Origin of the sequence: Shewanella sp. ALD9, from assembly GCF_002836315.1 — a bacterium.
Lineage (GTDB): Bacteria > Pseudomonadota > Gammaproteobacteria > Enterobacterales > Shewanellaceae > Shewanella.
This window is the reverse complement of the sequence record NZ_PJCD01000003.1, coordinates 519,044-576,714: the sequence shown is the minus strand read 5'-3', so window position 1 is coordinate 576,714 and position 57,671 is coordinate 519,044. Positions and strand designations below refer to the sequence as shown.

Genomic DNA, 57,671 nt, shown 5'->3' with positions numbered 1-57,671 from the left:
GATATCGGTAAGACGTTTTAATGAATGATCAGGCATCACCAACAACTGATTCTGCAGCTCATTAATACTACTCAACCCGCCTTGATTATTGGCGATCAATACTGGGGTACGCTTTTTACCTTGCAGCACTTCGGTCACAACAACACCTTCAAGTTGGCTTTTTAAATACCGCGAAAACTCCATGGTGCTCATGCCAAAGCCACGTGCCAGCTCATTATCTAGGGTTAAGTTAATAAATGGACTGCCCTCAATCATGGCCATTTTCACATCGATACTGCCACTGGTGTCACTGACAAGCTGCTCAATTTGGGCCGTTAATTGCCCAAGAGTATCAATATCGGTGCCAAAGACTTTAATGGCCACATCACCAATACTGCCAGTAAGCATTTCAGAGACGCGCATCTGAATAGGTTGAGTAAAATTAAAATTTACTCCAGGAAAATTAAGCAGTTCAGTGCGAATAGCATCAATCAGTTGCGTCTTGTCAGCAAAGCGCCACTCGTCTCGCGGTGCGAGCTCCAAAAATACATCGGTTTCATTTAGCCCCATAGGATCTAAACCAATTTCATCAGAACCGGTCCGCGCAACCATTTGTTTAATTTCTGGCACCTTATCAAGCAAGGTAATTTGAATTTGCTTGTCGATAGCAATCGACGCTTCAAGCGAAATAGAAGGTGATTTTTCTAGCTGTAAAATAATATCGCCTTCATCCAATGTCGGCATAAAGGTTTTACCCACAAGACTAAATAGCCCTAAACTCACCACTAACAGCGTAAACGACACGATGATAAACGGCTTTTTATAGGTAAACGTCTTTTTTAAACTGCTCAAATAAGCCGCTTTTAGTTTCTCTATCGCTTTAGGCTCTTGTGCAGACTTTTCGTTAACCAGATAAGATGCAATAACTGGAATAACCGTAAGCGACAACACCAATGCCGATAACATGGCAAAGACAATCGTGACAGCCACGGGCGTAAATAATTTGCCCTCTAAGCCGGTTAATGTCAGTAAGGGAGAAAACACAATCATCACAATGACAGTGCCAGATACAACTGGAATAGCCACATCTTTAGTCGCACGATAAATAAGGTGTAAACGCGGCAAACGTTGCTTAGTCGCAATAAGATTGACCATGTTCTCAACCACTACCACAGATGAATCAACCAACATACCAATCGCGATGACTAAGCCACCTAGACTCATTAAATTTGCTGACAGATTAAATAAATCCATCATCAAAAACGTCATTAATGCCGCAAGAGGCAAAGACAATGACACAACTAAAGCGGCCCTGACATTACCTAAAAACAGCGCTAGTAATACAATCACTAACAACACGGCTTCAAATAACGCACTTGAAATGGTATCAATCGCGGTATTAATTAAATTAGCACGATCATAAAAAACGTTAAGCTCGCTGCCTTCAGGCAACGAAGTATTAATTTGCGCTAACTTTGCTTTAATATTGGTGACTACTTGGGCAGTATTGGCATCTTTAAGTGCAATAATTAAGGCTTCAGCCGCCTCTTCACCGTCTTTTGATACCGCGCCATAGCGGGCTAAATGGCCAATCTGTACGTCAGCTAAATCTATCAAGCGATAAACTTGCGCATCATCCGCCTTAATCACTAACTGTTTTAGTTCATCAATATCATCCACTCGCCCTTCTGAACGCACAATAATGGTATCAGTACCAATGGTTAATTTACCGGCACCTTCATTATGATTATTGTCAGTAATCGCCTGTTGCAAATCTGCAAAACTGACGCCAGCGGCAGCCATGGCTGAAGGATTAGGACTAATACTAAAACTTTTGGCATAGCCGCCTAAAATATTCACATCAGCCACACCAGCAACGGTACGCAGCAAGGGTCTGACTTCCCATTCCAGCAACTGCCGACGTTCCATTAACGATAAGTTAGGGTTTTCAAGTGTAAACATAAAGATTTCACTTAACGGCGTACTCATCGGTGCCACACCACCAGAGACACCTTCAGGAAAACTGTCCCATACCGCCGCTAGTCGCTCGCTGACCTGCTGCCTAGCCCAATAGATATCAGTTCCTTCAGTAAAATCTAAGGTAATATCACTAATGGCATACTTAGTAGTGGAGCGTAAAATGGCTTGATTTGGGATCCCTAAAAGCTCTGTTTCAACCGGTACAGTAATTTGCGCTTCAATTTCTTCAGGCGTCATGCCCGGTGCTTTTAAAATAATCTTAACTTGCGTAGGCGAAATATCAGGAAAAGCATCAAGAGGAATATTAAACCAGGCACGAGTACCTGCTAACATTAAAATCAACGCTACGATCAGCACAAACAAGCGCTGAGTTAGCGAAAAACGAATCACAGAAGCGAGCATATTATTCGCCTCCTAAACCAAGCAGTATACCTTTCACTGCCGCGACAGATTGAGACAATACTTTAATTTGACTCAAATCTTGATCACTCGCGACAATATAATCATCTGCAGTAGAGCCTAATACATCGATACTCAATGAAGACAATGTTTGGTCTTTTTGGGTAAAAATCTGGCTATCTTGTTGCCAAGTGAACACACTAATTTTAGGCACCAAATACACGGCTTTTTGATATTCAGGTATCACAGTAATTTGTTGCCCTAAGAGTAAATTGCACGTTTGTGGTACAGGGGTAGACCAAGCTGTTAAAAATACCCCATCAGCAATTGCAGACACTTCATCAATGGCAATATGACATTGATTAATGTTCACCGCAGATAACGAGGTTGACTGACTCATAGGCACACTGACTTTCACCCGAATACTCTCGGTAGGAATAAGCGAGAATAATTGCACCCCAGCACTGTAGGGGCTATTTAGATAATTAAGATTAACAATGCCCGCCACAGGAGCCATGACCACCAGCGATTCAGTATCTGCATCAATGCTTTGCACCATCTCCATAAAGTGCTGCATGTGTTCGTATTCAAGGTGAGCACTAAAGTAATCTTGGCTGATCTCGCGCCACTTATCAGAGCCAATGCTGCCATTTTTTAATAAAGGCAGATTACGGTCATAACGCTGTTTAGCTAGGTCGTATAGGCTTTTGGCCGCCTCTATTTGAGCTAAAAAATGAAACACTTCTGGTCCAGTTAATCTGACAATGGCTTGGTCTTTGGTGACAACTTGCCCCTGCCCCACTAAAAACGTCACTTGCTGAATATTTTCAGGCGTCATAACCCAATAATCGTTACCGGGTAAACGGGCTATTTGTGCAGGAAGAGGACTACCTTCATAACTGGCCACTTTTTTAGGCGACATATAACTCACGTCTAAGTGACCTAACTCGCTAAGAGATATGGTTTCAGCACGAACAAACGCCGATGATAAACCGATTGTGATACATAAAAGGCTGGTGCCAAATTTGGCCATCATAATGAAATCCCTAAAGCTTGCAGTTGCTGAGAATGAAGTTGTTGCTGGGCCACTTGGTTAAGTGCTAAACGCGATTCGGTATCTAATGCATCCATGTAACGGCGTAACCAAATTTCATAACCCATTTGGTTTTGGTCTTTTACCTTGGCCAAATCTTCAGTGATGGTGCGACTCAGTGATACCCCTCGTTGTAACAAGGCCTGCTGTTTTCTGAGATTATGCTGCTGTAATAACAGCTTTTGTGATTGATTTTTGAGTTCCAGATAAAGTCTTTCGCTATTGATGCGTTGATCTTGATAATCTTTCTGCCAAACCGACAGCTCACGTTGAGATAAAGCAGAGCCAAAACCGAGTGGAATACTGATCCCAACACCTAAATGCTGGTCGTTAGAGAGATCACCAGCCGTTTCCTTTGCGGTTAAGGACACAGTCCACGGATCTTGTTCACCCGCTTGCTGGCTTGTCATCATGACGTCTTGAAACTGTTGTTGCAGCGACTGTAATTGCCACAAAGGATGCTGCATCAATACCACATCAGCACCATGAATAGATTGCACGTCTAATTCAGCCATATTATGGCCACTTTCTTCTATATTTTCGGGGATCTCACTCAAACCAGTGAGTGATTGAAATAATGCCATTGCTTCATCTTGTTGCTGTTTTAGTTCAATCTGCGCTAAATCAATATCCACGCGTTCACGATCTAATAGCAATAAATTGACTTTAGGAAACTCACCCGCTGCAGACAGTTGTTTTTGCTGCACATGTAACTGTTCTAATAGTGATGCTTTACGTTGCAGTTGGTTAGACTTAACTAAAGCGATGCGAAAATCCCACATGCTTTGTCTAAGCAAACCAGATAAATATAATTTTTGAAGTGCCACCTGTTGCTCAAGCAGAGAGCTTGTTAACCGTTTTAATTTGTTATCGCTTTGGTGCAAACTAAAAGATTTAATGGGTAAGTTAAGTGATACTTCTTGTTCATAAATGTTATTATTATCCAGATCGCCTAGGTAACTTAAACTAATGCTCGGTAAGCCCGTCAACCAAGTCGAACTGCTCAATTGTACTGAGCGGTTATCGTTGAGTGGCATGGCATTAAAGGTGGTCTTGTTTAATCGCGTTTGACTTAACTGCAACAGTGGTGACAGGTCATTGCTTGTAGCGCCATAGCTATAAGAGCTAATCGCTAACGCAATAATAAGACATATTTTGATACTAAACTTCACGGCAGACATATGTGATTTCACTAACCCAAAAGATATAGTTAGACTATTATCTTTAGGTAGAGAACACATGGGGAGTATGTATCATAAATGTCGCTATGGTACATATGTACCATAATGTAAACTCATGATTTTAATGCGTAATCACTTACCCTTTTTAGTTTTATTTACGTAACACACTCATTTTTGGACCGCTGTCATGAGAAAAGATGTATTCATTATTATACTGCTACTGCTAATCACCTTGTTTAAGTTGTTCGACATATTTGCCGATTTTCAACTGGACATTCCCGCTTGGCACATTGCCCAAGAAGCCATGCTGGTATTGTTAACGATTGCAGCGAGTATTTTTTTAGGTTATGACCTGATCCGCAGTTCTCGCCAAGTCAAAGCACTCAAATCGAAACTTAAAAAAGCGGATAAAGAAATCGATCACATGTCAGCACAAATGCGATCTGCAAGACAAGAATATAGCATAACAATCGCAACACAATTCGATGCATGGCAGTTTACAAAAAGTGAACAACAAGTCGCTTTATTACTGTTGAAAGGCCTCAGCTTTAAAGAAATTGCCGAGGTACGACTCACCAAAGAAAAAACGGTCCGCCAACAAGCATCAACAATTTACAGCAAAGCACAAGTTGACGGCCGCCACACTCTATGCGCCTGGTTTATGGAAGATTTTATTCAAGAGTAATACTCACTAAGCCCAAAAAATATATAGGTCCCTGCTTAAAAATATTACAGGGTGAATAACGTAGTAGTCAGCATCATTATTTTAGCTTTTGCCCTTCGTCTTCATTATCCGCACATGCTTAGATCCCGGCTTAAATGCCTTATTGGGAGGGATCCATTTTTGACTTTTGACTTTTGACTTTTGACTTAATGATTTAATGATTTAATGATTTAAACCCATAAAAAAACCAGCATTTTCATGCTGGTTTTTTGTTGTTAACAAATATTGCTAACAAGGCCGGTTAACTTATGGATGACACTCGTTGTGCATTTCTAAGTTAGTACCAATGTCTTTTGAGCGATTGGCTTTAGCATCATCATTACGTAATTGCGTTAAATGATCCAAGTAAGCTTGGTCAACGTCGTTGGTAATATAATGACCGTCGAACACAGATGTTTCGAAACGCTTAATCTCTGGATTTTCCATTCTTACCGCTTCAATTAAGTCGCTTAAGTCTTGGAAAATAATGCCATCGGCACCAATGATTTTGGCAATTTCGTCAGCATCACGACCATGAGCGATAAGCTCATTAGACGTTGGCATATCAATACCATACACATTCGGGAAACGGATTTCAGGTGCAGCTGAAGCAAAATACACTTTCTTTGCTCCGGCTTCTCGCGCCATTTCAATGATCTGTTCAGACGTAGTACCACGTACAATAGAATCATCAACCAATAATACGTTTTTACCTTTAAACTCGGTATTAATCGCATTCAGTTTACGACGTACTGATTTTTTACGTTCTAGCTGACCAGGCATAATAAATGTACGACCAATATAACGATTTTTCACAAAACCTTGGCGGTACGGTAAATCCATGCAACGTGCAATTTCTAATGCGATATCACACGAGGTCTCAGGAATAGGAATAACAACATCAATGTCGTGATCTTCCCATTCTTTCTTAATTTTTTCGCCTAACTTAGCGCCCATGTTTACACGGCTTGCATAAACAGACACTTTATCAATGCTCGAATCGGGACGTGCAAAATACACGAATTCGAAAATACATGGCGCATAGCTTGGGTCTGCTGCACATTGACGGGTAAACAATTGCCCATCAAGTGAAATATAAACAGCCTCACCAGGTGCTACGTCACGCATCACTTCAAAACCAACAGCGTCTAAAGCAACACTTTCAGAAGCAACCATGTATTCAGTACCCGTTGCGGTTTCGTGTTTACCCAATACCAAAGGACGAATACCAAATGGGTCGCGAAATGCCACTAAACCTTGGCCAATAATCATCGCAACTACCGCATAAGCACCACGAGTTTGCGCATGCACTTTAGCAACTGCATCAAAAACTTCATCGGCACTTAAGGTTAAACTGCGCGTTTCTTGTAACTCATCGGCTAACAGATTTAACAAGATTTCTGAGTCTGAGGTGGTGTTAACATGACGACGCTTTGTGACCAAGCTTGCAGCCAGTTCAATCGTATTAGTCAAGTTACCGTTATGTGCTAACGAAATACCAAATGGCGAGTTAACATAAAACGGTTGTGCCTCTGATGCACTCGAGCTACCAGCGGTAGGATAACGAACATGTCCAATACCGGCATTGCCTTGTAAACGCTGCATATGTTTAGGTTCAAACACATCTTTGACTAAGCCGTTTGCTTTACGTAAACGAAACGCATTCATGTCAACCGTCACAATACCTGCTGCGTCTTGACCACGATGTTGGAGCACAGTCAGCGCATCATAAATGGTCTGATTAACTGTTGATTTTCCTACTATTCCGACGATACCACACATGGGTAAGGTTCCTCACTGTAAAGTGTTTTATGTTTATATTTTGGGTACAAAGCTAGAGGTATTTTCAAGGTAGTTAAAAAACCACTGAATAACCACGCCAAATTCAGGTACAAGAACAGAGTCCTGCCACCATTTAGTGTCAGGGAATGCCGTAAAAGCATCCATAAAAAACAGTAATGCACTAACGATTAACGCGCCACGAATGGCACCAAAACACAGGCCTAAAACACGGTCTGTGCCCGATAATCCGGTTTTAGCCACTAACTGGCCTAATAAATAATTAACGAGAGCCCCTATGATCAGGGTAATGATAAAAAGAATAGCAATCGCCACACCATTTCTAACTAACTCGTCCTGCATTTGGGTTAAATGAGCTGCAAGATCAAGATAAAACTGGCTAGCGATAAAGAAAGCGGCAAACCAAACCACAAGAGACATGGCTTCTTTGGCAAATCCGCGGATCAAACTAATAATAGTTGATAACCCGATGACAATAATTATTGCGTAATCAATCCAAACCATGGAGATGGGGATCCGGTATAGGGTTCAAGACGGCGGGATTCTAACAGAGACAGAGATGTTTCTCACCTCTGATTGCACAAATTATTCTTGCGTGATTAAGAACAATCAAATTGTAAATCTTAATCACGCACGCAAAATACCGTCTGAAGAGGTTATTGTTCCTGTGGATTATAGGCTACGATTTTGCCTTTTAATCCGGTTAATTTGAATATAGGTTGCTGACGAGCTTTAAGTTTTTCTTCTGAAACTTCAGGGCCAACAAACACTCGGGTTAGTTTCCCTTCAACGGGTACTTTAGGCAGTGTATAAGCGTTAAACCCCGCTTTTCGCAGTTGAGCAATCAACGCTTTTACATTGGTAATATTATTAAACCCGCCTAACTGCAATGTAAAACCAGCAGTAATAGGTGATTTCACTTTATTTGCAACCTGGGTTTCAGGCTTTTTAACTGCCACTGCTACTGGAGCTGGCGGCTTAACAGCTTGGCTGACTTCTTTGGTCGGCTCTTTGTTCGGTTCAGCTCCCCCTAATGCAACGATATCGTTACTGAGATCTTGTGGTTCAGCAATCGTTAACACTTGAAATTCTTCTACTGGTTCAGCGGTATTGTCAGAATTAACTTTATTGGAAGCACTTGGCTGAGTTTGACGTAAAGGAATTTCAGTGAATTCCTCAACCACTTGCGTTTTTTTACCGTCTAATAAGTCGGGTAAAAAAATCACGCCTAAGGCCACTAATACGATGGTACCCACCAAACGATTTTGAAATTGACGATTCAAAGCTAATTCCCTTTTTTAACCAAATGACGTTAATGATGGCTTGTACAACCGACGTCGGACATAAATAGTGTTTATAAAGATTTAAAGCCTGCAACAGTATAAAAAGAACCGAAGACAATAACCACATCATCGGCATTTACCGTAGTTTGTATGGCTTGCCATGCGCTAGCGATATCAGCAAACTCACTAACATGCTCACGACTACTGTCATTGGGCAATGCTTGACGCAATGCTTGTGCTGATGCGCCGCGTGGATTATCTAAACTCACCAAGTTCCAATGGCTAATTTGTTGATCTAATGTCGCCAATACTGACTTAATGTCTTTATCTTTAAGCATGCCACACAAGGCTACAATACGCCGACCTTGGTACGCCTGTAATTGTTGTGCTAAATATCTGGCTGCATGGGGATTATGTGCAACATCTAATAGTACTAATGGTTGCTGACTCACCTGCTCTAGTCGTCCAGCCAGTTGAGCTTGTTGTAATCCTCGATTAATGTGCTGTTGGCTTATTTGCGGCCAAATATGGCTTAGCAGCGCAACAACACTTGCAGCGTTAGCTAACGGTAACCTTGGCACCGTTAAGCCAGTATATGACTGCTGCGCAGATTCAAAGTGCCATAATGCTGGTTGAGTCTGATCTTTATGGTAATCAAACTCATGCCCAACACGATAAAGCGTTGTACTGAGTTGATTAGCATATTCAGTGACGCTCAACGGTAAATCTGGCTCACCGATAATAGCGACACAATCGGGGCGAAACACGCCAGCTTTTTCTCTGCCAACCAGTTCACGGGTATCGCCTAAATATTCTTGATGATCAAGATCGATAGAGGTCAAAATAGTGGCAGTGGAATCGATAATATTGGTTGCATCCAATCGCCCACCTAAACCCACTTCAAGAATGATCACATCGACTTTAGCAGCTTTAAACAAATATAAACCTGCTAAGGTGGCATATTCAAAAAAGGTTAATGAAATATCACCTCGCGCCGTCTCTATCGCACAAAAAGCTTCGATAAGGGAGTCATCACTGGCATCTTGTTGATTTATTTGTACCCGTTCATTGTAATGCAGCAAATGAGGCGAGCTATACACGCCGACAGACAAATCAGCTTGATGTAAAATCGAAGCCAGCATAGCGCAGGTTGTGCCTTTGCCATTGGTACCGGCTACGGTAATGACTTTAGCTGGCGCTAAATCAAGCACATTTAATTTCTCGGCAACAACGCTGACTCGAGTTAAGCCCATGTCAATTTCGCTAGGATGAATTGCCAGCAAATAATCCAGCCATTGAGCTAAGCTTGACTGTTGATTGGGTACAGTAATTTCAGACACGATTGACATAATTCAATACCATTTAACTTATTCAAACCTTACTCGGCGCTGCGAATACAGAACATGGGTTTTACATTTCAATAAAGATAACTTACAAGACTTAATCGAGCATAAACAATGGACCCAGCGCTAACTTAGGCAATTGATATTGTTCAGGGTAAGTCACATCGACCAAATACAATCCATTCGGTTTAGCGGTAGGTGCCGCTAACTTACGATTTTTCAGTGCAAACAATTCTGTTATCCACTCTATAGGTTGATTACCTAAGCCGATTTGCAGTAATGAACCAACAATATTACGCACCATATGATGTAAAAATGCATTAGCTTGAATATCGACCATCACATACATGCCTTGGCGAGTCACATTGACTTGATGTACGTTTCGAAACGGCGTTTTAGATTGACAATGCAATGCTCTAAAACTGGTAAAATCGTGTTCGCCAACAAAAAGCTGTGCCGCTTTATGCATCAAGGTTTCATCAATATCACCGTGATAATGGCTCACTCCGGCACTTAAAATACCCGGGCGCAGTTTATGATTATAAATCACATAGCGGTAACGTCTGGCTGTCGCACTGTAACGAGCATGAAAACTGTCATCGACTTCTTTTGCCCAGCGTATCGCCACACTGTCGGGTAAATTAGCATTAACGCCCTGTGTCCACGCCGTCATTGGACGTTGAACATCGGTGTCAAAATGAACCACCTGCCCGGTACCGTGTACACCAGTATCTGTTCTGCCGGCACACAAAACGGTTATAGGTTCATTAGCCACATAACTTAACGCTTTTTCAATCTGGGCTTGCACTGAATCGACCTCGAGTTGGCGCTGCCACCCACAAAAACCACTACCATCATATTCAACACCTAACGCGACCCGCATGCCTATATCCTCTACTCAATAATGGCGCGCAGTTTATCACAAAAAAACGGCGCATGTATCTGCGCCGTTTGCTTTTATGTGGTTAACATAAGCCTATTTCTTTACCTATGCAGGCAAAGAATTATCGGCTTAACTGACACTTTTTAGTAAATTTTTGGCTTCTAATTGCTGACGTTCATTACCGTCCATTTGCACTTCTTTTAATAACGCTCGGGCACTGTCTTGATCTTCAATTTCAATATACGCCCTGGCTAAATCAAGTTTTGCATTAACGGAGTTTTCTTCATCATCAACATCAACCATATTCGGATTGCCCATTAATGAACTTGCAGAGCCCATATCAACATTAACGTCTTTATACTGATCGGTTTTATCGTCATCTTCATCAGCATCGTTCAACAGTTTATCAATATCGATATAACCGTTTTCACGCTCAAAACGCATTAAGTCATCGTCACTGGCTTTATATTCTGTTGATTGGCTTCGTTCTTTTTGATCGAGTGCAGCCAATGCTTCATCAACAGTTAAGTTGTCATCGCTAAGGATATACTCATCTTCTGAGGTAAAGTCATCATCGTTGTCATCATCATTGAGTGATTGTGAAAATGCAGCCAGTAGATCATCGTCACTCACATCTGCTTCATCGACTTCTCTCTCGTCAGCGGCTGACTCGGCAGCTTTAAGTAAATCGCTTTCCCAATCTAAAAGTTCAGGTTTTGGTTTACTTGATTTTAGGTCATTAAAGAAGCCTGAATCTTTATTGATTTTACTTTTCGCACTAGACGAAGCAGCCGCTTCATCATCCATTTGTGCTAACAAGGTATCAAGACCATCATCCGTTTCTGATGTAGGAGCTTGTGCAGCTGCAGTTTCTTGATCAGACTCAACATCATTATTGCTCGTTGACGCTAACGCGGCTTCAAGTTCAGCATCTAACCAGCTGTTATCTTCGTCATCGCTGTCTGCTGCTTTATCAGCATCCACTTCTGGCTCAATATACTTGTTCGTTTCAATATCAGCGGTATCATCTGTGTTAGTTAAATCGGTATCATTAAGATATTCATCAAACTCATCGAATAATGCGTTATCGTCGATGCCTTCATTGTCAGGCTGAGTACTGTCAACCTGTGGAGCACTGCCATACTGTGGGTTTTCAGTGTCATTTTCTGATGGAGTATCGTCTTTTATATCTTCTTTAAAGCTTGCCAATAAAGTATTAATGTCATCATCGAGGGACTCATCATCAGATATTGATTCTTCATCGGAAATATCATCATCTAATTCAGCAGCTATCTGTGCTTGGACGGCAGCCTTTTCCTGAATGTCGGCATCTGACTCAATCACTGGCTCGTTAAGACTCGCTAATAATGCATCGATGTCATCATCACTGGTTTCATTATCATCAATAGAATCTACGACATCCTCATCACTTAACTCTGCAGCAATTTGCGCCGCTAAATCATCACTATCGGAAGTTTGCTGTTCACCGGTTGATAGTTCATCACTTTTTTCGTCAAACACTGATTCAATAACAGGCTCATTCAAGCTAGACAGCAATGCATCAATGTCATCATCACTCGACTCTACATCTTGGATATCTTCGTTAGTATCATCTTGCAACTCAGCTGCAATTAACGCGGCTATGTCATCATCGTTGTCAATTGAATCACGGTTTAGCGGCTGAAGGTCTGTATCCCCATCATCTGTTGAGCTATCTTCTTCGTTCTCATCCTTGGTTGCAGATAAGCCGGCTAGGAGTTGATCTATATCTTCGTCCGTTGCAGTAGGAGCATCAACATCAGTTTGTTCCGAATCAGGCTCTGATAGTAATAAATCAAGGTCCTCTTCCGCGTTTGTTTCAGCTGATTTTACCGGTGTTTCGGCAGCCACATCATCCGGTTCTGCAGGCATATCAAACTCTGCTAACAATGCATCGATATCGTCATCCGCTTTTGCTTCAGCTGATTTTACCGGTGTTTCGGCGGCCACATCATCTGGCTCTGCAGGCATATCAAACTCAGCTAACAATGCATCGATATCGTCATCCGCTTTTGCTTCAGCTGATTTTATCTGTGTTTCGGCGGCCACATCATCTGGCTCTGCTGGCATATCAAACTCAGCTAACAATGCATCGATATCGTCATCCGCGCTTGTGTCTGCTGATTTTACCGGCGTTTCGGCGGCCACATCATCCGGTTCTGCAGGCATATCAAACTCTGCTAACAATGCATCGATATCGTCATCCGCTTTTGCTTCAGCTGATTTTACCGGTGTTTCGGCGGCCACATCATCCGGTTCTGCAGGCATATCAAACTCTGCTAACAATGCATCGATATCATCATCCGCTTTTGCTTCAGCTGATTTTACCGGTGTTTCGGCGGCCACATCATCTGGCTCTGCTGGCATATCAAACTCAGCTAACAATGCATCGATATCATCTTCCGCGCTTGTGTCTGCTGATTTTACTGCTGCGGCAGCGGCAACATCATCCGACTCCGCTGGCATATCAAACTCAGCTAACAATGCATCGATATCATCTTCCGCGCTTGTGTCTGCTGATTTTACTGCTGCGGCAGCGGCAACATCATCCGACTCTGCAGGCATATCAAACTCAGCTAACAATGCATCGATATCGTCATCCGCGCTTGTGTCTGCTGATTTTACTGCTGCCGCAGCCACATCATCTGGCTCTGCAGGCATATCAAACTCAGCTAATAGCGAATCAATATCATTTTCTGCTGAAGCATCTATATCATCAGTTTCATCTTTTCCAGTATCTTCATCTAAACCCGCCAACAAACTGTCTAAATCATCCTCTGGTGCAGCAGAATTTAGGGTTGCAGCAGGCTTATCATCTAATCCAGCAAGTAGACTATCGAGATCATCATCATCTTCAAGAGGTTCAAGATCAGAATCTTGATCTTCCATAGCCTCTGCCCATAAATCGTCTAATGAGGTCCCTTCTTCATCTTCTATTTCTGTTTCACTAACAAACATATCAGACGCCATATCCATCTCGGCATCATCTTCCATTTGGATTTCAGGCTGTAAATCTACGCTGTCCAAATCCAATAAATCATCAATTGAATCTTCATCACTTGAATCTAAATGGACCACAATATCATCAGAGTCATCTAAGTCATCACTGCCTGTTGCAGCTGCAGACTCTTGTTCAGACTGGGTTGCTGTTTTCACTTCAGATTGTTGAGACTTTTTATTTCGGCGACTGAGCAACCAGAAAATAAGCCCGAAGATAATTAACAGAGGGATAGAGGCGGCAAGGATCAACAAAATGGTGTTATCCATTAGGCTACGCCAAAAGTCAGTGGGTTCTTCTACTACGGGTTCCGCATTTTCGGTTTGATCTTCGAGTTTTTTATTTTCTAAGTTTAAAGCTTCATATTTCTCGCGTAATAGTTGTAGATCTTCTTCAAGCGAGGAAATGTTTAATGACATTTGTTCAATTTTGTTTTTCAACGCTTGATTGTCATTATTACTGACCATTAATTCATCTTGCGCGCGCGCTAGCTCATCCGTGACCATCAACGTTTTTGCATTAGCTTTATCTAAGGTGCTATTGAGATCATTTACGACAACCGCATTAGCCTCATTAATCGCTTTGGTTTGAACCGCCACAGCAGGTGTTTGCTGAACTATTTGCAGTGGTTTTGCAGCAGTAGGCTTTTTAGGCGTTTCGACTATAGGGGATTGAATAGGTTTATTAATAACGGGACGAGGCTGGGTTTGTCTGTTAGCGCGGCGGTCATCTTGTTCAGCACGGCGTTTAGCAACATCATTGGGTATAGCGGCTATCACATCTACAGAAGGAACAAGTAATATCATCCCTCGCTCTAGTGTATTGTAATTATTACCACTAAAAGCATGTGGATTCGCGTCAAATAACGCCGCCATCACTTGATAAATACTGACCTTATCACTGGGTCTGACTTTTTGCGCAATACTCCAAAACGTATCTCTTGATGTCGTCGGACCATATTGCCGTTTCGCTTGTTGTTTAACCTCGCCATTAGGCCCAGTAATTTTGAGCGTTTCTGCCTGTGCAGACTCAATAATTTGTACACTGGTTAAACCAACCGCTGTGCAGGCAATCAAACCCACAATATATGAAGTACGCAAAGTCATCCCATCCTTCCCTTTTAGCGCTATTGAGTTACCGATTTGGCAACAGGCTTTAGGCAATTTTTATCGTTAGTATTATGGTCGTTAACTGTATCGAGTCACATCAATCGTGAGCCAATTTTACAGGCAATTTCGATGTTATTGATGTTAAAAATGATATGTTTACGACTATAAACTAGATTCACCGCACCTGCTACTATTGGGCTCAGTAAAACAGAAAAAGCCTGCGCATTGCAGGCTTTTTAAACTAAATCGCGTTGTTGATTAAGTCATTACACATTGTTAAAGCGTAATTAATAGTAATCTCTAATCAAAATTTCGGCAATTTGAACGCTGTTTAATGCTGCACCCTTACGAATGTTATCGGCAGTAACCCATAAATTTATACCGTGAGAGTGTGAAATATCTTTACGAACACGACCAACATAAACAGGATCATTACCTGCAGCTTCAGTTACCGCGGTTGGATATTCGCTATCATCATCAAACAATTCTACGCCTGGTGCATCACGTAAAACGGCTTTAACATCTTCTGCATCAACAGGTTGACGAGTTTCAATGTGGATAGCTTCAGAATGACCATAAAAAACAGGCACACGCACAGCGGTTGGATTAACCACAATTTCGTCATCACCAAAAATTTTCTGCGTTTCCCACACCATTTTCATTTCTTCTTTGGTGTAGCCATTTTCCATAAACACATCAATTTGAGGCAATACGTTAAAGGCAATTTGCTTTGGATAAACTGTCGGCTCTGACGGTAAACCTTGCAATAATTTAGCACTTTGACCCGCTAGCTCATCAATCGCCTTTTTACCGGTTCCCGACACAGACTGGTAGGTCGCTACGTTAATACGTGAAATACCAAAAGCATCATAAATAGGCTTAAGAGCCACTAACATCTGAATCGTTGAACAATTCGGATTAGCGATGATATTACGATTGCGAAAATCAGCAATGGCTTCTGGGTTAACTTCAGGTATCACCAGGGGCACATCTACGTCGTAACGAAAATGTGAGGTGTTATCGATAACAACACAACCCGCATCACCCGCAATCGGCGCCCATTTAGCAGACACATCGCCACCAGCAGAAAAAAAGCCAATTTGTGCTTGGGTCCAATCAAACGTTTCTACGTCAAGAATTTCAACTTGTTTACCGTGAAAACTGACTGTTTCGCCAGCACTGCGACTGCTCGCTAATGGAAACAACTTAGCAACCGGAAAATTACGCTGCTCGAGGATCTCAATCATTGTTTGACCCACTGCGCCCGATGCACCTAAAACGACTACATTAAATTCCTGAGACATAATTAACGCTCGACTCCATATTATCCAGTTTGAACAATCAATCTACCCTAGTTTAGTTATGCTTTACTAGGGTTAATGTACTAAAAAAGCCGACTTTGAAGTGATTTTTTCTCAACTGGTTAAAATTACTGTTTTTTAGCTTCAATCTGTCGTTCTATTGGCAATATCGGCCTTGTATACTTTCACTAATTAATTAAAGCCTAAAGCACTCAACATCGGTGGGTTAATCGTACCATCAGATAAATAGTCCACAGATTGAGCTAACGAGATAGCACTATATTCACGACGATAAGTGTGGTTTTTACGCATTAAATCAAAACCTGTCGCTGTTGAAAAACACCCTCTAAAACTAAAGTCATCATCACGCAAATCATAGACCAAACGCGACAATTTCAGCAATTGGCTTTCAGTTAAATCACCTTGATTTACAATTTGGTTAAATTGAAATGCCGGTAATAAACTTTCTAATGATTTTTTCACCGGAAAATCAAGTAACTCACACCACTTTTGATACAACATAAACGTACCACGGGCTTTGCCTTCAAGGCTATAACCTGCAATATGCGGCGTAGCAAACTCTGCTAAGGCGACTAATTCGGCCATTGGATTTGGCTCACCTTCCCACACGTCAAGCACCAGCTTTACATCATCACGTTGTTGTTTAAACTTGATCAGCGCTCGGTTATCAATAACCTCGCCTCGACAGCAATTTAGTAACCAAGTATTGGGCTTTAGCTTATTCAGTCGAGTTTCATCAAACAAGTACCAGGTTTTGTGCTCACCGTCTTTAGTGATAGGCACATGCAGACTGATAATATCGGCTTGCTCAATAATAGTGTCTAGCGACACAAACTCTCGGGTATCACCTTGCGATGCTTTAATGGGATCGCATAACAATACTTTTAGCCCATAAGCTTGCATACACTTCGCGGCTGCGGTGCCGGTATTACCCGCGCCCACAATCCCAACCACTTTACCGGCTAGAGACTCACCGAAACGTTGCGCTAACTCCAGCATGGCAATAAATGCATACTCACCTACTGCAGTCGCGTTACAGCCTGGGGCATTAGTAAAATAAATATTGCGCAACGAAAGATAATCAACATCGATATGATCGGTACCAATTGTCGCGCTACCCACAAATTTAAGTTTATGCGCATTCTTAATTAACGCAGCATTCACTTTGGTCACCGAACGCACCAGTAACACATCAGCATCTTCTACTTGTTTAGCCGTCAAGGTTCGGCCATTTACATATTCAATCTTGCCTAAATAGCCAAACAAGGCATCAACATAAGGCATGTTTTCATCGGCAATTATTTTCATTTGGGTATCTTATTCACTGCGAGTTTAACGACATCACATCGCGTTTTTTTATCACTAGTATCTTATACCAAACTCACCCACTCCGTCATGGCAAATAGCGCTGAATGTTATCGCTGACTAAACCTTGATGCTAGAGCGGACTTCGTCCTGCTAGTTCGCTTCGCGGTTATAAAAGCTAAGCGGTTAACATCAGAAACAACCGACAAATAACTCCGATATACGCTTACATCGCTTTCGCTTTTATAGCTTCTAGCCGCAAAGCGAACTAGCATCTAGGCATTTAGTCTTTCCATAAGCGCAGCGTTCGCTTGTAATCGCTTGTTATCGCTTGTTACCGCTTTTTCTCTATGCAAAAGGCAACAAAAAAGCCAGTATCGTTTCCGATGCTGGCTTTCAAATCATTCGCGGGTTGCCCCACTAATGAGGTTTTACGCTTTATATTTACGCATGACTAACGTTGCGTTAGTGCCACCAAAACCAAAGCTATTGCTCATAATGGTGTTCAATTCTGCTTTGCGCATTTCACGAACGACAGGCATGCCAGTTGCTTTTTCATCTAGGTTGTCAATGTTAATGCTTGGAGCAATAAAACTGTCTTCCATCATGATTAAGCTGTAAATCGCTTCATGAACACCCGCAGCACCTAAAGCATGGCCTGTCATTGATTTAGTTGATGCGATAGGAGGCATGTTATCACCAAACACTTCGCGCAATGCTTCAAGTTCACGCATGTCACCTACAGGAGTAGAAGTACCATGAGTGTTGATATAATCAACTGGCGTATCGACGTCAGCTAATGCCATCTGCATGCAACGTACGGCACCTTCTCCAGACGGAGCAACCATGTCGTAGCCATCAGATGTGGCACCATAACCAACAATCTCAGCATAAATCTTCGCACCACGTGCTAAGGCATGTTCTAATTCTTCAACAACAACAATACCGCCGCCACCAGAAATAACAAAACCATCACGATCGGCATCATAAGTACGTGACGCTTTTTCAGGCGTGTCATTGTACTTAGTCGATAGTGCTCCCATAGCATCAAAGCCCATAGTGAGTGTCCAATCGACTTCTTCAGCACCGCCAGCAAAAACCATATCTTGCTTACCCATTTGGATAAGTTCAACGGCATGGCCAATACAATGAGCTGAAGTGGCACAAGCTGAACTGATTGAATAGCTCGTGCCTTTAATTTTAAATGGTGTCGCCAAGCAAGCACTTGCAGTACTCGACATAATACGAGGCACTATATAAGGGCCTACACGCTTAACACCTTTTTCACGAAGTGTATCAGCAGCCTGAACTTGGTTTTTTGAAGATGCGCCACCCGTTCCAGCAATCAAGCCGACACGGAAATTAGAATATTGCTCTTCTGTTAAGTTAGCGTCAGCAATCGCTTCCTGCATAGCAATGTAAGCATATGCAGCAGCATCGCCCATAAAGCGTAGTGCTTTACGATCGATATGATCAGCTGGGTTCATTTTAATGTCACCCCAAACTTTGCTACGTAATTGCATTTCTTCAAACTGTGCCGAGTGAGTAATACCGCTACGACCCGCTTTAAGTGAATCAGTCACTTCTAGCTTGTTATTACCGATACTTGAAACAACACCCATTCCGGTGATCACGACTCTTTTCATTTTTATGCTATCCATTTGGTACATGTCGGTACTTAATTGCGGCAATCATAGCTGCTTTGAAGCAATTAAGTGGTCAGCTTTCCATAAACGCAGGTAAAATAATGCCAAGTTATCGGCCCTGAGTAAAATATTTTGAATAAAACACCTTTATTATCTGTATCCCCGAATTTACACGAGTTGCATATTTGTGAATTACTGGGCAACAACGTCAATCAAAATAGCCGATATCTCCATATTTTTAAGCAGTATATCGCCGAAGTATTGCAAAGCGGTGACGATAAAATAGCAGCCACAAATACTAAACCACATTTATTAACGCTAGGCCAACTCGGTTTTGGCGATGGCCACGAAATAATACTATTACTGGCAGCCTTGCAAGAGGCTAACCTGCAAAACCCTTTGAAACAGCAAAAAACTCGAATTCACATCAGTGTATTTGAACAAAGCCCAGTAAATCGTAAGCAACTAGAATACAAATGGCAACAACAAGGGCTACTTAATTCAGACCATCATTTATTCGATTTTACCCAAGCACTACTCAATGGTGAAATTGCAGCCATTGAAGGTTGTCAGCGGCTAGGCCTACTTCAAAACCAACTTATCATAGACCTGTATCAAGGCTCGCCACTAGCGCAAGCCAAAGTCATTGCCACACCTGGTAAACAAAGGATAACACATTGGTTTGCCCTACCCCATACGAACCAAGAGGCTTATTCAGATCATTATTTTAATCAAAGTTCACTTTGGCAATATGGTCGGCTCAGTGTTGATAATGCAACATTTTTAGCTGCCAGCACAAATGATACCGATGTCGCTCCGGCTATCAAAAAGCAACTAGCACTATGCGGTTTTTTATCAACCACATCATCAAAATCCAATGATGACATTGCTATCGCAGAACGTAACGCACTAAGACAACAACTACAGCAACAGTTTGCTTATAACCCATTGCCACCGTTACATTCTAATAACAACAGCCCTATAGCTATTATAGGGGGCGGTATCGCTTCTGCAAGTCTTGCTTTATCTCTGGCTGAGCGCGGCAAAGATGTGATTATTTATTGCAAAGATAACACTCTAGGACAAGGCGCATCTGGTAACAAACAAGGTGCCATTTATCCCTTACTTACGCCAGAAAATGGATCGCTAAGCCAATTTTTCCAACAAGCCTTCCTATACAGTCGACGCAGAATTCAGGCATTAGTTGATAATGGATATGAAATAGGACATGAGTGGTGCGGTGTATTACATACAGGTTTCGATCAACGTAGCCAAACAAGATTAGATAAAATTATTGATGGCCAAGCATGGCCAACTGAAATTGCTTTTGCAGTAAGTCCAAACCAAGCCACACGACTTGCTAGCGTCGAGATTGATAAATCTGGCTTTTACTACCCATTAGGAGGCTGGGCTTGCCCGTTTGAATTCGCACAAGCTAGCATTGCCAAAGCACAAACATTAACCAAGGTTCGCGTTATGTATAATAGCGACATTAGCTCACTTGAATCACACTCATCAGGCTGGCAACTGTTTAGTGCCGGGAATAATACCCATATAGCAACTCACCAACAGGTCGTCATCGCCTCTGGAGCTCAACTTACCCAGTATAAACAGACAAAAAACCTGCAAATCACTGGTTTTAGAGGTCAAGTAAGCCATGTACCGCCACAAGGTGAACTGGCACAGCTTAATACTGTTATCTGCGCCAATGGTTATTTAACGCCACAACATAACCAATTACATTGCGTTGGAGCAAGTTATGTAAAAGACCCACAGCATCTTGATTTTTGCCCGATAGAGCAGCATGAAAACAGCCTAAAAATGCAACAAAGCTTTCCTAATTCAAACTGGCCTAATGATATTGATGTTTCAAACAACGATGCCAGAGTCGGCGTAAGGATGGTCAGTCGCGATCACTTCCCAGTAATGGGTTGCGCACCTGATGTTGAAGCGTTATTTACACGCTATGCTGTTCAGCAGCAATCGAAAGACAAACCCAGTCTATGGCAGCGTTATTGGCAAATAACACCAGCACCAATTTATGACGGATTATATGTGTTAGGAGGACTAGGCTCACGCGGCCTAAGCTCAGGTCCGCTAGTTGCCGAATGCTTAGCAGCAAACCTATGCGGTGAACTGTCACCATTAAGCATAGAGCTACAAGCACTGCTTAGCCCCAACAGAATGTGGCTGCGTAAACTGCTTAAAGGAAAAGCGTTGATGTGAGTATCGATAACGGAAAACTTCAAGCTGATGTCATTTAGTGGAAAAGGTAAATTAGTTCAGAGCTTCAAAGCCAAAGCGATATTCATCTTTAACGATTGATAGGTACTAACAGCGAAGTATTAGAGACCTATATAAGATTTTTTCAAAAAAATGCTACAAACTTAACTTAAGCGCAGCATATTATTTTAATCCTTAGTTTTAAGCTAACGCTTGTTCTATATCCGCGATAAGATCTTCTACATTCTCTAATCCGACTGAGATACGCAGTAAGTTGTCGGTAATGCCTGCAGCTAGTCGGGCTTCTGGGGTGTAAGGGGAATGGGTCATTGATGCAGGGTGTTGGATCAGCGATTCTGCGTCACCTAAGCTTACGGCGATAGTGAATAACTTTAAACGATTAACAAAGTTGATTGCGTCTTGCTTATCACCCGCCAATTCGAATGCGATGACACCGCCAGCGCGCTTCATTTGGTTGCCGATGAAACGATGACCTTGGTGGTGTTCTAAGCCTGGGTAAAAGACCTGGCTGAATTTAGGGTGTTTATCTAAAAATTCAGCTAACACTTCTGCATTGTCGCAGTGACGAGTTAACCGTACGTCTAGGGTTTTTAAACCGCGTAAAATTAACCATGCATCGTGAGGTGAAATCACGCCACCGAAGTCTTTTAGGATTTCGTATTTCAATCTGTGCATGTGCTCTGCATTGCCGCACACAATACCTGCGATAACATCACCGTGGCCATTTAAATACTTGGTGGCACTGTGGATCACCATGTCAATGCCTAACGCTAGTGGTTGCTGCAATAGTGGTGTCATAAAGGTGTTGTCGACGATTGAAACTAGATTATGTGCTTTAGCTACTTTGGCCATAGCAGCAAGATCGAATACTTGTAAATGTGGATTTACTGGTGTTTCGCAAAACAACACTTTGGTGTTTGGTTTGATGGCGGCTTCGATTGCAGCTATGTCGGAAAAATCGACCAATGTTGATGTAATGCCTAAGCGGGTTAGCTGAGTGGTCATCAGCGCGAAGGTACAACCATAAACAGCTTTTGATGCGATTAAGTGATCGCCTGCATGCAAATGAGTTAATAATGCACTTGATACTGCCGCCATGCCAGATGCGGTTGCAGCTGCGTCTTCTGCGCCTTCTAGCAGCGCCATTTTACGCTCAAGCTCTCCGGTGGTTGGGTTACCGAGACGAGTATAAATATAACCCGGTTCTTCTCCGGCAAAACGTGCTCCGCCCTGCTCGGCTGTATCAAATACAAAGGTGGCAGTTTGATACAAAGGTGTGGTGAGTGAGCCAAAGGCTTCGCGTTGATGTCCGCCATGAATGGCTAATGTGGCTAAGTTCCATTTACCCTGATTGTTATCTTGCATTGCTTCTCCCTGCGCCACCTTGTTATGAGTTGTTACCCTCTTTGGGGTTATTGTTGTGGTGGTCGGAATTTAAGATACAGTGGAATAAAATATAACCAAGTGATTGTTGAAAAATAACCCACGAAGTGATGTAAAAACAACTTTACAAACAGCTGTTTACATCGTTTAAATCACATATGTGAGTCCAGTAAATGCACACGGAAGATGTGTGACAGCAAGGCAATTAGTTCGACAAAGATTGCTTCAGTTTAAGCATTCCTTGGTCGATACTCACCAGCGGCTGGTAGCCTAAGTCTTGTTTTGCTGCGCCAATGTCAAAGTAATGGCTGGTCGACAGTTGCCTTGCTACAAAGCGAGTCATAATGGGCTCTTGCTGTTTATTAAACAAACCATAAACAAATTCAAGTACAACACCTGCGGTGTAAGCGACACGCGTTGGTACACGTTTGGTCACGGGCGGTAAGTCGACACACGCTAAAATGCGATTAAGCATGTCTGCCATGGTAATAGGTTGATCATTACTTAAAAAATACGCTTTACCGGCGCATTTAGCGTCTGCTATTAAGTCTACTGCAGCCAAAATATGGGCGTAGGCGGCGTTATCAACATAAATGGTATCGACCAGTTTATCTTCATTTCCCACTAGCTTTAATCGCCCTGCTTTAGCACGTTCAATCACTCGAGGTACCAGGTGAGGATCGTTTGGCCCCCAAATTAAATGTGGCCGTAAGGCGGTAGTTCGAAGTTGAGCAGAATTAGCGGCAAGCACATTTTGTTCGGCAATGGCTTTAGACTCACCATAATAATTGAGGTACTCAGCAGCGTAAGGTGCTGACTCGTTAATGCCGTTTTCGTCACGCCCTGCAAAGGTCACACTTGGGGTGCTGGTATAAATAAGATTTTGAATATTAAGACTTTTACAAGCATTAACAATATTAGCCGCACCATCAACATTAGGCGAATAATAACTTTGCTTACTGCCCCACACGCCTGCCTTTGATGCTACATGAAACACTACGTCACAGCCTTGCATTGCCTCTTTTACCGTGTCAAAGTCGTTGATATCACCTTGACGCATATCAACACCAAGCTCAACAAGCTTAGGATAATATCCTCTGGCAAAACCCACTACCTCAATACCTACGGCCAATAAACGCTGACAAATAGCAAACCCTAAAAAGCCGCCTGCACCGGTAACAAACACTTTGTTGACCGATAGCGCTAATTGTTTAAGTGCGGCTTGCTCTAGGGGATGTAAGTCTGTCAGCTTCATTATTATTACCTTGCTCTAACTTTAGGACTGGTCTTATTCTTACTTAATAATTACTTGAGTACGGCCTTATTCTTTCCACTGCTTTTGTGCCCAAACAGCGAGCTTTTCTCTGAAGATTTTAGCATTATGGCGTACATCTACAGGGAAGTCGGGATGAATTAAAAAACGACCAATACCTTGCGTATGTGGATACTGCTCGGCTAATTCTATTAACTCTTGATAAAGGGCTTTAGCCGTTGAGCAAACAATATCTTTTTGCAATTCGATACACATAACTGGCACAACGTCCCCACCCACATTAACGCCAACAATGGCAGAACGTTTGACTTGAGTGTGAGTATTAAACACTCGCTCACAGGGCAGTGTATAAAAGCGCTTTAATTTTTGCTTACCGCGCGTGGCATCAACAATATGGCCTTTACGACCACACATCCACAATAAGCCATTATCATCAAGATAACCCACATCTCCCATGCGGTGCTTAACGTGTTCACCGTCGTGTATTTTAGCTAACTCAGTGGCATGTTGACGCTGATAATAGGCTTGGCTGACCATAGGGCCGCTCACTACAATTTCACCAATTTCGTTAGCGACAAGTTTTTTAACATCGACCCAATGAGGTTGAGGCTTATCTGTAATGGCAATAACATCAACGCTCACCGACGATATCGGTTTTCCGACACAAATGCCTTTACCTTGATCGGTCTGTTCGCTGGTATTAAATAACGCGAGGCTACCAATCATACTGATGGGTAATGACTCTGTCGCACCATAAGAGTTAAGCACTTCAACTTGTGGGTTAAGCATGTTGCTAAAGCGTTTGATTGAGCTAATCGTTGCCGGAGCACCCGCTGATATCACTCGCTTAACGCTAGTGAGTTTATGTTGGCTCTGCTCACCAGCTTGGCCTAATCGCTCTAACAAGGCAGGATTAACAAACATGTTGCTGCATTGATATTGCTCGATTGCAGCAAACAAATTGTCAGGGTTGGCGGTGATTGGTTTGCTGGCATCCATGTCTGGCACAATGGATGCCATGCCTAATGCAGGGCCAAATAATGAAAACAGCGGAAAAGTCGCTAAGTCTCGCTCACCAGGAGCGATGCCGTAATCGTGTTTAAGTGCGCTTATTTGCGCTTCAAACATCCCATGGCTGTACACCACGCCTTTGGGAGTACCGGTGCTACCACTGGTAAACAAAATAGCGGCCATATCATCTGGCTTTAGCAGGGCCATTTCAAAAGGATAAGCCTCATTTCGGCCTATTTCGGTAATGGTTTCCAAACTTGTGGCATTTGTTAACCAACGTTCAATGCCTGAACCACCGACATTAATTACCTGTTTAACACTGCTTTTGCCCCAACCCAGTACACGTCTGGCGATATGCGCTTTCGGGATACCGATAAAAGCATCTGGTTGCGACTCTGCAAAACACTGTTTAAGATTTTTGATCCCCATGCCTGGGTCGACTAAAATGGGGATAATACCTGCTTTGAACAAGGCAAACGTTAACGAGAAAAACTCAATGCTTGGGGTGACCATCAACACGGCTTTCATGCCACGCTTGATACCGTATTGAATAAGCCCTTTGGCAATCATGTCTGATTGTTGATGTAAGGTAGCAAAGTCGATTTCTTGATAATTGAACTGGCCCAGCTTAGCGTGCTGCACAGCAACTGCAAGACCGGCAGGCATAGCTTGCGCAGCCGTTTTAAGGTGCTGACAGATATTGGCATTAGCAAGTGTAGAGGTTTTGGTCATGTGGCTTCATTTTGGGCTAATGTGAATAACGCATATATGCTGGTTAACAAGTACGCCAACATATAGATAATTTTAGACGATTAAATAGCTAAAAGGCTCAAATGAGCCTTTTAGGGTGTAATTAATTTTTTTCGATGAAGTCTTTAATTAAGCCAATCACTTCGTCGCTGGCATCTTCAAGAATGTAATGACCGCAGTCAGCAAACTCGTGCACCGTGGCGTGAGGCATTCGCTGTCGCCATTCTTCTAAAAAATACTTATCAAACACAAAATCTTGTAAACCAAAACAAATCAACGTCGGTATGTCAGCAAACTCGCTTAAGCTATCGCCAATGCTAGTCACTAAGTCGTAGTTTCTGTCGCCAGGTTTAAGTGGAATGTCTTGAACAAAGCGTAGTGTCGAGATACGGTTTTTCCAAGAATCAAATGGCGCTACATAAGCTTCACGCACTTCTTTAGACATGGGTTTACGTTTAACCCCCACATACGAGGCTGCTGATGAAAATGCATTTAACCCACGGACTAACAAGGTGCCGAGTAAGGTTTCGCGGCAAATCCATAATGCCCAGGGAAAAGGCTTAGTTTTAGGAAGATGAAACGCGGCCGTGTTTAAACACACAATGCGTTTGATGCGCTCAGGATGACGAGCCGCAAAGCCCATTCCAATCATACCGCCCCAGTCGTGTACCACGAGGGTGATGTTTTGTTTTACATCAAGGCTGTCTAGCAAGGCTTCTAAATCATCAATACGGTTTTTTAGGGTGTAATCGTATTGTGGATCATCGGGTTTGTCTGATAAGCCGCAACCAATATGGTCTGGCACAATACACTGATGCTGATCGCTCAACGCGCTCACTAAATTACGGTAATAGTAACTCCAACTAGGATTACCGTGCACCATAACGACTGGCTCGCCTTGGCCTTCGTTTATGTAATGTAGTTTATTGCCGTTACGGTCTAAATAATGACTTTTAAATGGCAGTAAGTTGTCTAGCATGATGCATCCTGTTAACTATTTTTATAATGATATGCAAAAATTCAGTGCAGCCCAAGGCTTACCACTTAATTCCTAACATCATGCAGTTCAAACCACTGCCTATCCCTAAAAAGCTGACTTGGTCGCCAACACGTAAAAAACCTTCATCGTGGGCAATTGCAGCAGTAACAGGTAATGAAACCGTACCCATGTTGCCTAAGGTTTGATAGGTGGGATATTCTTTTTCGTGGGGGATGTTTAATGCATTTAGCACTTGTCGGCGGTTTGATGCGCCCACTTGGTGACAAATCACTTTATCAACTTGCTCAACAACCCAATCACGCTGCTCTAGGAAATGCTCCCAAGTGTGCTTAGCAAGCTCTACGCCTTCTTTGAGCAAGGTAACTGCATCGGTACGCATAAACTCGCGATACAATAAGTGCCCTGCTTCTTGTAGGCCCCACTGACACAATTGGTGGTGCTCTGGTGCAGACAAATGACTGGCGCCTAATAACTGATGCTGACGCGTGGTGGTGAGTGGCAAAGTGCCATCGGTTAAAATGACTGCTACCGCACCTGAACCACCGGTTAACGTAGCCAATGACTGAGCAAAATTCTGCATTGTCGGTTCGGCTAGCATGTGATCGATGGTGGCATCAACGATATCTCGTGCAGATTCGCACGACACAACCATGCCGGCTTTGATTTGCCCAAGTTCAATACGATTGGCAATATCTAAAATACCCGACAACACCCCTAAACAAGCATTGCTGATGTCGTAAATGGCTGTGTCTTTAGACACGCCAAGTTCGGCAGCAATACGGCAAGCGGTTGCTGGTTCGTGTTGGTCACGGCACACACCCGTGTAAACCACAGCACCTAAGTCGCTGACATTAATACCGGTTTCATTCACGGCTTTACGTGCAGCAGCAATAGCGCCGTCTGATAAACGATGACCTTTAGGCCACCAACGACGCTCGGTAATTCCGGTTAATGCGGCAAGTTGCCCCATAGGAATACGAAACTTTTGATAAAGCGGGGCCAAGCGAGATTCTAAATCGCTACTCGACACTACTTGGGGTGCTAGCTCATAAGCCAGACTATTGATAAAGACGCGTGAATATTTCATTAAACCGTATAATTCGCTTCGCTCTAGCAAGCACAAAAGCCACTAGAATAGTTGTTATTCGTTATTAACCCGCCATTTGAACAAGAATGGCTTAATTATTCAATCAAAAACAGCAAGCTAATGCGGTAATTTGGATAATATATTGTGGTTAGATTTTATTATTTGATTAACTAGTTTGTTGATTTTCACAGTTTTAGGGCAAATAGACTAGTATAAACAAAGGTTTAATTTACAGTTTTGTGACAAATGCTGCTATTAGTTTGTTTTAATTGCTTGGATCATCGCATTTCGTGGTGTAACACTGTTTGCACAAAATTCAGTCAAAGCCACTTGATATCCCTGCTCTTGTAAAAAACACACTCGATCGAGCAACAGCCAATGCTCCAAAGCTCGGCGAAATAGATGGGCCACTAAATCTATTCGCTTAGTAAGCCGTTGTCGCTCAATTCCGCGGTGCAAATAATGGCTCAAATTAATCTCACTGGATATAACTAAATGCTTTTGATTTGCAGCCCATTGGCAAAAGTCGCTAAAACTGCCACTAAGCTGGCTTTTTTTAATGGTCGGCACCGATAAATAAGCATCGATGCCGCGAATTTCTCGTTGCAAACTGTCAAAACCTAAGCGCCATGATATCTCTTGATTGCGTAATGTTTGTTTTTTGGTGCCTGCAATAACGCTTTGTTGCAATGGCAGCTGTAAGTCATGCTTTGACAGTTTGACCGCACTGACTTTGGCTAAGGCCGATAGCGGTTGATAATGTGTATGTTCAATCAAATGATAACAGCAGGGTGAAATAGACATCACCCGAGTGCCTGCCGATACTGCGAGTTGGAGTAAACGAATGTGTAAATCACCACAGGCGTGCAATGCGATTGCATGTTGATCAATTAACAAAAGCGGTTTACCTGGGTCGATTGGCGCAAAAGCATCGGCACAAATAAAAGTTTGCGGTAATTGCCATTGTTTTGCAAAAACCTGGCCTTGTGAGCATAAACTCGCTTGCCACTCAATACTTGTTACCTCAACATTTTGCTGCTTAGCCACCAAGCGGCCCAAATGCCCTTTACCAGCACACCACTCTAAAATAGGTAACCGAGGTAGTTGGGGTTGAGATTGTGGATCAACTTGCTCCGAGAACGCGGTAATCTGTTGCCACTTTCGACCTTTAATATGGGCACTAAAATGCGCTGAATCGCTATTTAGGTGATCATTCACGAGTGTTTCAGTGTCAGAAACAGCTTGAGCATCGTCACTGTTAATCGTACTTGTAGGCAAAGTGATGACTAACAAGCTTAATTGGCTAATTAACTGATCAACCTGCGGCAGTTTGCTTTGCTTGATATCGCGAATCAGACTTGGCAACAACGACTCTACAAGCTGTTGCTGATCCATATCAATAGTATCAATTTCTACATCATCAAGTTGCCACACCTTTTGGGCTAATTGTGGGAAATCGTGCTGCCAAGGTAAGTGGTCACACTCAAACGCGACCAGCTGCCATAAGGGTTTTAGAGCCTCAAGAAGTGAGTCTATGGCATTAAAGGTCTGTTGATATTTGATTACGGACATATTGAGACTTGTAGTTAACCTTAGCCGATTGAAATGATAGGATGCGAGTCATTAAATCACCGAACTGGAATTGTAAACTATGCACTCACCTTGTGTCGCCCGTTGTGGCTTAAATGCTGACGATTATTGTATGGGCTGTTTTCGTCACATTGATGAAATTGTAACGTGGTCACAAGCCAGTGAAGAACGTAAGAAACAAATTTTTGATAGTTTAGAAGGCAGAAAACAGCTGTATTTAGGCGACAACAACAACCAAACGTTGTCACGGGCAAAATGGTTAGAAGCTGAAAAGCGGATTAAACGGTAATAGGTGATAACGAGCGATTACGAGCGATTACGAGCGATTACGAGCCCAGATGCTAGTGCGGACTTCGTCCAGCTAGTGCGCTTCGCTTCTATAACAACGGTAAAGCATCAAGCAGATCCAGCTCAGAAGTATTTCCATGATGGGACCTAGCCCTAAGCTTGTATCTTTTGAATTTGATTTTATAGCATCTCGCCGCGAAGCGACCTAGCTCCGAGGCTGTTTCCCGCTTGTCATCGCCTGTTATCGATTTTTATCGTTCTTACCAGCTTTTGACATTGCCTGTATAGCATCTCGCCGCGAAGCGTCCTAGTTCCTAGGCTTTTTATCGCTCGCCATCGACTGTTATCGATTTTTATCGTTCTTACCAGCTTTGACATTGCCTGTATAGCATCTCGCCGCGAAGCGACCTAGTTCCTAGGCTTTATATCACTCGCCATCGCCTGTTATCGAGTTTCATCGCTCTTACCGCTTCTACCGTCTCAGCTCTACTTCTTCATCATCGCTTTTAAGTCTGCGAACGGATTGAAAGTGGCAGCATCTTGTTTGGCTTCTTTAGTGCTACCGTAACGAATCAACTCTTCAAAGCGTGAATGTTCATTGTCGTGACAGTACAGGCACAACAACTCCCAATTCGTACCATCTGACGGGTTATTGTCATGATTATGATCACGGTGATGCACAGTTAATTCAGATAAATTTTTATGAGTAAATTCTCTAGTGCAACGCCCACATACCCAAGGATAGAGCTTAAGCGCTTGCTCACGATATCCTTTTTCACGAGAGGCTTTGTAGTCTCTGGCTTCAGCTAATACTTTATCTAATTTACTTTCGTTGGCTGACATTAATTTATCACTCGTAAAAAAAATTACCCCAAGGATAATCACTGTTATCGCTTGGGGCAATTGTTTGCTAGATCTTATTTTAAGATTCTTGTGTGATTAGCACTGATTAACAATGACAAAGCAATGATAAAACATCACTTAGCTTATTCTAATCACCTAAAGCCTAGATACTATACAAGCAAAGTAACAAACGATGATAAGCAATAAAATGAGATGACAAGCGCATCGCTCGCCGTTATCGCGTGATACCGATTGTTACCGCAAACTGGCTCTTATAGCAGCGAAGCAAACTAGCAGGACCCTGTCCGCTCTTATATCTAGGTTTGTTATCGCCATTATCGTTTATTAGCGCCGTTATCGCTTGATACCGATTGTTTCCCTTCAACTGGCTCTTATAGCAGCGAAGCGAACTAGTAGGACGCAGTCCGCTCTAGTCTCTAGGTTTGTTATCGCTTGTTAGCGCAGCTATCGCTTGATACCGATTGTTACCGTTTCAACAGGCTTCTTATAGCAGCGAAGCGAACTAGCAGGACGCAGTCCGCTCTAGTCTCTAGGTTTGTAATCGCTTGTTAGCGCAGCTATCGCTTGATACCGATTGTTTCCCTTCAACTGGCTCTTATAGCAGCGAAGCAAACTAGCAGTCCGCTCTAGTATTTAGGCATGTTATCGCTTGTTATCGCAGCTATCGCTTGATACCGATTGTTACCGCTTAAACAGGCTATTATAGCAGCGAAGCAAACTAGCAAGACGCAGTCCGCTCTAGTATCTATGTTTGTTATCGCTGTTATCGCTTGATACCGATTGTTACCGTTTCAACAGGCTCTTATAGCAGCGAAGCGAACTAGCAGGACGCAGTCCGCTCTAGTATCTAGGCATGTTATCGCTTGTTATCGCCGTTACCGCTTAAACAGGCTCTTATAGCAGCGAAGCGAACTAGCAGGACGCAGTCCGCTCTAGCATCTAGGTTTGTTATCGCTTGTTAGCACCGTTATCGCTTGTTATCGCCGCTATCGCTTGATACCGCTTAATACCGCTTTTATCAGCGTTATCGCTCAAACCGTCTTCCAGCCTATTTAAGCTGCTTTACTGTTCGATATTCCAGCGGTTAAATTAAAGCGCATTGCATCTTCAAATGACCAATCGACAAAAATAAGGTCGTCGCGTTTAACCAGACTGGTCACCCCAGCTATTTGGTAACTGAGTTGGAATAATACTGGCACCCAATCACCTTCTGGCAATGCATCGGCAAGGGGTTGTGGTGCTGAGTCACTCATAATAAAGCCCACGACAAAACTACCATTGGCTTGTTTGACTAATACCGTTTTTTGAGTTTTAGGTTGGCCGTCGCGGTTCATTAAACTGGCGATATCACGAATACTGCCATAGACGGATTTAAACAAAGGAAACTTCATCAGTTGGTTTTCAACCCAACCGTACACCCAAGCAATTGGACTAACGGAAAATAATAATCCCGCTACAAACACTAAACTCGCCACCAAACAAAATCCTGCGCCAACAAAAGCCGATTTTACCCCCACAATATCAAGCAATAATTTACCTAAGCCATCGAGTGAGATAAACAATGACCAAAATAGCCAAATAGACAACACCATAGGTAATAAATTGGTTAAACCACGAGTAAGGGTATTTTTCATGAACGATTTCTTCTACATCAGATTTAGGCGCCAAAGATAACAAATATCCATCAAAACCGCTAAACAAAAACGCCCTATGCGGGGCTGTTTGTTAGATAAACAGTGCAACATAGGGCGTTTCTAAAGTCGCTAAGACCTATTACAGCTCTTTTTCCATTTCTTCGTAAGAAATATGGCGAACGTCTTTACCTTTCACATAGTAAATAACGTATTCACAGATATTTTTACAACGGTCGCCGACACGCTCAACTGCACGCGCAGCCCATAATACGTCTAACACACCAGGGATTGAACGAGGATCTTCCATCATATGAGTCATTAATTGACGAATAATACCTTCATACTCTTTGTCTAATTTCGCATCTTCTTTGTGTAACTCAAATGCTTGATCAGCATCCATACGTGCTAATGCATCTAACGTTGAGTGCAACATACGTGTAGCATGACGCCCCATGTTTTCAATACTCACCAATAAAGGCTGTTGACTGTTAGCGCGCTTTTCTACCGCGGCTTTGGCGATACGAACACAAGCATCACCAATGCGTTCAAGATCGGTAATGGTTTTAGAAATAGCCAAAATTAAGCGTAAATCACTGGCAGCAGGTTGACGCTTAGCAATAATACGGGTGCACTCTTCATCAATAGCCACTTCCATACCATTGACTTTGTGGTCGCCTTCAATCACTTGTTGCGCTAATTCTGAGTCAAGTGTTGCTAGCGCATCCAATGCTTGCTCAAGCTGGCGCTCAACAAGCCCGCCCATGGCTAATACGCGATTACGAATATCATCAAGCTCGGCATTAAACTGACCTGATATGTGTTTACTTAAATTCATTTTTTCCATGATACCCACCTAAATTCTGTATGTTAATTAAAAGCGTTTTAAGCAAGATTAACCGTAACGACCAGTAATATAATCTTCTGTTTTACGCTTTTTAGGGGTCGTGAAAATGGTGTTGGTATTAGCGTACTCAACCAATTCACCCATGTACATAAAGGCCGTTTGATCTGACACTCGTGCCGCTTGTTGCATGTTATGCGTCACAATCACCACGGTATATTTTTGCTTTAACTCAGTAATCAATTCTTCAATAGTTAAGGTTGAGATTGGGTCAAGTGCTGACGTTGGCTCATCGAGTAATAATACTTCTGGCTCAATGGCAATGGCACGGGCAATCACCAAACGTTGTTGCTGACCACCGGATAAGCCAAATGCATTGTCGTGTAGACGGTCTTTCACTTCGTCCCAAATCGCTGCGCCACGCAATGAACGCTCTGCCGCTTCGTCTAAATCACGACGATTACTTAACCCTTGCAAACGTAAACCATACACCACGTTTTCGTAAATTGACTTAGGGAACGGGTTAGGACGCTGAAACACCATACCGACGTTACGACGTAGTGCCGCTACATCGACTTTCTTGTCATAAATGTTCTGCCCATGAAGTAAGATTTCACCTTCAATTTTACAACTATCAACCAAATCATTCATGCGGTTAATACAACGTAACAGCGTTGATTTACCGCAACCACTTGGGCCGATAAATGCCGTAACTTGTTTTTTAGGGATCTTCATCGACACATCAAATAGCGCTTGTTTGTCACCGTAACGTAAATCAAGATTACGGATTTCAAGTGCGGTATCCTGTGCCGGTAAATTAGCTAAATCAACGGCTTCTGTTTGCATTGCTGAACTATCAATAGAAATCATTTTATCTTTCCTCAGGATATCGCTAATTAATGTTCTAGCGAACGGAATTTTTCACGTAAATGGTTGCGCACGCTGATAGCGGTTAAATTAAGAGCAACAATTACAGATACTAATAAGAACGAAGTTGCGTACACCAATGGGCGTGCGGCTTCTACGTTAGGGCTTTGGAAGCCTACATCGTAAATATGGAAACCTAAGTGCATGAACTTACGTTCTAAATGCACAAACGGGAAGTTCATATCAATCGGTAATGTTGGGGCTAATTTTACTACACCCACTAACATCAACGGTGCCACTTCGCCGGCAGCACGTGCCACGGCTAAAATCAAACCAGTCATAATTGCTGGGCTTGCCATTGGAATAACAATGCGCCATAAGGTCTCGGCTTTAGTCGCGCCTAATGCCAAGCTGCCTTGACGCACAGCACTCGGAATTCGGCTTAAACCCTCTTCGGTTGATACAATCACCACCGGCAAGGTTAAAATGGCTAAAGTTAATGCAGACCAAATCACCCCAGGAGAGCCAAATGTCGGTGCTGGTAACGCTTCTGGGAAGAACAATTGGTCAATTGAGCCGCCCATCATGTACACAAAGAAACCTAAACCAAACACACCATAAACAATTGACGGTACACCGGCTAAGTTAATCACCGCAATACGGATAAGCTTAGTAATAGGGCCTTTCTTGGCGTATTCGTGCAAGTAAATAGCAGCGACAACTCCAAATGGCGTCACGATAACGGCCATGAGCATCACCATAAATACCGTGCCAAAAATAGCGGGGAAAACACCACCTTCAGTATTGGCTTCACGCGGGTCATCACTCACAAAGCGACCTATTCCCACAAACCAGTGACCCACTTTACCTAGCAAACTCATGTGATTGACATAACTTACGTCTAAAATTGAGTCCAGTTGCAAGGTGACTTCAACACCGCGCATGTCTTTAATCACCACAGAATCACGCGCCGCTTTATCACGCAGGGCAAACAAGTCTTTTTCAAGCACTAAGTAGTCTTGGTTAAGCTGTTCGATTTGCGCCTTGATATCCGCTTTACGCTCAGCCGTTAATTCACCATCAAGCTCATAACCACGCTCTTTCAAACGTAGACGTTCCATTTGATAATTTATCGAGCCAATATCGCTTTTTTGCAACTCCAAGGCTTCGTCAGAAATTGCCACTGCGCGGTCGATATGGTCAAACAAAGACGCTTCTATGTCTGCTTCATTAGTTAGCTCTAAACGTTTACCGTCTTCGATTACCGCAACAGGATAACCGTAAAAATTACCGTTTTTAGTTCGTTCAAGTTTAGCGACATCAGCAGGCATAGAGCGGCTAACGATATCGGTTCCTAAAATCCAACGAAAATCTAAACCAACAAACTCACGGTTACCGGTTTTTACCAAGTAACGAGTAACAAACTCACCAGGGTGTTTGGCAAATTTATGACCAGCTGAAATTAAGCGCTCTGTAGGCACCTCTTCACGGTCGTAAATCTCACCAATTAAGGTACTTTTAACACCATTGTTGTCTTCGAGTTGCCATTCATAAACATCAGCAGGCCAAAAGTAACTCAAGCCACGCCAAGCGATTAACAGTAATAAGCCTAAAACGGCAATCAAACTGATACTAACGGCACCACCGGTCATCCAAATCCACGGTGAACCTGATTTAAACCACTTACCCATTGCACAAACCTCTCAAGGCGATTGGCGAATTAATCATTAATTGAGTCATCATCTTTCCTTACAGTGAGCTATAACGTTCGCGTAAACGTTGGCGAACAACTTCAGCAATGGTATTAAAGAAGAAGGTGAACACGAACAATACAAAGGCAGCTAAGAACAATACGCGATAATGCGTACTGCCAATGGCCGACTCAGGCATTTCTACGGCAATGTTTGCCGCTAAGGTACGCATACCTTCAAATACACTCCACTCAAGGATTGCAGTATTACCGGTAGCCATTAACACAATCATGGTTTCACCCACTGCACGGCCTAAGCCCATCATGATAGCCGAGAAAATACCCGGACTGGCGGTAAGCAATACCACCTTGGTCAGGGTTTGCCAGTTTGTTGCACCCAGTGCCAAACTGCCGTTTGATAAATGACGTGGTACAGAGAAAATCGCATCTTCAGCAATCGAGAATATGGTTGGAATGACCGCAAATCCCATGGCAATACCCACAACCAGCGCATTACGTTGGTCGAATGTGATGCCTAAATCATTGGTAATAAATTGACGAGTATTGCCGTCAAATAACGCCACTTCAATTATTGGGCTGATTTCAAAGGAGAACCAACCAATAAATAGAATCACTGGCAATAGCATTAGCTCTTGATAGGTTTCAGGTAAGCGTTGCTTCCATTTTTCTGGCAATTTACTCCAAGCAAATGCAGTGGCAAGTATTGATGTGGGCAATAACATCAACAACACCACAATGCCGGGCAAATGATCTTCAATCAGTGGCGCTAACCATAAACCAGCTAAGAAACCTAAAATAACCGTCGGTAATGCTTCCATGATTTCAATGGTAGGCTTTACTACATTACGCACTTTAGGTGTCATGAAGTAAGCGGTATATATCGCCCCCGCAATCGCCAATGGCGCAGCGAATAGCATGGCGTAAAATGCCGCTTTCATGGTACCAAATGCCAGTGGCATTAAGCTTAATTTGGCTTCAAAGTCGTCAGAACCAGAAGTGGACTGCCACACATATTGTGGTTCAGGGTAACCTTCGTACCATACTTTTTCCCACAATGCGCTCCAGGATATTTCTGGATGATCATTTTCAACAGAGAAAAGGTTAAGTTTGTTATCGGCCTCAATCACCAAGGCGTTTGAACGCGGGCTGAAGCCCATTTTACCTGGGTTAGTTAACTGAAATTTCTCGTCGAATAACTGACGTTCACTGGTTGTATAAAGCAGGGTTAATTCGCCATCTGCACTCAACACTGCAAAGCTTTTACGATAAAACTCTGTCGCCATTACACTGACTGGAGCAAGGTCATCAAACTCACGAATCTGCTGATATAAACGACCTTTTTCGCTATTAACTTGGAAGTACTGACTCACAATACCGCTGTCATAACTCACCAATATAGAGCTTGCTCCGGCAAGTAAATTTACTTGCTTAACTTCAGCATTCACTTTTTTAACATCGACAACTTGTAGTAACTCAATAGAGTCGGCATCGCGAGTGTTATAAATAAATAGTTTATTATTGGTACTCAAAATAAGCTGACGATGATCTGGAGTCATTATCGCTGATATAACATGATTAGGTGCATCATCAATAAACACTTCAACAGATGACCACTCAACTTCTTCAGTCATCATGTTTTCTTCGCCTTCTTGGCGATTAAGCTTCCAAGCACCATTGGCATTTTGGTAAGCAAAGCTCATGCGGCTGTCGCTAAAATCAAACACCAGATTATAAACAGCGCCCTCACTATTAATCGTTAATGGCGTTTCTCCCATCGGATAACGTAAAGTCGGCGTAATCAAGCGTTTATTGTCTGGGTAGGTTAATCCAAACTCAATGCCGACAACAATCACTTGGCCGTTGCTCAGCCCTAATGCAAAACGTTGCTCACTTGGGCTCGATTTAGCACTGCTGGTGACCGTTGTGCCTTCAGGAATTTTTGGCTTAAAAGATGAAATTAATTCACCGCTCGCGGCTGAATAAAAGTCAACTACACCCGATTCGGTCACGCGATAGAGCACTTCGTTTTGTTCATCGCTGCCAACAGTTAAGGTTTTAACATCAGCATGTTGATAACTCACACTCGTAACAGGTTCTATATGTGCCCCATCAAAAATGGGCTTGATGACATACAGCAAATAGAAAAATATTAATAACAGGGTGACAAACACTAATGTGCCGCCAACGGTTACCCCAATCTCTGCTGCTTTATCCTTAAATGCTCTGCGGGTTGCATGTCTATCAACGAGTAGACTTTTTTCCGCAGAACCAGGTTTATTGACCTGACTTTCCATTAAGAACCTCTAATAATTAATCGATGCCATAATTAGCGCTTTGAATGTGTAGTCTACTATGCTAACAATAAATATTTATGACTAAATATATGAAAGTAAACAGCAGTAAAACAATAACACAATCTTAAGTGGCTGCGATTATATGACGTAAATATGACATTTGTGTTACAGACATTATTTATAGGAGAAATATCGAATGATGCGTTATCTTATTACTCTTCAAGCACCTGATAGAAAAGGCTTAGTAGAACAAATTGCTAATGTAGTTAGTCGCCATGGTGGTAACTGGCTAGACTCTGAAATGCGCCATATAGACGGTATTTTTGCAGCAATATTACAATTAGAAGTGCCTGCGCTAAAATGGGATGAGTTAATTGACGCCTTGGAATGCATTGACGGCTTAACCTTAACCTTCGCTAAAACAACCTTAAGTGCTAAACCGATTAAACATTTGCACTATAACTTAGTCGCATATGATCGCCCAGGGATTGTGTTGCATATCTCTAATAAAATGAATGCCCTAGGCGTAAATATAGAACAATTTAGTAGCCAATATGAAACCGCCAGTCACACGGGCATTGCATTATTTAGAGCTACTATGGCATTAGGATTAACCGATCCGAGCCAAGAAGAGCAAATTACAGCATCACTATATGAAATGGGTGATGATGTTGTATTAGATAAACTGAGTAAATCAGCATAAGTTAATTTAGACATTGAAAACCAATTAAGTCTAAAATCCGTTTTGATCCTCTGTTAAACTGCCACAAAATAATGATGATAAAAATGGATTAACCATGTTTGGAACGCTATCAAAACTGAAAACCCACCTCAATGATAACCATGAGGTGGAATATCATTTACCTGTTGGTGAAGCGCGTTTGGCGCTTAACCCGCTTATTGGTAAGTCATTAACCATGACTCATACAGGTAATATTTTTTGCAGCAACTGCGGTAAAAAGACCAAGAAAAGTTATTCTCAAGGTCACTGCTACGTATGCATGACAAAACTGGCCAGTTGCGACTTGTGTATAATGAAACCAGAAACATGCCATTTTGATCAAGGCACTTGCCGCGAACCTGAATGGGGCATATCAAATTGCTTTGTGCCCCACTACGTGTATTTATCGAATACATCAGGCATTAAAGTCGGCATTACTCGCCATACTCAAATCCCAACCCGTTGGATAGACCAAGGGGCGACTCAGGGCTTACCGATTTTTAAAGTGTCGACCCGTAAAATGTCGGGCTTAATCGAAATTGAATTAGCTAAATTCATTAACGACAAAACCCATTGGCAAGCTATGCTAAAAGGCCATAATGATGATGTCGATTTGGTTGAACAAGCAGCCCAACTTATTCCGCTAATTGAAGATAAACTGCAAGCGCTCGCAGTCGAATACCAAGACATTGTTATTGAACGCCTTGATGCCAATATTCAAGCGATTAGCTACCCAATTACGCAGTTTCCGGTGAAAGTTAAATCACACAACTTTGATAAAATTGCTGAAGTCACTGGTATTTTGCAAGGCATAAAAGGTCAATACCTTATTTTTGATACTGGGGTAATTAATATTCGCAAGTTTTCATCTTATGAAGTAGACGTTAGTTATTAAATTATCTAGCGATTAACTTGCTAATGACTTGTAACTTAATCTCTAAAAACCGTCTACATGCCGAAATAACGAGTTCAAAGGTAAAATTTGAACTTGTTAAGTAAAAATGACCAACCAGAATTACACTTAGTAACTAATAATTTATTTGCTAAATATCAAACCGTTAACAGTAAAACGAGTGTTTTTTTAGTCTTGAAATGACAAATTTAACCAAGCGTTAAAAAAATCATTATGGTGAATCACTCATTTCCCCTAGAATTCGATTTATAAAAATATCTTATTAATTCACTACAGAGACCCTTTCATGGAGTTAGTATTCGCCATTGCTTTATTTGCTTTTTCTGCCGGTATTACTCCTGGCCCTAACAACATTATGCTAATGACCTCTGGGGTTAATTTTGGTATTAAGCGCAGTATTCCGCACTTAATGGGTATTAGCTTGGGTTTTCCGACCATGATATTAGCGGTCGGGCTTGGGTTAAGTGCAATATTTCAAGCTTATCCTTTTATTCATATTGTGATTAAAGTGATTGGTATTAGTTACCTACTTTATCTGTCATGGTTAATTGCCAATAGCAGCAGTAAAATGGAAGGTAAAAAAGTAAGCAAACCGTTTAGCTTTTTACAAGCGGCAGCATTTCAATGGGTAAATCCAAAGGGATGGATTATGGCGGTAGGTGCCATTGCTACATTTACCTCAGTACAACAAGAGATCAATAGCCAAGTCGTGACCATTGCCAGCGTATTTTTATGCGTGGCATTTCCGTGTGCGATTGTTTGGTTAGGGTTTGGCGTGGCACTTAAACGTTTACTTAAAAATGAGCGTCAGCAACGTATTTTTAATATCACAATGGCTTTATTATTAGTGGCATCGATCATTCCAATGATGTTACCGCCAGCAACCCACTAATCAATTTTTTAGCGTTAAAAGGTTAACTAATGGAACAACATGAATGTCTTACTCATACTGAAAATTGGGTAAAAGATGTCATTATGAAATACAACATTTGTCCGTTTGCCCGTCGAGAAGTCGAACGCGCTAGCATTCGTTATGTTGCCATTGAAGAAACTAAAACAAAGTCTGTGTTAAAGGCGCTAATTGAAGAGTGCCAATACTTAGATAATCATCCTGAAACTGAAACCACGCTGTTTATTTTGCCGCGAGGTTTTGAAGGTTTTTACCCTTATTTAGATTTAGTCGATTACGCTACCGATGAGTTAATTGAGCAAGGCTATGAAGGTGTTTATCAATTAGCGACCTTTCATCCGGACTATTGTTTTGAAGGTGAACCACAAGACAGTGCGGCTAATTTTACCAATCGCTCCCCCTACCCTTGTTTGCATATTATCCGTGAAGCCAGCATGGAAATGGCATTAGCCAACTATACTGATCCTGAATCCATTCCTGAGCGAAATATAGCTTTTGCGGAACGTAAAGGCAGCGATTTCTTTGTCCAATTACTGCAACATTGCACTAAATGAGTTGAGAAAGGTCACAGGCGATAAAGAGCGGTGGCTAGCGATGACAAACGATTAATAGCCTAGTGACTAGGGCGGACTTCGTCCTGCTAGACGCTGCGCGGCTATAAGAGCGGACAATAGTTGGCTCCGTGGTGTAGCAAAAAACCTTCAGACTTAGTCGCTCAAGCTTTTATAGCCTCTAGCCGCGAAGCGTTCTAGCATCTAGGCTCTTTCGCTTGTCATCGCCCTTACCGCTTGTTATCAATTTATAGCCTAGAGACTAGGGCGGACTTCGTCCTGCTAGACGCTGCGCGGCTATAAGAGCGGACAATAGTTGGCTCCGTGGTGTAGCAAAAAACCTTCAGACTTAGTCGCTCAAGCTTTTATAGCCTCTAGCAGCGAAGCGTTCTAGCATCTAGGCTCGTTCGCTTGTCATCGCCCTTACCGCTCGTTATCGATTTATCGCCTTAGCTTTTAGAAAGGATAAATTTGCTGACTTGTTGTGACATGTCACTGGCATCACTTAATAGGTTGTCATTGAGCAAAGCAATCTGTTGTGATATCTCCAGTGTATGGTGATAGATATCGGTGATTTTCATCGCATTACGATTTACTTCTTCTGCTACGGCCGATTGTTCATGTGTTGAAGCGGCAATTTGTTGGTTCATGCTGTCAATCACGCTAACGTGTTGAGCAATCAATTTAAGCTCATTGCCTGCATGTTGTGACTCTGTAACGCTTTGTTGTGCTTGTACTTGGCCTCGCTGCATAGCACTGACGGCAGTGGCTGCACCCGCTTTAAGGCGCTCGGTCATCGCTTTAATGTCTTCTGTTGAACGTTGTGATCGCTGAGCTAAAGTACGAACCTCATCTGCAACAACGGCAAAACCTCTTCCTTGCTCACCCGCTCTAGCAGCTTCAATTGCCGCATTTAATGCGAGTAAATTAGTTTGGTCAGCAATAGAGCTGATGACCGCTAAAATGGTCACAATATCTTGTACATCTTTATCTAAACGTTCAATACTTTGTGCGGCATTAGCTATCTCTTTAGCCAACAATTGAATCGCATCGCTAGTTTTACTGACATCATTGTTGCCACTCTGCACTTCGATATTGGCATTGGCTGAAGCTTCTGAAACCTGTACCGCATTGGCAGCAATTTCATGGACGGTTGCGCTCATTTCTGTCATAGCAGATGCAACTTGTTCGGCTTCTGACGAACCTTGTTCAACATCGGCTTGCATTGAACGAGTAAAGCCATTCATTTGTTCAACGGCATGAACCAAACTCAATGCATTTCGACGTACGTGGGTAATAACGTGTTCAAATTCTGCCATCATTTGATTAAATGCTATCGAGATTTGGCCAAACTCATCATCAGATTGATGGCTTAAGCGAGTGGTTAAATCAAACTGAGTACCAGCATGCAATATCTGCTTGTGTAGCTGACTTAAACTACGATGCAAATAGCGAGAAACAACCATGCTCATCACAATAACAAAAATCAGAGCCAGCAATAACACCGCGCCTGTGAGATACATATGCTCAGTTGCTTGTGACAATTTGTCTTGGCTTAATTGCGACAAATCTTGGCTGAATTGTTTTTCAAGCTGAGTTAACAGCTCAATACGTACCGTTGCTATTTTAAACCAATCTTCAGGGCTTTGCTGCGCCATTGCAGCGCTGTCTTGTGCAAAAGCAATTTCACGAAGTTGACTAACATTTGCCATAGCACTGTCTTGTTGGGCTTGTTTAAAAATGCGAATGTTTTCTGGGCTAGCTGCGGCAATAAACCGTTCGGCATAAGTTTGTTGTTCCGCCACCAAAGTGACAAACTTTCGATATAACCCAGGGGGGAACTCACTGCGACCAAAAGTTGTGCTGAGTACTGCTCGCTCTATTCCTGCGCGTTCTTTTAATTGTAAAAATGCTGCGAACGCTTTGAGTGTTATACCTATTTGGCTATCAACACTCTGACTAGCTGCATTATCAACCATAGATAATAATAGGGTGTTAATGCGGGTATAATAACTAACTTGCTCTGCGACACTGATGTTAAGGGCCGTGACATTATTACGCATTTGGCTTAGCTGATTAAATGCTGAAGCAACTTCATTATATGTGGATTGTAATTGTTGCGGAAAATCGTCTTGCTGAGCAACAAGATTAAAACGTTGAATTTGTATGTCTGTTTGAGCACGTTGAGTCACTAAATTGTCTTTAAATGCTTGTCCTTTAGAGCCGAGGAAACCGGCACTCATACCTCGCTCTTTTTGCAGTTCATGTACTAAGGAGCTATTGATAATGGCAACCTGGGTTAAATCAATAACCAGTGCTAACTGATGCTGAGTTTTGTACTCATTATTAAGGTACATACCACCGAATAAAATACTGGTTAATAAAGGGGGAATGACAAGTAAGGCCAGTTTACGCGAAATATTGAGGTTGCTAATCCATTGCCAATTCATACATCATCCTTTTTAAAACACTTGCGATAAGTAAATTTTTCTTCACTGAACCATAAACTAGATTAATAGATTTTGGTAAGTTATTTACAACAAACTCAGATCTTGCTCACAGCTAATTTAGTTTCTTTTAATTTAATAATGCTTTAAATACATATAATTGAGTAGTGAAAGTTATTCCACCTGCGTTAACGCCATACTTACGACATTGTCGGACAATAAAATCAATGAATGTTTTTATCGTGAATGGTTGCAGCGATAAACAAACTAAACACTATTTTTAGACCATCAATAACAACTTATAAACTGAGGCAAAACTCACTGATCAATTCAGGCCATTCATTAACCTCATCTATCGAGGCTGCAATGTGTAAGGTCGAATTAGGTATTGTGGCATGTAATTGAATGGCAGTTTCTATGGGATGGGTCTTGTCGCCGTGCCACGCTAAAATCAGGGTTGGCATGGTCAGTTCGGCAAGTTGCTGCTTACTGGGCAGGTCGTTAAGGGCGGCAGCGCGAAACAAATGATCTAGCGTTTGACGTGTCATTAGTTTTAATCCGTCGAGCATGCCTAATACACTATGTTCATGACCATTAATCAGCCAACTTGGAAGTAATTTATCCCAATGTTTAGCGTTTATTTTAGCTAAACCTTTACCACCAAAAATGCGCGCTGCTTTGGCCATTTTATGATATTCGCCTACTTGTACTGCACGAGCATGCCATGCTGTGGGCGGGTTCATCAAGATTAACCCTTTTACCTTATGCGGATGTTTTAATGCTGCGAACAAACACGTAGCACTGCCCATTGATTGGCCACCTAAAATAAGCGATGGCGTTGCGTTAAAGTGCGTCGCGATACTTATCATGTCATTGGCCAGTTCTGGCCATAAATAGTCTTCTACGCACTTACCGGCAGAAGATAAGCCATGGCCAACAGCATCATAGCGAATAAGCTGTAATTTTTTAGGAAACCGATGCCAGGCATATAAACCAATCGCATCTTCACTTTGGATACTGCCGGTTGACCCATGAGCCCAAATCAAAGTTTGTCCTTTACCATTAATGGAACAATTAAATTGATTGATATTAAATTGCTCTGTCATGATGCGGCACTCCTAATGAGGTTATTTATCCTCTTACTATTTCAATCAACCTATTAATAAATAATTTGATTGCATCTGTGGTATCAAACCGAAATGCTAAACCGTAATGAATTTCACTTAAGCCTTTGTTGCGACGAGTTGGAAATCGGGTCATTTGAGCATTGTGATAGTAATCATATTTCGCGTGTACCCCGTCAATCGTAGCCAGCTCAGTGGAAAAAACTTCAAATGCCGGACGAATGATCAGTAATGGCGTTTTTCCTTCTACATGCAAATAAACCGGCTCTTTTAACTCAGGTAGCATGTATTCGGTGACATTCTTAATATTAAAATTAGTACGACATTGCAGTTCATTCAAGGTTGATGCGACTTGTTCAAGGGTGATGCTCATAAAGTAGATGCCTGTGCTGGAGAATGTCATTGATTTATATCACTAGAGTATATGGCCTAGCCGAATAAATAAAAACAAAAAGCCCCGAACAATTGTTCAGGGCTAATGGTGTTAATCAGTGAGCATTGGTTACAAACAATGCTGGTTACTGACAGTACTGGTTATAAAACCAGAATTACGCGTCAATACCTTTACTCACTAAGAATTCGTCGTAAGTGCCTTTAAAGTCATTAATTCCGTTAGGAGTCACTTCAAGAATACGAGTGGCTAGTGACGATACAAATGCACGGTCATGAGACACGAACATTAACGTCCCTTCGTATTTTTCAAGCGCGTTGTTTAACGACTCAATAGATTCCATGTCCATGTGGTTGGTTGGCTCATCGAGTAATAAAATGTTCGGCTTTTGCATGATAAGTTTACCGAAATACATACGGCCTTTCTCACCACCAGATAATACTTTAACTGATTTTTTAATGTCATCTGCACCAAACAACATACGGCCTAAAATACCGCGTACAGATTGATCATCGTCATTTTCTTTGCGCCATTGGCTCATCCACTCGAACAAGGTCATTTCATTAGCAAAATCTGCTTCATGGTCCTGGGCGTAGTAACCAATATTGGCATTTTCAGACCAATTAATGGTGCCATCGTCTTGCGGGATATCATGTACTAAAGTACGTAACAAGGTGGTTTTACCCACACCGTTTTGACCCAAGATAGCAATACGTTCACCCACTTCAACCATTAGGTTAAGTTTGCTGAACAATGGTGTGTCGTAACCTTTGGCTAAGTTTTCAACCACTAATGCATTACGGAACAATTTCTTTTCTTGTTCAAAACGAATAAACGGATTGACGCGGCTTGATGCTTTGATGTCATCTAGCTTAATTTTATCAATTTGCTTAGCGCGTGATGTAGCTTGTTTCGCTTTAGATGCGTTAGCAGAGAAACGGGCGACGAAGGTTTGTAATTCAGCAATTTGCGCTTTCTTCTTGGCGTTGTCACTCATTAAACGTTCACGTGATTGCTGTGCAGCCATCATGTATTCGTCGTAGTTGCCAGGGAACACTCGTAGCTCACCGTAATCTAAGTCAGCCATGTGAGTACACACTGAGTTTAAGAAATAACGGTCATGCGAAATAATAATCATGGTGCTGTTACGTTGATTCAACATGTCTTGTAACCAACGAATAGTATCGATGTCCAAGTTGTTGGTAGGTTCATCAAGTAGCAGTAAATCTGGATTTGAGAATAGTGCTTGCGCCAATAACACACGCAATTTAAAACCTGGAGCAATTTCACTCATTAAACCAAAGTGTTGCTCAATGGAAATACCAACACCTAGTAGTAAGTCACCTGCGCGAGATTCAGCAGTGTAACCGTCCATTTCAGCAAATTCCATCTCAAGCTCAGACACTTTGATGCCGTCTTCTTCGCTCATTTCAGGTAAAGAATAAATACGGTCACGTTCTTGCTTTACTTTCCACAGTTCTCTGTGGCCCATGATCACAGTATCGACTACTGAAAAGTTTTCGTAGGCAAACTGGTCCTGGTTTAATTTACCCATGCGTTCGTTAACATCTATAGAGACGTTACCGCTTGATGGCTCTAAATCACCGGCAAGGATTTTCATAAAGGTGGATTTACCACAACCATTCGCGCCAATTAAACCGTAGCGATTACCGCCACCAAATTTTACTGAGAGATTTTCAAACAGTGGCTTAGCGCCAAACTGCATCGTGATGTTAGCTGTTGTAATCAAAATGAAATTCCAAATCGTGTTGTGTGTTAAAGCCCATATCAAATTGTAGTCTAATTGCTCGAGTTGACATCTATATGACTCAAGCAAACAAAAATGATATTGAAACTGGCATACGGCAGAGCCGAGGTAAATACGAAGCGCGACAGTGTAAGGATTTTTGGCCTAATTATCAACCTAGCAATGATACAAATACTGCCCGTTTTGAGATGTGACGGTGATGAAAGGAGTATTTGCGCGTCATTATAAATGTCTAAATAGCGATAATGCGTCAGTGTTGATTTAATGCCGAAAACCTAGAGCCGCTTTCGGCATCAACCATAACCTTGTGAACCGTTTAGTAAAAATCTTAATTACATTATACCTTTGCAGGTTCAGCCACATCATCTGAGAGAGTTTCAGCTTGGGTAAAGCAGTTTTGTAGAATTTTTTTAGACGGATATACGCCCACAGTGCTATCAATCATCTGCGCATCAAAATCGATAATAATTGGAATTAAATTAGTTGCTTTGGTGATTTGACGTTTTCTCAATGCTTTCAATATATTGATGTCTACTTTTGAAGGAGTGCTGTCGAAAGTAAAATACAGATAATGGATCGTACTTTGAGACGTCATCCCTAGGGTTTTCTTCAACCCAAGTAACGCAGTAAATAACTGCTCATGCTGAGCTTGAACTTGCTCAATTGACACCTTACCCATATCAATTACAGATATTGAAATAATATTGTTAAAATACTTTTTCGCCGCAATAAATGCTATGCCTTCAACTTTGGGTTTACCTTCTGTCTCGATAACAGATAGGTCTAACTCAGTAAAGTCATTGCTATTGATTAAGATATCTTTCAATCGCTCACGCCCAGTCGCTAACGAGCTAAAATAAGCCGCCTTTTTTTGCATGCGCTGTCTAACGTAAAGTGCTAATGAGCCACAAAGCAGTAAAAAAACTATTTTCCCACCGATACGATGCCAGAAATCGAGGTATGGAGCTTTAGGTAATACCACGCCAGCCTCTAAAACGAGTCCAGTGACTTCCAAGGGGGTTAAGTCTATATACAAGTCTTGTTGTGACAACATTCCAGCAAAACGGCCATCATAATTCCACAGTGGTAGAAACAATATATCAACAGATTTATAGATATAACCTACATCAATGAATTCACCATCTTGTGTTTGAAAGCGTGGGTCATCAGGAAGTGCCACAACAGGTACAATGTTTTCACCACCAAAAGAGATTAAACCCGCTTTGGCGTGTGCAAGATGGGGCGTCATCAATAAACAGAATAGACATAGCAACAGAGTATTTTTCATTTTAATCCTTTATTAATAAAAAATAGGCGACTAGCGAGGAGGCTAATCAATAACCGAGGAACCACAGGTTTTAACAGCAATGAGTCTTTTAGATTCCATTCAAACAGCGACTCACCGCCATTATACTAAAATATGTCTAGACGACAACGGCATCGCTTGTAATCGTCTATATCACTTAACGTTTTTTAGAGCTTCAAATAACCAATAAGATAATCCAATCCACCAGTGATAGCGGCGACTTGAGCATCGTTACATTCTTGCGCTGTCACATTTGGACTGTCTGGATAAACCTCTGTGGTGGTATTGAAGTGATTGTCAGTAATACCAGCACATAAGCTGAGTTTTTTGACCGGATAGTTAATCACCCCAAATTGCTCAATCGGTACTTCAATTAATTGTCCATTATCGTCAGGCGCGATATGAGTCACTTTAGCCACTGAATCAATCACTGCTTTTTGGAACGCTGGAGTTGGGTTATCACTGTCGCCGACTAAATAGAAACCGTCTGGAATAATGCCTTTATCGTATTCAACGCCATCACGTGCAGACAGCAAAGGTCTAAACTCTAACTCATCGGTGTCGGTGGTTTCATGCAAATCAATGTGGGCATACACCTCACCTAAACTCGCGACAAATGCTATCAATGCAGCAGACTCTTCTGCTGGGCTATCGGCATAAAAAGAGCGATTAGGATCGATGGCTTTCGGGTTCCAGCGGTTAACGGTTTCATAACCCCAAGGGCTAATGCAAGGCGCTACAGCAACATTAAAATACTCGGTATAAGTTTGTGCTTTGGTGGTTAAAAACTGAATCGCGCCATGTACGCCGCTGGTTTCATAACCGTGTACGCCACCGGTCACAAGAATGGTTTTTTTATTGCTATCCCACTGCTGAGATTTAAATGCAAACAGTGGATACTTATCAGCGTCATAAGATAATGCGCCGTATTGTACTTGTTCAAACGGACCAGTAATCTGAGCCAGTTTACTCACCACTTCATCTTGATATGAGCGTTTTATGGCAACTTGTGCTAACCATTGTGCTTTATCTGCATCGGTCCATTTTTGACCTGGAGTACCAATTGGATACGGTGTTGAATTGCTCATATTACCTCGTTAATCATTTATTTTATTGAGTTATGTATGTGTAAGTCACTTGGTTTTAACCGATGTTTATTGCTCAACTATTTGTTTACTTATATACCGTTTTACTGACCATTTCGCTGGCTAACTGGATGGGATTTAGCAAAGATAACCAATGCAATCCCAACAAAAATAATGCCCGCCGATACACTAAGATGAAAACTGATCATTTCATCTAAAAAGAGAATGCCACCCACAGCGGCAATAACAGGCACGGTTAGTTGTAAAACAGCAGCATGGGTTGATGTAAGTCCACGCAATGCTTGATACCACAACGCATAACCAATACCCGAAGCAATTGCACCTGATAAGACGGCTAACAACACTCCTTTGGCAGACAATACCGTTGCTTGTGGTATTGAGACTAATTGCGACGCTGAGGTTAATTGAGGTAAGAGCCACACCACCAATATCATCACCGCGACCAGAGGTAAACTGCGAATAAAGTTATAACCTGTATCAAATAATGGGTTAACTGACTTTTTGCCAAGCAAAGTATATCCACCCCAAGCACAGCCGCTGATCGCCATTAGTACTAAGCCGGTCATCGAAGGCGCACTCACGCCGGGCAGCACTAAATAAGCAAAACCACTAAAAGCCAATAATGCGCCAATCCATTCAAGTAGGGTTAAGCGTTGGCCTTGAAAATAGCTGATTAACATCATGCTAATTTGCACCGCTGCAAACAAAATCAGTGCCCCGGTCGCGGTATCGAGTAGCACATAGGCGTATGAAAAAGTCACCGCGTAAATAAACAATAATGCCGCAGCAAACATGCTGCCACGGCTAGTGGGTCGGCTTGTCCCTGCTTTAGTGTTACGCAATAACATTAATAGCCCCAACACTAAGGCACCAGCAGCTAAACGAATCGCAGTAAAACTACTGGGATCTATAAGTGCAGGAGTTTGTTGGGTCGATAATGCCATACGACACAAAACTGAATTGGCAGCAAATGCGACCAAGGCAATTAAGGTATACAAAGCGATAGAAAACCTTGATAAAAATGCGGATAAGCTAGACATAACAGAGCTACTTAGTCGATTTTTTGAAACTGAATTTATGAGTAAACCACTGTATTACAGCCACTTGCTGTACGTGGGTTAAGCCAAAGTAAACACAAATCCACGGTGAAATGAGTAAAAACCACGGGAGCGCCGCAGTCGAGCGACCTGAAAACAATAAATACAAAAAACCGCCATAGATAATAATCACGCCCAGAATGCCTACGATTAGCATGATTTTTTTAAGCAGGTATTCTAACTTCGCCACGTCATTAATCCTTAAAAGTAAAAAAGCCACGCCGAGCATAAGCTCGGCGTGACAACATCATAACAAACTAAATGTGGGTAACACCAATCACATTCATTATATGAAAGTGCGCAACGCGTTATATTGCACTGAGCGAACAGATAATGAGCACAATGAATATACTCTATCGCTTATAAGCGAATACCGCCGTCAATTTCAAATACACGGCCGTTAACGTAATCGTTTTCAATAATAAAACGTACGGTTGCAGCCACTTCTTCAGGCTGACCTAAGCGCCCTACTGGGACCATTTTTTCTAAACGCTCTAATGCTTCAGGTTTCATCGCTGCGGTCATTTCGGTAGCAATAACACCAGGAGCCACGGCAGCACTGCGAATATTATGACGGGCTAACTCTTTTGCCCACCCAACCGACATTGCAGCAACGCCCGCTTTAGACGCTGAGTAGTTAGATTGTCCCATGTTACCGGCTTTAGCAACGCTAGAGATATTAATAATTACCCCTGCTTGCTTGGTTTCAATCATCGCTGCTGCGGCTTCACGGCCACATAAAAAAGTGCCGGTTAAGTTAACATTGATGACAGACTGAAACTGCTGATACGACATGCGATCGGTGACAACGCCATCTTTGGCTTTAATCATTAGCCCATCACGTAAAATACCGGCATTGTTAATTAACACATTCACTTTACCAAAGTCTTCAACGATAAATTTAAAGCCAGAGACCACATCTTCTTCATCAGTAATGTCTAGGGCGTAACCTTGAACTTCAGTTACAGAACCTAAATCAGCACAAGCTTGTTCAAGTTTAGCCTGATCAACATCGATAAGCGCCAACTTAGCACCTTGGGCAGCTAAATCATGCGCCATAGCGAGACCTAACCCACCAGCTCCGCCAGTAATGACGACAACCTTATCTTTTAATTCCATCAACTGAATCCTTTATTTTTTCTTTGAAAATTGTTCAAAAATACTCGAAAAATCGCGACGACCATGGCCTTGGCGAGCATGATTAACATATAAACTGCGAGCCAGAGAACCCATTGGTGTGCTTGAATTAGAGGCGACCGCCGCTTCTTGCGACAACCCTAAATCTTTAACCATCAAGTCAACCATAAAGCCACCTTGGTAATCTTTTGACGACGGCACATTTTCCATCACATCTGGGCATGGATTGTACTTTTCTAACGTCCAGTTACCGCCGCTGCTGACTTTCATGATATCAGACAACACTTTAGGATCTAAACCATTATCCAAACCAAGTTGTAATGACTCGCTAGTACCCACCATTAACACAGACAACAGCATGTTATTACAAATTTTAGCAATTTGACCTGCACCTACTACACCAGCGTGAAAAATATTGCCGCCCATAACCGTTAATACCGTTTGCGCTTGTTGATAGGCTGCTTCACTACCACCACAAATAAAGGTTAAGGTTCCGGCTGCCGCGCCTGCTGTGCCGCCTGATACTGGCGCATCCATAAATTCGATACCCTTCTCAGCGGCTTTTGCTCCCACTAAACGGGCACTGTCGGCATCGATGGTTGAGCAATCTATCAGTAATGCCTGTTTAGACACGACATCTAACAAACCTTTATTATTGTCATCGCCTAGGTACAAGCTGCGAACATGCTTGCCTGCTGGCAGCATGGTAATCACAAAATCGGCGGCTGCCGCTGCGCCGCACGCGGTTTTAGCACTGAGTGCGCCTTGCGCCGTTAACGCTTCTACTGCGACAGGGTTTAAGTCAAACACAGTGACTGTCATACCCGCGTTAACTAAATTGGCCGCCATTGGGCCACCCATGTTACCTAAACCAATAAATGCTACTGTTGCCATTTCGTTAATCCTTTTTAAGTAAAGTCTGCTAATGGGTGTCTATCTTCAGCCCAAGGCGAGGTAACCAATTGGGTCACTTTATTCGCATCCACTGCGTCTACATCTGCAAATAACCATTTAGGTTGGCGATCTTTATCAATCAGTAAGGCGCGAACACCTTCGCAAAAATCACCCATAGAGCAACAATTGACACTCACACCTAACTCCCACTTAAAGCAATCAGCTAAGCTAAGTTCTGTGCCAAGTTCTGCCTGAGCAAAAATCAAGTGCCAGCTAATAGGACTGCCAGCTAACGCGGTCTTTTGGGCTCGTTTTAGCCAATCAAGCTCAGTGTTTAATGTCGATAATTGATGATGCACATCAAGGATGTCACCCGCCATCAACAAATCAATTTGTGCTTGGAATTGTTGCAGTGGGCTAACGGATAATGCCGCTAAGTGTGGCTGACTCATATTGGTCAACAATCCGCTCAGCAGTTGATGGTTTATCTCACTATCTTGACTCCAAGCCAGTTCAGCCATGGCATCGAATAACGGCTCTTTTTCATCGCTATTAAGAATATGATTTCCTAAACCGACATACAGCGCATCTGCACAGTTCATGTTGTAAGCGGTTAAGCCTAAAAACAACCCTGTTTTTCCCGGCATACGGTTTAAAAAGTAGCTGCCGCCAACGTCTGGGTATAAACCAATGGTCACTTCAGGCATTGCAATACGGCTACGCTCGGTAACAACACGATGGCTCCCGCCCGCCATTAGCCCGAGTCCACCGCCCATAACAATGCCGTCACCCCACACTAAAACGGGTTTGCCGAATTGATGCAGTAAATAATCAAGTTGGTATTCTTGGGTAAAGAACTCACACGCCTCTGTGGTCATGTTGTTCGGATTGGCTATGGATGCATGGTAAATGGCACGTACATCTCCACCAGCGCAAAAGGCTTTTTCGCCGGCGCCATCAAGCACAACACACGCAATACTGTCGTCTTGTTGCCATTTAGTGAGTTGTGCTTGCATTGCTGCAACCATGTCGAGGGTTAATGCATTAAGTGCTTTTTCAATATTCAGAGTTACCACGCCAATAGATTGACCTGATAACGTGCCTAAGGTTTGAAATATTACATCTTGAGTCATTAGCAGTTCTTCCAGTTTGGGGCGCGTTTTTGTAAAAAGGCCTTCACACCTTCAGCCTGATCTTCGGTATTAAATAAGCCAACAAACAGTTCACGCTCAAGCGGTAATGCTTGAGTTCGCGGCATAGTTCGTCCAGCTTGAATAAGGGTTTTACATACGCTGACACTGCTAGGTGATTGCTTAGCCACTTTCGCTGCTAACGCCACTGCGGCATCTAAGACATGGCCTTGTTCAACGACTTCTTCCACTAAGCCAATTTTTTCAGCCTTCGCAGCATCAATACGCTCGCCACATAAAATCATCAGTTTTGCCCAACCTTCACCCACTAATGCGGTTAAGTTTTGGGTGCCACCAGCACAAGGCAGTAAACCCACTGAGGCTTCAGGCAATGCCAATTGGGCTTGCGCTTCTGCAATTCGTAAATCACAAGCTAATGCCACTTCTAACCCGCCGCCCATGGCGTAACCATTAATGGCCGCAATAGATACACCTCTAAACGCACTTAAGGCTTCAAACGCTTCGCCGAAATGTGTTGCCATGGAAGCTGCATTGTCTTTATCGCCGTCAGCAAACAAATTCAAATCAGCACCTGCTGAGAAAAACTTGTCACCTTGACCGGTGATCACAAGCGCATAAACATCTTTGTTTTGATTCAGTTCGAGCACGATATGTTTCAGCGCTTGCAAACTGTCAGCGGTCCAAGTATTAGCTGGCGGATTATTCAGAGTCAAAATGGCCGTGTGGCCGACTATATGTTTTAGAATTGCAGGGTGTGTAGTCATAATGCTATGTCCTTATGCTAAAGCTAGTGAGTCACGAGTGGAACCGCTAATTACAGGATCGGATGAGCATCGCTAGCGAGCAAACGGCGAGCAATAATCAGGCGCATAATTTCATTAGTGCCTTCTAAAATCTGGTGCACGCGCACATCTCTGAAATGACGTTCTAAAGGGTATTCACGGATATAACCGTAACCGCCGTGAATTTGCAGCGCACCGTCACACACTTGGAAACCTACATCGGTCGCAAAACGTTTCGCCATAGCACAATAAGCGCTGGCTTCAGGGTCTTGAGTGTCTAATTTAAACGCTGCTAAACGTACCATTTGACGGGCAGCCACTAATTCGGTTGCCATGTCAGCCAGTTTAAACTGCAATGCTTGGAATGCCGCCAGCGGTTTACCAAATTGCTTACGCTCATTCATGTATTGAGTTGCGCGAGTCAGTGCAGCTTGCGCGGTGCCAATTGAACAGGTGGCAATGTTAATACGTCCGCCGTCTAGGCCTTTCATGGCAAAAGTAAAACCTTGGCCTTCTTCACCAAGTAAATTGGCAGCCGGTACACGCACGTTTTCAAAACTGATCATTCTTGTTGGCTGTGCATTCCAACCCATTTTATCTTCTGCTTTTCCGTAAGTGACGCCTACTGCATCTGCTGGTACGGCAATCGCTGAAATCCCTTTAGGGCCAGATTCACCAGTACGGCACATCACTACGAGTAACTCAGTTTCACCGGCACCAGAGATAAACATTTTTGAACCAGTGATCAAGTAATCATCACCATCACGCACAGCTTTAGTTTGCAATGAAGCGGCATCGCTGCCAGCACCAGGTTCTGTTAAACAATAAGATGCTAATAACTGCCCTGTGGTTAAGCCTTCTGACCACTGCTTACGCAAGGTTTCTGTACCCCACGTAGTCACCATCCAGGTTGCCATATTATGAATAGTCAACATTGCTGTGGTGGCTGTACAACCATGGGCTAATTCTTCAAAAATAATTGAAGCGTCTAACCGGGATAAGCCCATGCCGCCTTCTGATTCTGGCGAGTACAAAGAACAGAAACCCAGTTCACCGGCTTTTTGAATTACGTCTTTAGGAAAATGATGTTCTTCGTCCCACTTGGCGGCGAATGGCGCGAGTTCTTCGGCAGCGAATTGACGGGCTAAATCAGCAAACTGACGCTGATCTTCGTTTAAATTAAAATCCATGCTGGACTCCTAATATTGTCTTGGATGACTCTTGGGTCATTTATTGCCTTAGCCGCATACCGCTTTAAGCGGTTAACTCATTACTAGCTGCAATGGGAGGTAAGGTGGTCTTGTTGTTTAACGAAAAATATTACCGTGACAGCGTCACGGCAATAAACATCATTTCTATTTAAGATCAATACTCATGTTAGGACCGCTAACGGCTTCTGAGTCAAACCAACGGGTGGTGATGGTTTTGGTTTCTGTGCAGAAACGTACCGCTTGCTTGCCGTAGGCGTGTTGGTCACCATAGAAACTGCCTTTCCAACCTGTGAATGAGAAGAATGGTAATGGCACCGGAATTGGCACGTTAATACCCACTTGGCCTACTTCAATTTCATGTTGATATTTACGTGCAGCTCCGCCTGATGCAGTAAAGATTGAGGTACCGTTACCGTAAGGGCTGTTGTTAACCAGTTCGATAGCATCGTCTAAGTTATCCGCTTCCATACAACACAGTACCGGACCAAAAATCTCTTCTTTGTAAATGCTCATGTCGGTGGTGACATTGGTAAACATGGTTGGGCCAACCCAGTTACCCGACTCGTAACCTGCAACGGTGAAATCGGTTCCATCGAGTAAGCAATCAGCACCTTCAGCTTTACCTTGAGCAATCAATTTGAGTACGCGCTCTTTTGCTGCTGGACTGATAACAGGGCCGTAAGCAGCATCTTTGTCATCCCATAAACCAGGACGAACCTTAGCTAACGCTTCTTTTAATTCAGGGATCCACTCTTTGGCTTTACCGACAAAAATCGCGACTGAAATCGCCATACAACGTTGACCAGCGGCTCCAACAGAGGCACCAACCATGTTATTGATCACTTGCTGCTTGTTCGCATCAGACATGATCACACAATGGTTTTTAGCACCTGCAAACGCTTGCACACGTTTTAGGTTGTCGGTACCGGTTTTATAAATGTATTGACCAACCCCCACAGAACCAACAAACGAAATCGCTTTAATGGCTGGGTCTCTTAGCAAAATGTCGACTGCTGTTTTGTCGCCATGAATAAGTTGCAACACGCCTTTTGGCGCGCCTGCTTCAACAAATAACTCCACTAAACGCTGTGGCGTCATTGGATCTTGTTCTGACGGTTTTAAAATAAACGTATTACCACAAGCGATAGATAACGGGAACATCCATAATGGGATCATCGCAGGGAAATTAAACGGAGTAATACCGGCACACACACCTAAAGGTTGAGTGTAGCTATAGGTATCGATATTACGAGCGACGTTTTCAACGGTTTCGCCCATCATTAACGAGGCAACGCCACAAGCATGTTCAGCAACTTCAATGCCGCGCCATACATCACCTTTAGCATCTTCAAAAGTTTTACCGGTCTCGTGAGCTAAAATAGTTGCTAGTTCATCGTGATGCTCTTTGAGCAAATGTTGATAACGCAACATGACGCGCGCACGTTCAGACACGGGGACTTCTTTCCAGGTTTTAAACGCTTCTTTGGCACTGTGAATGGCCTGCTCTACTTCGGCAGTAGTAGCGCAGTTAATTTTAGCAATAACGCTATTATTGGCTGGATTGGTCACATCAATATTGCGATCGCCGCTGCCATAAGTGAATTCGCCATCAATATAATGCTTAACTTGTGTGATCATGTTGTTTTCCTCGATCCTTGAACATCTTATGAGTGAATAACATCACTCGTATTGAGTTACTGCGCAGGTAATGCGATTTATTATGTTTGTCAGTCGCACATATTAAGTGGCTGCGTATACATTTACCTGTGCGGTGGTCTTGTCGAACTTAACTTGTATTGTCTATTTACACTTCTATCGCCATTGCTGTGGCTTCGCCGCCACCAATACATAACGATGCCACGCCGCGCTTAAGGCCGCGTGCTTTTAGGGCATAAATCAATGTAACTAGCAAACGCGCTCCAGAACAACCAATTGGGTGTCCCATTGCACATGCGCCGCCATTAACGTTGACCTTGCTGGCATCTAAGTTCAACTCAGAAATCGCTAACATAGTGACCATGGCAAACGCTTCGTTGATTTCGTATAAATCGACGTCATCTTTGTTCCACTGCACTTTATCGAACAGTTTTTGCATCGCGCCAACAGGTGCGGTGGTGAACATTGACGGTTCTTGTGAATGAGTGGTGTGGCCTTTAATGGTCGCTAATACGCTTAAGCCCAATTGCTGGGCTTTTTCGCGTGTCATTAACATTAACGCTGCTGCGCCGTCTGATATTGAACTTGAGTTGGCAGCTGTAATTG

46 protein-coding genes (2 of these 46 running past the window's edge) are annotated in these 57,671 nt (G+C 42.6%); 7 read left to right on the top strand and 39 right to left on the bottom strand.

Annotated elements, in window-relative coordinates; all coding sequences use genetic code 11:
• The 3 genes in view from CXF88_RS10115 to CXF88_RS10105 are tightly spaced (at most 1 nt apart) and all read right to left on the bottom strand, a layout consistent with a single transcriptional unit that may run on beyond the window.
• Positions 1–2,361, bottom strand: the 5' portion of a protein-coding gene (locus CXF88_RS10115) for a CusA/CzcA family heavy metal efflux RND transporter (RefSeq protein WP_101086725.1). 693 nt of this gene lie to the left of the window's left edge; the window shows 2,361 of its 3,054 coding nt (coding positions 1–2,361); its start codon is at positions 2,359–2,361; the stop codon falls past the left edge of the window.
• Between the two features lies 1 nt (position 2,362).
• Positions 2,363–3,394, bottom strand: a complete 1,032-nt coding sequence (locus CXF88_RS10110; protein WP_101086724.1) for a membrane fusion-like protein — start codon at positions 3,392–3,394, stop codon at positions 2,363–2,365.
• Positions 3,391–4,632: a metal transporter gene (locus tag CXF88_RS10105; protein ID WP_101086723.1), complete on the bottom strand. Its 1,242-nt coding sequence runs from the start codon at positions 4,630–4,632 to the stop codon at positions 3,391–3,393. The genes CXF88_RS10110 and CXF88_RS10105 overlap by 4 nt, the downstream gene beginning before the upstream one ends.
• Positions 4,633–4,819: 187 nt before the next feature.
• Between CXF88_RS10105 and CXF88_RS10100 the strand changes: the two genes are divergently transcribed.
• The gene (locus CXF88_RS10100) at positions 4,820–5,317 is read left to right on the top strand and encodes a LuxR C-terminal-related transcriptional regulator (protein WP_101086722.1); all 498 of its coding nucleotides are present in this window, start codon (positions 4,820–4,822) and stop codon (positions 5,315–5,317) included.
• A 285-nt stretch (positions 5,318–5,602) separates the two neighbouring features.
• Here the strand turns inward: CXF88_RS10100 and purF are convergent, their stop codons facing one another.
• The 9 genes from purF to fabB form a co-directional block, all read right to left on the bottom strand.
• Positions 5,603–7,117 carry an amidophosphoribosyltransferase gene (purF, locus tag CXF88_RS10095; protein WP_011636872.1) on the bottom strand — a complete coding sequence of 505 codons (1,515 nt, stop codon included), beginning with the start codon at positions 7,115–7,117 and terminating at the stop codon, positions 5,603–5,605.
• A gap of 33 nt (positions 7,118–7,150) precedes the next feature.
• Positions 7,151–7,639, bottom strand: coding sequence for a CvpA family protein (locus CXF88_RS10090; RefSeq protein ID WP_101086721.1), 489 nt, complete (start codon positions 7,637–7,639; stop codon positions 7,151–7,153).
• 152 nt (positions 7,640–7,791) lie between these two features.
• On the bottom strand, positions 7,792–8,418 hold the full coding sequence (locus CXF88_RS10085) for an SPOR domain-containing protein (protein WP_101086720.1): 627 nt from the start codon (positions 8,416–8,418) through the stop codon (positions 7,792–7,794).
• A gap of 71 nt (positions 8,419–8,489) precedes the next feature.
• Entirely contained in the window at positions 8,490–9,767 is a 1,278-nt protein-coding gene (gene folC, locus CXF88_RS10080; RefSeq protein ID WP_101086719.1) for a bifunctional tetrahydrofolate synthase/dihydrofolate synthase, read from the bottom strand.
• Positions 9,768–9,858: 91 nt separating this feature from the next.
• Positions 9,859–10,644 (bottom strand): tRNA pseudouridine(38-40) synthase TruA, encoded by a 786-nt coding sequence (gene truA, locus CXF88_RS10075; RefSeq protein ID WP_101086718.1) that lies wholly within the window; start codon positions 10,642–10,644, stop codon positions 9,859–9,861.
• Positions 10,645–10,773: 129 nt separating this feature from the next.
• Positions 10,774–14,787, bottom strand: a complete 4,014-nt coding sequence (locus CXF88_RS10070) for a FimV/HubP family polar landmark protein (protein ID WP_101086717.1) — start codon at positions 14,785–14,787, stop codon at positions 10,774–10,776.
• A 290-nt stretch (positions 14,788–15,077) separates the two neighbouring features.
• Positions 15,078–16,094: an aspartate-semialdehyde dehydrogenase gene (locus CXF88_RS10065; protein ID WP_011636866.1), complete on the bottom strand. Its 1,017-nt coding sequence runs from the start codon at positions 16,092–16,094 to the stop codon at positions 15,078–15,080.
• Between the two features lie 189 nt (positions 16,095–16,283).
• Positions 16,284–17,420, bottom strand: coding sequence for a 4-phosphoerythronate dehydrogenase (locus CXF88_RS10060; RefSeq protein WP_101086716.1), 1,137 nt, complete (start codon positions 17,418–17,420; stop codon positions 16,284–16,286).
• A 428-nt stretch (positions 17,421–17,848) separates the two neighbouring features.
• The gene (gene fabB / locus CXF88_RS10055) at positions 17,849–19,063 is read right to left on the bottom strand and encodes a beta-ketoacyl-ACP synthase I (RefSeq protein ID WP_162024366.1); all 1,215 of its coding nucleotides are present in this window, start codon (positions 19,061–19,063) and stop codon (positions 17,849–17,851) included.
• 132 nt (positions 19,064–19,195) lie between these two features.
• On the opposite strand from fabB, the gene mnmC reads away from it, so the two are divergent.
• On the top strand, positions 19,196–21,289 hold the full coding sequence (gene mnmC / locus CXF88_RS10050; RefSeq protein WP_242445129.1) for an FAD-dependent 5-carboxymethylaminomethyl-2-thiouridine(34) oxidoreductase MnmC: 2,094 nt from the start codon (positions 19,196–19,198) through the stop codon (positions 21,287–21,289).
• A 198-nt stretch (positions 21,290–21,487) separates the two neighbouring features.
• On the opposite strand, the gene megL is transcribed toward mnmC, so the two are convergent.
• The 6 genes from megL to CXF88_RS10020 all read right to left on the bottom strand — a co-directional run bounded on the left by megL (position 21,488) and on the right by CXF88_RS10020 (position 29,383).
• Positions 21,488–22,672 (bottom strand): methionine gamma-lyase, encoded by a 1,185-nt coding sequence (megL, locus tag CXF88_RS10045; protein ID WP_101086715.1) that lies wholly within the window; start codon positions 22,670–22,672, stop codon positions 21,488–21,490.
• Between the two features lie 223 nt (positions 22,673–22,895).
• Entirely contained in the window at positions 22,896–23,945 is a 1,050-nt protein-coding gene (gene oleD / locus CXF88_RS10040; RefSeq protein ID WP_101086714.1) for a 2-alkyl-3-oxoalkanoate reductase, read from the bottom strand.
• 66 nt (positions 23,946–24,011) lie between these two features.
• Positions 24,012–25,706 (bottom strand): olefin beta-lactone synthetase, encoded by a 1,695-nt coding sequence (gene oleC, locus CXF88_RS10035; protein WP_101086713.1) that lies wholly within the window; start codon positions 25,704–25,706, stop codon positions 24,012–24,014.
• Positions 25,707–25,827: 121 nt separating this feature from the next.
• On the bottom strand, positions 25,828–26,703 hold the full coding sequence (locus CXF88_RS10030) for an alpha/beta fold hydrolase (protein WP_101086712.1): 876 nt from the start codon (positions 26,701–26,703) through the stop codon (positions 25,828–25,830).
• 58 nt (positions 26,704–26,761) lie between these two features.
• Positions 26,762–27,811 carry a 3-oxoacyl-ACP synthase III gene (locus tag CXF88_RS10025; protein ID WP_101086711.1) on the bottom strand — a complete coding sequence of 350 codons (1,050 nt, stop codon included), beginning with the start codon at positions 27,809–27,811 and terminating at the stop codon, positions 26,762–26,764.
• Between the two features lie 255 nt (positions 27,812–28,066).
• On the bottom strand, positions 28,067–29,383 hold the full coding sequence (locus CXF88_RS10020; RefSeq protein WP_101086710.1) for a methyltransferase: 1,317 nt from the start codon (positions 29,381–29,383) through the stop codon (positions 28,067–28,069).
• A 79-nt stretch (positions 29,384–29,462) separates the two neighbouring features.
• Here CXF88_RS10020 and CXF88_RS10015 point away from each other — a divergent pair, with 79 nt between their 5' ends.
• Positions 29,463–29,690: a DUF1289 domain-containing protein gene (locus CXF88_RS10015; protein ID WP_101086709.1), complete on the top strand. Its 228-nt coding sequence runs from the start codon at positions 29,463–29,465 to the stop codon at positions 29,688–29,690.
• A gap of 485 nt (positions 29,691–30,175) precedes the next feature.
• On the opposite strand, the gene CXF88_RS10010 is transcribed toward CXF88_RS10015, so the two are convergent.
• The 6 genes from CXF88_RS10010 to CXF88_RS09985 form a co-directional block, all read right to left on the bottom strand.
• Positions 30,176–30,532: a YajD family HNH nuclease gene (locus CXF88_RS10010; protein ID WP_041413485.1), complete on the bottom strand. Its 357-nt coding sequence runs from the start codon at positions 30,530–30,532 to the stop codon at positions 30,176–30,178.
• 1,073 nt (positions 30,533–31,605) lie between these two features.
• On the bottom strand, positions 31,606–32,187 hold the full coding sequence (locus CXF88_RS10005; RefSeq protein ID WP_101086708.1) for a DUF502 domain-containing protein: 582 nt from the start codon (positions 32,185–32,187) through the stop codon (positions 31,606–31,608).
• Between the two features lie 139 nt (positions 32,188–32,326).
• Positions 32,327–33,031: a phosphate signaling complex protein PhoU gene (gene phoU, locus CXF88_RS10000; protein WP_041412865.1), complete on the bottom strand. Its 705-nt coding sequence runs from the start codon at positions 33,029–33,031 to the stop codon at positions 32,327–32,329.
• Between the two features lie 48 nt (positions 33,032–33,079).
• Positions 33,080–33,898, bottom strand: a complete 819-nt coding sequence (gene pstB, locus CXF88_RS09995) for a phosphate ABC transporter ATP-binding protein PstB (RefSeq protein ID WP_101086707.1) — start codon at positions 33,896–33,898, stop codon at positions 33,080–33,082.
• A gap of 26 nt (positions 33,899–33,924) precedes the next feature.
• The gene (gene pstA / locus CXF88_RS09990) at positions 33,925–35,586 is read right to left on the bottom strand and encodes a phosphate ABC transporter permease PstA (RefSeq protein ID WP_101086706.1); all 1,662 of its coding nucleotides are present in this window, start codon (positions 35,584–35,586) and stop codon (positions 33,925–33,927) included.
• A 58-nt stretch (positions 35,587–35,644) separates the two neighbouring features.
• Complete coding sequence (locus CXF88_RS09985) at positions 35,645–37,900, bottom strand: ABC transporter permease subunit (protein WP_101086705.1); 2,256 nt, start codon at positions 37,898–37,900, stop codon at positions 35,645–35,647.
• A 196-nt stretch (positions 37,901–38,096) separates the two neighbouring features.
• On the opposite strand from CXF88_RS09985, the gene CXF88_RS09980 reads away from it, so the two are divergent.
• The 4 genes from CXF88_RS09980 to CXF88_RS09965 all read left to right on the top strand — a co-directional run bounded on the left by CXF88_RS09980 (position 38,097) and on the right by CXF88_RS09965 (position 40,998).
• Entirely contained in the window at positions 38,097–38,603 is a 507-nt protein-coding gene (locus tag CXF88_RS09980; RefSeq protein WP_011636830.1) for an ACT domain-containing protein, read from the top strand.
• Positions 38,604–38,697: 94 nt separating this feature from the next.
• Positions 38,698–39,516 (top strand): DUF2797 domain-containing protein, encoded by an 819-nt coding sequence (locus tag CXF88_RS09975; protein WP_101086704.1) that lies wholly within the window; start codon positions 38,698–38,700, stop codon positions 39,514–39,516.
• A 304-nt stretch (positions 39,517–39,820) separates the two neighbouring features.
• Complete coding sequence (locus tag CXF88_RS09970) at positions 39,821–40,426, top strand: LysE family translocator (protein WP_101086703.1); 606 nt, start codon at positions 39,821–39,823, stop codon at positions 40,424–40,426.
• A 29-nt stretch (positions 40,427–40,455) separates the two neighbouring features.
• The gene (locus CXF88_RS09965; RefSeq protein WP_101086702.1) at positions 40,456–40,998 is read left to right on the top strand and encodes a DUF1415 domain-containing protein; all 543 of its coding nucleotides are present in this window, start codon (positions 40,456–40,458) and stop codon (positions 40,996–40,998) included.
• Between the two features lie 446 nt (positions 40,999–41,444).
• Here the strand turns inward: CXF88_RS09965 and CXF88_RS09960 are convergent, their stop codons facing one another.
• The 15 genes from CXF88_RS09960 to CXF88_RS09890 form a co-directional block, all read right to left on the bottom strand.
• Complete coding sequence (locus tag CXF88_RS09960) at positions 41,445–43,445, bottom strand: methyl-accepting chemotaxis protein (protein WP_101086701.1); 2,001 nt, start codon at positions 43,443–43,445, stop codon at positions 41,445–41,447.
• Positions 43,446–43,741: 296 nt separating this feature from the next.
• Complete coding sequence (locus CXF88_RS09955; RefSeq protein WP_101086700.1) at positions 43,742–44,548, bottom strand: alpha/beta hydrolase; 807 nt, start codon at positions 44,546–44,548, stop codon at positions 43,742–43,744.
• 25 nt (positions 44,549–44,573) lie between these two features.
• Entirely contained in the window at positions 44,574–44,939 is a 366-nt protein-coding gene (locus CXF88_RS09950) for a hypothetical protein (protein ID WP_162023454.1), read from the bottom strand.
• 175 nt (positions 44,940–45,114) lie between these two features.
• The gene (locus CXF88_RS09945) at positions 45,115–46,707 is read right to left on the bottom strand and encodes an ABC-F family ATPase (RefSeq protein WP_101086698.1); all 1,593 of its coding nucleotides are present in this window, start codon (positions 46,705–46,707) and stop codon (positions 45,115–45,117) included.
• A gap of 355 nt (positions 46,708–47,062) precedes the next feature.
• Complete coding sequence (locus tag CXF88_RS09940; protein ID WP_101086697.1) at positions 47,063–48,013, bottom strand: hypothetical protein; 951 nt, start codon at positions 48,011–48,013, stop codon at positions 47,063–47,065.
• Positions 48,014–48,198: 185 nt separating this feature from the next.
• Positions 48,199–49,119 (bottom strand): M14 family metallocarboxypeptidase, encoded by a 921-nt coding sequence (locus CXF88_RS09935; protein ID WP_101086696.1) that lies wholly within the window; start codon positions 49,117–49,119, stop codon positions 48,199–48,201.
• Between the two features lie 101 nt (positions 49,120–49,220).
• Positions 49,221–50,177 carry a DMT family transporter gene (locus CXF88_RS09930; protein ID WP_101086695.1) on the bottom strand — a complete coding sequence of 319 codons (957 nt, stop codon included), beginning with the start codon at positions 50,175–50,177 and terminating at the stop codon, positions 49,221–49,223.
• Between the two features lie 7 nt (positions 50,178–50,184).
• A complete protein-coding gene (locus tag CXF88_RS09925; protein WP_101087206.1) occupies positions 50,185–50,391 on the bottom strand; it encodes a hypothetical protein in 207 nt (68 codons plus the stop codon).
• Positions 50,392–50,594: 203 nt separating this feature from the next.
• Positions 50,595–51,353: an SDR family oxidoreductase gene (locus tag CXF88_RS09920; protein ID WP_011636818.1), complete on the bottom strand. Its 759-nt coding sequence runs from the start codon at positions 51,351–51,353 to the stop codon at positions 50,595–50,597.
• A gap of 12 nt (positions 51,354–51,365) precedes the next feature.
• The gene (gene mmsB / locus CXF88_RS09915; RefSeq protein ID WP_101086694.1) at positions 51,366–52,265 is read right to left on the bottom strand and encodes a 3-hydroxyisobutyrate dehydrogenase; all 900 of its coding nucleotides are present in this window, start codon (positions 52,263–52,265) and stop codon (positions 51,366–51,368) included.
• 14 nt (positions 52,266–52,279) lie between these two features.
• Positions 52,280–53,398, bottom strand: a complete 1,119-nt coding sequence (locus tag CXF88_RS09910) for an enoyl-CoA hydratase/isomerase family protein (RefSeq protein ID WP_101086693.1) — start codon at positions 53,396–53,398, stop codon at positions 52,280–52,282.
• Entirely contained in the window at positions 53,398–54,180 is a 783-nt protein-coding gene (locus tag CXF88_RS09905; RefSeq protein ID WP_101086692.1) for an enoyl-CoA hydratase, read from the bottom strand. Before CXF88_RS09905 ends, CXF88_RS09910 begins: the two co-directional genes overlap by 1 nt.
• A 50-nt stretch (positions 54,181–54,230) precedes the next feature.
• Positions 54,231–55,388 carry an acyl-CoA dehydrogenase family protein gene (locus CXF88_RS09900; RefSeq protein WP_101086691.1) on the bottom strand — a complete coding sequence of 386 codons (1,158 nt, stop codon included), beginning with the start codon at positions 55,386–55,388 and terminating at the stop codon, positions 54,231–54,233.
• A gap of 165 nt (positions 55,389–55,553) precedes the next feature.
• Positions 55,554–57,047, bottom strand: a complete 1,494-nt coding sequence (locus tag CXF88_RS09895) for a CoA-acylating methylmalonate-semialdehyde dehydrogenase (RefSeq protein WP_101086690.1) — start codon at positions 57,045–57,047, stop codon at positions 55,554–55,556.
• 166 nt (positions 57,048–57,213) lie between these two features.
• On the bottom strand, positions 57,214–57,671 hold the final stretch of the coding sequence (locus CXF88_RS09890) for an acetyl-CoA C-acyltransferase (protein WP_101086689.1). Its footprint extends 733 nt past the window's final position; only the last 458 of its 1,191 coding nucleotides appear in the window; the start codon falls outside the window, past its right edge — the gene reads right to left on this strand; the stop codon is at positions 57,214–57,216.

What these genes read in the sequence shown, in the direction of transcription:
- CXF88_RS09985 (WP_101086705.1), bottom strand. Translation starts at nt 37,900, where the DNA reads ATGGAAAGTCAGGTCAATAAACCTGGTTCTGCGGAAAAAAGTCTACTC.
- CXF88_RS10070 (WP_101086717.1), bottom strand. Translation starts at nt 14,787, where the DNA reads ATGACTTTGCGTACTTCATATATTGTGGGTTTGATTGCCTGCACAGCG.
- CXF88_RS10030 (WP_101086712.1), bottom strand. Translation starts at nt 26,703, where the DNA reads ATGCTAGACAACTTACTGCCATTTAAAAGTCATTATTTAGACCGTAAC.
- CXF88_RS10065 (WP_011636866.1), bottom strand. Translation starts at nt 16,094, where the DNA reads ATGTCTCAGGAATTTAATGTAGTCGTTTTAGGTGCATCGGGCGCAGTG.
- oleD (WP_101086714.1), bottom strand. Translation starts at nt 23,945, where the DNA reads ATGAAGCTGACAGACTTACATCCCCTAGAGCAAGCCGCACTTAAACAA.
- folC (WP_101086719.1), bottom strand. Translation starts at nt 9,767, where the DNA reads ATGTCAATCGTGTCTGAAATTACTGTACCCAATCAACAGTCAAGCTTA.
- fabB (WP_162024366.1), bottom strand. Translation starts at nt 19,063, where the DNA reads ATGAAAAGAGTCGTGATCACCGGAATGGGTGTTGTTTCAAGTATCGGT.
- megL (WP_101086715.1), bottom strand. Translation starts at nt 22,672, where the DNA reads ATGCAAGATAACAATCAGGGTAAATGGAACTTAGCCACATTAGCCATT.
- CXF88_RS10010 (WP_041413485.1), bottom strand. Translation starts at nt 30,532, where the DNA reads ATGTCAGCCAACGAAAGTAAATTAGATAAAGTATTAGCTGAAGCCAGA.
- phoU (WP_041412865.1), bottom strand. Translation starts at nt 33,031, where the DNA reads ATGGAAAAAATGAATTTAAGTAAACACATATCAGGTCAGTTTAATGCC.
- CXF88_RS09910 (WP_101086693.1), bottom strand. Translation starts at nt 53,398, where the DNA reads ATGACTCAAGATGTAATATTTCAAACCTTAGGCACGTTATCAGGTCAA.
- CXF88_RS09895 (WP_101086690.1), bottom strand. Translation starts at nt 57,047, where the DNA reads ATGATCACACAAGTTAAGCATTATATTGATGGCGAATTCACTTATGGC.
- purF (WP_011636872.1), bottom strand. Translation starts at nt 7,117, where the DNA reads ATGTGTGGTATCGTCGGAATAGTAGGAAAATCAACAGTTAATCAGACC.
- CXF88_RS10025 (WP_101086711.1), bottom strand. Translation starts at nt 27,811, where the DNA reads ATGAAATATTCACGCGTCTTTATCAATAGTCTGGCTTATGAGCTAGCA.
- CXF88_RS09905 (WP_101086692.1), bottom strand. Translation starts at nt 54,180, where the DNA reads ATGACTACACACCCTGCAATTCTAAAACATATAGTCGGCCACACGGCC.
- CXF88_RS10015 (WP_101086709.1), top strand. Translation starts at nt 29,463, where the DNA reads ATGCACTCACCTTGTGTCGCCCGTTGTGGCTTAAATGCTGACGATTAT.
- CXF88_RS09960 (WP_101086701.1), bottom strand. Translation starts at nt 43,445, where the DNA reads ATGAATTGGCAATGGATTAGCAACCTCAATATTTCGCGTAAACTGGCC.
- CXF88_RS10005 (WP_101086708.1), bottom strand. Translation starts at nt 32,187, where the DNA reads ATGAAAAATACCCTTACTCGTGGTTTAACCAATTTATTACCTATGGTG.
- CXF88_RS09975 (WP_101086704.1), top strand. Translation starts at nt 38,698, where the DNA reads ATGTTTGGAACGCTATCAAAACTGAAAACCCACCTCAATGATAACCAT.
- CXF88_RS10100 (WP_101086722.1), top strand. Translation starts at nt 4,820, where the DNA reads ATGAGAAAAGATGTATTCATTATTATACTGCTACTGCTAATCACCTTG.
- mmsB (WP_101086694.1), bottom strand. Translation starts at nt 52,265, where the DNA reads ATGGCAACAGTAGCATTTATTGGTTTAGGTAACATGGGTGGCCCAATG.
- CXF88_RS09950 (WP_162023454.1), bottom strand. Translation starts at nt 44,939, where the DNA reads ATGAGCATCACCCTTGAACAAGTCGCATCAACCTTGAATGAACTGCAA.
- CXF88_RS09900 (WP_101086691.1), bottom strand. Translation starts at nt 55,388, where the DNA reads ATGGATTTTAATTTAAACGAAGATCAGCGTCAGTTTGCTGATTTAGCC.
- CXF88_RS09955 (WP_101086700.1), bottom strand. Translation starts at nt 44,548, where the DNA reads ATGACAGAGCAATTTAATATCAATCAATTTAATTGTTCCATTAATGGT.
- CXF88_RS10090 (WP_101086721.1), bottom strand. Translation starts at nt 7,639, where the DNA reads ATGGTTTGGATTGATTACGCAATAATTATTGTCATCGGGTTATCAACT.
- CXF88_RS09980 (WP_011636830.1), top strand. Translation starts at nt 38,097, where the DNA reads ATGATGCGTTATCTTATTACTCTTCAAGCACCTGATAGAAAAGGCTTA.
- CXF88_RS10020 (WP_101086710.1), bottom strand. Translation starts at nt 29,383, where the DNA reads ATGTCCGTAATCAAATATCAACAGACCTTTAATGCCATAGACTCACTT.
- CXF88_RS09965 (WP_101086702.1), top strand. Translation starts at nt 40,456, where the DNA reads ATGGAACAACATGAATGTCTTACTCATACTGAAAATTGGGTAAAAGAT.
- CXF88_RS10105 (WP_101086723.1), bottom strand. Translation starts at nt 4,632, where the DNA reads ATGTCTGCCGTGAAGTTTAGTATCAAAATATGTCTTATTATTGCGTTA.
- CXF88_RS09925 (WP_101087206.1), bottom strand. Translation starts at nt 50,391, where the DNA reads ATGCTAATCGTAGGCATTCTGGGCGTGATTATTATCTATGGCGGTTTT.
- CXF88_RS09935 (WP_101086696.1), bottom strand. Translation starts at nt 49,119, where the DNA reads ATGAGCAATTCAACACCGTATCCAATTGGTACTCCAGGTCAAAAATGG.
- pstA (WP_101086706.1), bottom strand. Translation starts at nt 35,586, where the DNA reads ATGGGTAAGTGGTTTAAATCAGGTTCACCGTGGATTTGGATGACCGGT.
- CXF88_RS10060 (WP_101086716.1), bottom strand. Translation starts at nt 17,420, where the DNA reads ATGAAAATAATTGCCGATGAAAACATGCCTTATGTTGATGCCTTGTTT.
- pstB (WP_101086707.1), bottom strand. Translation starts at nt 33,898, where the DNA reads ATGATTTCTATTGATAGTTCAGCAATGCAAACAGAAGCCGTTGATTTA.
- truA (WP_101086718.1), bottom strand. Translation starts at nt 10,644, where the DNA reads ATGCGGGTCGCGTTAGGTGTTGAATATGATGGTAGTGGTTTTTGTGGG.
- oleC (WP_101086713.1), bottom strand. Translation starts at nt 25,706, where the DNA reads ATGACCAAAACCTCTACACTTGCTAATGCCAATATCTGTCAGCACCTT.
- CXF88_RS09920 (WP_011636818.1), bottom strand. Translation starts at nt 51,353, where the DNA reads ATGGAATTAAAAGATAAGGTTGTCGTCATTACTGGCGGAGCTGGTGGG.
- CXF88_RS10110 (WP_101086724.1), bottom strand. Translation starts at nt 3,394, where the DNA reads ATGATGGCCAAATTTGGCACCAGCCTTTTATGTATCACAATCGGTTTA.
- CXF88_RS09970 (WP_101086703.1), top strand. Translation starts at nt 39,821, where the DNA reads ATGGAGTTAGTATTCGCCATTGCTTTATTTGCTTTTTCTGCCGGTATT.
- CXF88_RS09940 (WP_101086697.1), bottom strand. Translation starts at nt 48,013, where the DNA reads ATGAAAAATACTCTGTTGCTATGTCTATTCTGTTTATTGATGACGCCC.
- CXF88_RS09930 (WP_101086695.1), bottom strand. Translation starts at nt 50,177, where the DNA reads ATGTCTAGCTTATCCGCATTTTTATCAAGGTTTTCTATCGCTTTGTAT.